Origin of the sequence: Streptomyces sp. NPDC088254 (assembly GCF_044740925.1) — a bacterium.
In the GTDB taxonomy this organism is placed as follows: Bacteria; Actinomycetota; Actinomycetes; order Streptomycetales; family Streptomycetaceae; genus Streptomyces.
In genome coordinates this window covers 396,282-453,250 of the sequence record NZ_JBIURQ010000002.1, presented here as the reverse complement: position 1 = coordinate 453,250, position 56,969 = coordinate 396,282, and the positions used below count along the sequence as shown (strand labels likewise).

Below are 56,969 nucleotides of genomic sequence, written 5' to 3'. Positions count from 1 at the left end.
ATGAAGACGGACGGATCCGGGGAACGGGGCGGAATGGACGCGTACGACGGAGGCACCGACGCCCCACGGGAGGCGGAGGCGTCCCGTGGGCCGGACACCAGTCCGCCTCCCGGCGAGGGGCCGCGGGCGACGGGCTCCGTGCCCCGCCCGCGCGCCGAGGCCCCCGGCGGCGGCCCGGCCCCGGACAGCGAGCCCACGGACCGGCCCGGCTCCCCCGAGCCCGTGGCGGGCGGCCCGGGCGCAGACTCGCCAGGCACCGTCCGCTCCGCTGCTCCCGTTGCCCACGCCGGTTCTGACGGATCTGACGGCGTCCCCGTCGGGCACGGTCCCGCCGCGGCGGACCCCGGTCCGCGCGCCGGCGTCGCGGCTCTGTCGACCCGCTACCGGATAGCCGCCGCCCTGGCGGTCGCCGTCGTGGCGGTCGCCGTCTGCGTCCACGTCGGCATGGTGTTCCTGCACGTCGCACCCGCCAACACGGTCACCAAGACGCACGGCGAGGCGGTCGACGACTGGGTCTACCCGGAGTTCGAGCAGAACTGGAAGCTGTTCGCCCCGAACCCGCTCCAGCAGAACATCGCCGTCCAGGTCCGCGCCGACATACGCACCGCGGGCGGTGAGAGGCGGACCACCGGCTGGTACGACCTGTCCGCCCAGGACGGCCGCGACATAGACGGCAACCTGCTGCCGAGCCACACCCAGCAGAACGAACTGCGCCGGGCCTGGGACTTCTACACCGGTTCCCACGACGCCGAGAACCGTTCGGTGAGCACGCGCAGCGCGCTGTCGGAGTCCTACCTGCGCCGCATCGTCGTCCTGCGCCTGGACCGCGGCGGCGCGGCCGGAGAGGGCGGCGTCGTCGAGCGCGTCCAGGTCCGCTCCAGGACCACCGACGTGCGGGCGCCCGGCTGGAGTGGCGAGAAGACGTCGTCGGGCGCGGCGTACCGCGTCCTGCCCTGGTGGCCGGTGGAGGCCGCCGACACCGCGGGAGGCGCGCAGTGAACCGGTTCACCCAAGCGGCGTCCGCCGCACTCGCGCGCGTGACCGGAGCGGCGCTCGGTCCCTACCAGAGCGCGGTGGTCCGGATCGGCTTCAGCCTCACCTGGCTGCTGTTCCTGCTGCGCGAGCTTCCCCACCGCGGGGAGCTCTACGGCCCCGACGGTCCCTGGAGCTGGCAGCTGGCCCGGCGGCTGATCGACGAGAACGGCGCGTTCACGGCCCTCATGTGGTCGGAGGGACGGGTCTGGTTCGAGACCGTGTACGCGCTGGCGGTGCTGGCGAGCGTGCTGCTGCTGCTCGGCTGGCGCACCCGCACCGCCTCCGTGCTCTTCATGATCGGCGTGCTCTCGCTGCAGAACCGCAGCATCTTCATGGGCGACGGCGGCGACAACGTCCTGCACCTGATGTCGATCTACCTCGTGTTCACGCGCTGCGCCCAGGTGTGGTCCCTGGACGCCCGCCGGGCGCGGCGCACGGAGGCGGCACACGCGCGTGGGGAGCGGGTCACCGACCGGATCGGGCCCGCGCTGTGGGGCGTGCTCGGGTCCGCGCTGGTCGCCGTGACCGCGGCGGGCCGTCTCGACGGCGATCCGACCGTGCCGGTGATCCTCTGGGCGGTGTGGATCGCGCAGGGCCTGTGGTGGGCCGTGGGGCGCCTGGGGAAGACCTCCCAGCCCCGGATCCTGCTGGACGTCGTCGCCGACGTCCTGCACAACGGCGCCCTGTTCGTGATCATGGCCGAGGCCTGTCTGATCTACGCGACCGCCGGCTGGTACAAGATCCAGGGATCGCGCTGGCAGGACGGCACCGCCGTCTACTACCCGCTGCACCTGGACTACTTCTCCCCCTGGCCGGCGCTCGCGGACCTGCTGTCCGCCAGCGGCACCATGGTGATGCTCGTGACCTACGGGACGGTCGTCGTGCAGGTCGCCTTCCCGTTCACGCTGTTCAACCGGCGCGTGAAGAACGTCCTGCTCGCGGTGATGATGGCCGAGCACGCGGTGATCGCCGTCGTCCTGGGACTGCCGTTCTTCTCCCTTGCGATGATCGCGGCGGACGCGGTCTTCCTGTCGACGCCGTTCCTGCGCCGTCTCGGCGGCTGGGCGGCACGCGTGCGTGAGGCGATGACCTCGAGCGGCGGGGCCTCGGTGCCCGCTCAGCGGGGCCCGCACACGGCCGAGGAGGCCGAAGAACGCCGCGTAGGCTTCACGGCATGACCGACCCCGACCCTCTCGGCGGCCTGCTCGGCCGGTGGCGGCGGCTCGCCGAGACCTGCGTGCTGCTCGACGGCTTCCACGCCCTCAAGCACGCTGTGCGCTTCGGGGCCGACGTCACGGCGGCGGTCGCCGTCGACCGTCGGGCGGCGCTCGCCCTGGCCGACGAACTCGCCCCCGACGTCCGGGGGGCCCTGGACGCGCTCCTCACCGAGGTGCCCGAGGCGGCCTACGCCTCGCTGGTGCCGCGCCGGCATCCCACCGCCGTGGCCGCGCTGGCCGTACGTCCCGCGCGCGAGGCGAACCTGCGCGCGCTGGCCCGGGAGCCGCGCAGCGCGCCCGTCGTGGTCCTCGACGAACCGCGCAACCTGGGCAACGCGGGAGCGGTGATCCGGCTGGCCGCCGGCTTCGGGGCGACCGGGGTGGTCACCACCGGCACGCTCGACCCCTGGCATCCGACCGTCGTGCGCGGTGGCGCGGGACTGCACTTCGCGACCGCCGTGGAACGGCTGAGCGTCGAGGAGCTGCCGCCCGGACCGGTGTTCGCGCTGGACCCGGAGGGCGAGGACGTCCGGGGCGTCAAGCTCCCGGACGACGCCGTGCTCGCCTTCGGCTCGGAGCGCAGCGGGCTGTCCGGCGCGCTGCGCGCGCGTGCCGACCATCTCCTCGCGCTGCCGATGCGGCCCCAGGTCTCCAGCTACAACCTCGCGACCAGCGTGGCCATGACGCTGTATCACTGGAGCGCGGGGCCGCACGGCACCGCTTGAGGGAGGGCTCCCTCAGGGGCTGCTCAGGCCTCCCTGCGCACCTCGACGACCCGGAAGCGGTTGGCCACGAAGGCCCCGTCGCACAGTGCGGCGTTGGCCGCCGGGTTGCCGCCCGAGCCGTGGAAGTCGGAGAACGCGGCCGTCTGGTTGACGTAGACCCCGCCGGTGAGGTTCAGGGACAGCTGGGCGGCCTCCTCCAGGCAGACCTCCTGGATGCCCTGCTCGACCTCCTCGTCGGTGGTGTACGCGCCGACCGTCATCGCGCCCTTCTCGCGGATGGTGTGCCGCAGCAGGTCCAGGGCGTCAGCGGCGGAATCGACGGCGACGGCGAAGGAGACCGGCCCGAAGCACTCGCTCAGATAGGCGGGCTCGTCCTCCGCGCCCTCCCAGAACTTCCGCGCGCCGTCCAGCTTGACGATCACGGGGGTGCGCACGACCGCGTCGGGGAACTCCGGGTTGGCGACCTCGCGGGAGGCGAGCGCCACCTCACCCAGGCTCGCCGCGGCCTCCAGGCGGGCCTTGACGTCGGGGTTGACGATGGCGCCCAGCAGGGCGTTGGCCCGGGCGTCGTCGCCCAGGAGTCCGTCGACCGCGCGCGCGAGGTCGGCGACGACCTCGTCGAAGGTCTTGTGGCCCTGGTCGGTGCGGATGCCGTCCCGCGGGATCAGCAGGTTCTGCGGGGTGGTGCACATCTGGCCGCTGTACAGGGACAGCGAGAACGCCAGGTTGGCGAGCATGCCCTTGTAGTCGCCGGTCGACTCCACGAGGACGGTGTTGACGCCGGCCTTCTCGGTGTAGACCTCCGCCTGACGGGCGTTGGCCTCGAGCCAGTCGCCGAAGGAGGTCGAACCGGTGTAGTCGATGATCCTGATCTCGGGCCGCGTGGCCAGCGTCTTCGCGATGCCCTCGCCGGGCCGCTCGGCGGCGAGCGCGACCAGGTCGGCGGCGAAGCCCGCCTCGGCGAGCACCTCGCGCGCGACGCTCACGGTCAGCGCCAGCGGCAGCACCGCGCGCGGGTGCGGTTTGACCAGGACCGCGTTGCCGGTGGCCAGGGAGGCGAACAGGCCCGGGTAGCCGTTCCACGTGGGGAAGGTGTTGCAGCCGATCATCAGCGCGATGCCGCGCGGGACCGGCGTGAACTGCTTGGTGAGGGCGAGCGGTTCCCGCTTGCCCTGCGGCTTCGTCCACTCCGCGGTGTCCGGCGTGCGGACCTGCTCCACGTACGCGTACGCCACGGCTTCCAGGCCGCGGTCACGCGCGTGGGGGCCGCCCGCCTGGAACGCCATCATGAACGCCTGGCCGGAGGTGTGCATGACCGCGTGGGCGAACTCGTGGGTGCGGTCGCTGATCCGCTTGAGGATCTCCAGGCAGACCGCCGCGCGGATCTCCGCGCCCGCGTCCCGCCAGGCGCGCTGTCCGGCCTTCATGGCGGGCAGCAGCACGTCGATGTCCGCGTGCGGGTACGTCACGCCCAGCTCCACGCCGTACGGGGAGACCTCGCCGCCGACCCAGTCGTCCGTGCCGGGCTGGCCGAGGTCGAGGCGGGTGCCCAGGAGGGCGTCGAAGGCGGCCTTGCCGGCCGCCGCGTCCAGACTGCCGTTCTCCCCGTAGGCCTTGGGGTGCTCCGGGTGCGGCGACCAGTACGCGCGGGTGCGGATCGCTTCCAGGGCCTGGTCGAGGGTGGGCCGGTGCTTGGCGATCAGATCGTGTGCGGTGAGTTCGGCGGCCATGGGGGACCAACTCCTCGTCGTGAGAGCTCTTCGTCGAGCTCAGGACCTGGACGGAAACCCTGCGAAGCAGGGACAGGAACGGACGGTCAGAGTTAGAGTAACCGAACGATCGGTCGGGACAAGGGGGTCCGCCGCATCTGTGGACAACGCCGTGCGGGAGGATCGCGCACATGACAGCACTCGACCTCAGCAGCCCCGTGGCCGTCGTCGGCACGGGCACCATGGGGCAGGGCATCGCCCAGGTCGCGCTGGTCGCGGGCCACCCCGTACGGCTGTACGACGCCCTCCCCGGTCGGGCCCGGGAGGCCGCCGGCGCGATCGGCGCCCGACTGGACCGGCTCGTCGAGAAGGACCGGCTCACCGCCGCCGACCGGGACGCCGCCCGCACCCGCCTCACGCCCGTGGACGACCTGACCCAGCTCGCGGACTGCGCCCTGGTCGTCGAGGCCGTCCTGGAGCGCCTGGACGTCAAGCAGGAGCTGTTCAGCGCGCTGGAGGACGTCGTCGGCGACGACTGCCTGCTCGCCACCAACACCTCGTCCCTGTCGGTGACGGCTGTCGGCGGCGCCCTGCGCAATCCGGGCCGCCTCGTGGGCCTGCACTTCTTCAACCCCGCGCCGCTGCTGCCGCTGGTCGAGGTCGTCTCCGGCTTCGCCACCGACGTCACGTCGGCCACGCGCGCGTACGAGACGGCTCGCGCCTGGGGCAAGACACCCGTCGCCTGCGCCGACACCCCCGGCTTCATCGTCAACCGCATCGCGCGGCCCTACTACGCCGAGGCGTTCGCGGTCTACGAGGCGCAGGGCGCCGATCCGGCCACCATCGACGCCGTCCTGCGCGAGTCCGGCGGCTTCAAGATGGGCGCGTTCGAGCTGACCGACCTGATCGGCCAGGACGTCAACGAGTCCGTCACGCACTCCGTCTGGCAGTCCTTCTTCCAGGACGCGCGGTTCACCCCCTCGCTCGCCCAGCGGCGCCTCGTCGAGTCCGGCCGCCTCGGCCGCAAGACCGGCCAGGGCTGGTACGACCACCGTGACGGCGCCGAGCGCCCCGAGCCGCACACCGCGGAGAAGCACCGGCCGCCCGCCTACGTCGTCGCCGAGGGGGATCTGGGGCCCGCCTCGGAGCTGCTGGGGATGATCCGCGAGGCGGGCATCCAGGTCCGCGAGGAGGAAGAGGACCACGGCACCCGGCTGGTCCTGCCCAGCGACGGCGCGCTGGCGCTCGCCGACGGGCAGACGTCCGTGGAGTTCCGCGACGTCGTCTACTTCGACCTGGCCCTGGACTACCGCAAGGCCACCCGGATCGCCCTGTCCGCGTCCCAGGACACCTCGCCGCAGGCCCTGTCCGAGGCGATCGGCCTGTTCCAGGCGCTCGGCAAGGACGTCAGCGTCATCGGCGACGTCCCCGGCATGATCGTCGCCCGCACGGTCGCGCGGATCGTCGACCTCGCGCACGACGCCGTCGCCAAGGGCGTGGCCACCGAGGAGGACATCGACACCGCGATGCGCCTCGGCGTGAACTACCCGCTCGGCCCCTTCGAGTGGAGCCGCAGGCTCGGCCGGGTCTGGGCGCATGACCTGCTGGAGGAGCTGCACCTGCGCGAGCCCTCCGGCCGCTACGCGCCCTCCCTCGCGCTGTACCGCCACGGACATGCCGCCGACACGCGGAGGGGAAGCTCATGACCACGGTCAAGCGCGACACGTACACCCCGGAGACCCTGCTGTCGGTCGCCGTGCAGGTCTTCAACGAGCGCGGCTACGACGGCACCTCCATGGAGAACCTGTCCCGGGCGGCCGGCATCTCCAAGTCGTCGATCTACCACCACGTCGCCGGCAAGGAGGAGCTGCTGCGCCGCGCGGTGAGCCGGGCGCTGGACGGCCTGTTCTCGATCCTCGACGAGGAGCCCGCGCGCGTGGGGCGGGCCGCCGGACGCCTGGAATACGTGGTGCGGCGCATGGTCGAGGTGCTCATAGCCGAGCTGCCCTATGTGACGCTGCTGCTGCGTGTGCGGGGCAACACCGACACCGAGCGGTGGGCGCTGGAGCGGCGGCGGGACTTCGACCACCGGGTCGCCGAGCTGCTGAAGGCGGCCGCCGCCGACGGTGACGTACGGGGCGATGTGGAGGTCCGGCTCGCGACGCGGCTGGTCTTCGGGATGATCAACTCGATCGTCGAGTGGTACCGCCCGGACGGCCGAGGCTCGGGCGAACGCGAGGTGGCGGAAGCGGTGGCCCGGCTGGTGTTCTCGGGGCTGCGCCGGGACCGGGACGGGGTCTGACGGCGGGGCGCGGACCGGGGACGGGGTCTGGCTCCGGGACGCGGGCCGGAAGCGGGGGCTGACCGTGGGGAGCGGGCCGGACGAGGTGGCTGATAGCCGGGAGTCGGCCCTCAGCGGGGTAGACCGGCGGGGAGTCAGGCTCAAGCGGGGTAGGCCGCCGGGAGCCGGCTCGGAGCGGATTCTGACCGCCGGGAGGCGGTCCAAGGCGGGTTTGACTGCCGGGAGTCGGCCCGGTGCGGGTCAGACCGCCGGGTGACGGCTCGGAGCGGGGTCTGACCGCCGGACGGCGGGCCGTGAAGCGAGGGTCTGCCGCCGGAGGCGGTTCAGCGTGGTCTGACCGCCGGGAGTCTGCCCGGGGCGGGCCGGAAGCGGGGGTGAGCGCGGGGCGCCGGCCGGAAGTGTTCGGCCGCCGCGCATCGGTCCGGTGCGGGGCTCGACCGACGTGAGCGGATGCGGAGCGGGGGGCGGCGGGCGGGAGGTGACGCGGGGCCCGCGTCATGCGTCGTGCCGGGGCGTGCCCTGGCCGCCGGGGGCGGGGCGGGTCTGCGGTTCCAGGTCCTCCTCCTCGAAGACCAGCAGCGTGCGCGTGCTGAGCACCTCGGGGATCGCCTGGAGCCGGGTGAGCACCACTTCGCGCAGCGCCCTGTTGTCCGGTGTGTGGACGAGGAGCAACACGTCGAAGTCCCCGCCCACCAGGGCGATGTGGGAGGCGCCGGGTAGCTGCCTGAGCTGCTCGCGCACCGTGCGCCAGGAGTTCTGGACGATCTTCAGCGTGATGTAGGCGGACGTGCCGTGCCCGGCGCGTTCGTGGTCCACGCGCGCGCCGAAGCCACGGATGACGCCGTCCTCGACGAGCCGGTTGATGCGCGCGTAGGCGTTGGCGCGGGAGACGTGCACGCGCTCGGCGACCGACCGTACGGACGCGCGGCCGTCCGCCTGGAGCATCTGCAGGATGTCCTGGTCGATCGTGTCCAGGGGGCGGGGCGGGGGCAACGGGACGGAGTCGTCCGGTCGCGGTGGGACGGCGCTCTCCTGGCCGTCGGCCATTTGTTCAGGTGTCATGTCCCCCCGCCTCTTCGCCGTGGACGTACTGCGTTCATTGCAGGCTGTGGAGAACCGTTTGTCCACAGCCTGAGGGGGCCAGTAGCCAAAATGTGCCGGCGACCGAACAATCGGTAGGTGAGGCGCCTCACAGCCGATGCGCCTGCGTAGCCACTCCTTTCAGGAGGTGCCGTCATGACGGTCATGGAGCAGCGGGGCGCGTACCGGCCTACCCCGCCGCCCGCCTGGCAGCCCCGCACCGACCCGGTGCCGCTGCTGCCAGACGCCGAGCCCTACCGCGTTCTCGGCACGGAAGCGGCCGCGCGGACCGCCCCGGAGCTGCTGCTCCGGCTGTACGCGCAGCTCGTGCGGGGCCGCCGCTACAACGTGCAGGCCACCGCCCTCACCAAGCAGGGCCGTCTCGCCGTCTACCCCTCCAGCACGGGCCAGGAGGCCTGCGAGGTCGCCGCGGCGCTCGTGCTGGAGGAACGGGACTGGCTCTTCCCCAGCTACCGCGACACCCTTGCGGCCGTCGCCCGCGGCGTGGACCCCGTCGAGGCGCTGACCCTGCTGCGCGGCGACTGGCACACCGGCTACGACCCCCACGAGCATCGCGTGGCGCCGCTGTGCACCCCGCTCGCCACCCAGCTACCGCACGCGGTGGGCCTCGCGCACGCCGCCCGCCTCAAGGGCGATGACGTGGTGGCCCTCGCCATGGTCGGCGACGGCGGCACCAGCGAGGGGGACTTCCACGAGGCACTGAACTTCGCCGCCGTCTGGCAGGCGCCGGTCGTCTTCCTGGTCCAGAACAACGGTTTCGCGATCTCCGTGCCGCTCGCCAAGCAGACCGCCGCCCCCTCCCTGGCCCACAAGGCCGTCGGGTACGGCATGCCGGGCCGGCTGGTCGACGGCAACGACGCCGCCGCCGTCCACGAGGTGCTCGGCGAGGCCGTGCGCACCGCGCGCGCGGGCGGCGGCCCGACCCTCGTCGAGGCGGTGACCTACCGCATCGACGCCCACACCAACGCCGACGACGCGACCCGCTACCGTGGCGACGCCGAGGTCGAGACGTGGCGCGAACACGACCCGATCCTGCTGCTGGAACGCGAACTGACCGCGCGGGGGCTGCTCGACGAGGAGACCCGGCAGGCCGCGCGGGACGCCGCCGAGACCATGGCGGCCGACCTGCGCGCCCGCATGAACCAGGACGCGGCGCTGGACCCGATGGACCTGTTCGACCACGTGTACGCCGAGCCCACTCCCCAACTGCGCGAGCAGCGCGCCCTGCTGCGGGCCGAGCTCGAAGCGGAAGAGGAAGGGGCGCGCTGATGACCACCGTCGCCGTCAAACCCGCCACCATGGCGCAGGCCCTCACGCGCGCGTTGCGCGACGCGATGGCCGCCGACCCGTCCGTGCACGTCCTCGGCGAGGACGTCGGCACGCTCGGCGGCGTCTTCCGGGTCACCGACGGACTCGCCGCGGAGTTCGGCGAGGACCGCTGTACGGACACCCCGCTCGCCGAGGCCGGCATCCTCGGCACCGCCGTCGGCATGGCCATGTACGGCCTGCGGCCGGTGGTGGAGATGCAGTTCGACGCCTTCGCCTACCCGGCGTTCGAGCAGCTCATCAGCCATGTCGCCCGGATGCGCAACCGCACCCGCGGCAGCATGCCCCTGCCGATCACCGTCCGCGTCCCCTACGGCGGAGGAATCGGGGGCGTCGAGCACCACAGCGACTCGTCCGAGGCGTACTACATGGCGACTCCGGGGCTCCATGTCGTCACGCCCGCCACCGTCGCCGACGCCTACGGCCTGCTGCGCGCCGCGATCGCCTCCGACGACCCGGTCGTCGTCCTCGAACCCAAGCGCCTGTATTGGTCCAAGGACGCCTGGAACCCGGAGGACCCGCCCGGCGTCGAGCCCATCGGCCGCGCGGTGGTGCGGCGCACGGGCCGGAGCGCCACCCTCATCACCTACGGGCCTTCGGTGCCGGTCTGCCTCGAAGCCGCCGAGGCGGCACAGGCCGAGGGCTGGGACCTCGAAGTCGTCGACCTGCGCTCCCTGGTGCCGTTCGACGACGAGACGGTATGCGCCTCGGTGCGACGGACCGGTCGCGCGGTCGTCGTCCACGAGTCGGGCTCCTTCGCGGGCCCGGGCGGCGAGATCGCGGCCCGGGTCACCGAGCGCTGCTTCCACCACCTGGAGGCGCCGGTGCTGCGCGTGGCCGGGTTCGACATCCCCTACCCGCCGCCGATGCTGGAGCGCCACCACCTGCCCGGCGTCGACCGCGTCCTGGACGCGGTGGCGCGTCTGCAGTGGGAGGCGGGGAACTGATGGCACAGGTGCTGGAGTTCAAGCTGCCCGACCTCGGCGAGGGGCTCACCGAGGCGGAGATCGTGCGCTGGCTGGTCCAGGTCGGCGACGTCGTCGCCGTCGACCAGCCGGTCGTCGAGGTCGAGACGGCCAAGGCGATGGTCGAGGTCCCCTGTCCCTACGGCGGTGTGGTCACCGCCCGCTTCGGCGAGGAGGGCGCCGAACTGCCCGTGGGCGCACCGCTGATCACGGTGGCGGTCGGCGCGCCCTCGTCCGGCGACCAGACCGAGGGATCGGGCAACGTGCTGGTCGGATACGGCACTTCGGAGGCGCCCGCGCGTCGGCGCCGGGTACGGCCGGCTCAACCGGTGCCCGCGGCCGCCCCTTCTCCCCCTGCTCCCTCCCAGCCTGCTGTTTCCTCCCAGCCGGTGACTTCCGGTCCCGCGAGCGGCTCCACGGTGACCGACGGACCGGTGGCGGTCATCTCGCCGCTCGTCCGCCGCCTCGCCCGCGAGAACGGCTTGGACCTGCGGAAGCTGACCGGTTCCGGGCCCGACGGCCTGATCCTGCGCGCCGATGTGGAAGGCGCGCTGCGGGCTGCGCGGGAACGCGGCACCTCGCACGTGGCCCCCGCGCCCGTGCCGGCCCCCGCGTCCACCCCTGCCCCCGCTCCCGCGCTCGCCCCCGCGCCCGCCGGGGCCGGCACCCGGATCCCGCTCAAGGGGATCCGCGGCGCCGTCGCCGACAAGCTCTCCCGCAGCCGGCGGGAGATCCCGGACGCGACCTGCTGGGTGGACGCCGACGCGACGGAGCTGATGCGGGCCAGGGCCGCGATGAACGCGACCGGCGGCCCGAAGATCTCCCTCGTCGCGCTGCTGGCCCGCATCTGCACCGCCGCCCTGGCCCGGTTCCCGGAGCTGAACTCCACGGTCGACCAGGATGCGCGCGAGATCGTCCGGTTCGACCACGTCCACCTCGGGTTCGCCGCGCAGACCGAACGGGGGCTCGTCGTCCCCGTGGTCCGCGACGCCCACGCGCGGGACGCCGAGGGGCTCACCGCCGAGTTCGCCCGCCTGACCGAGACGGCCCGCGCCGGGGGCCTCACCCCGGCCGAACTCACCGGTGGGACGTTCACGCTGAACAACTACGGCGTGTTCGGCGTCGACGGTTCCACACCGATCATCAACCATCCCGAGGCGGCCATGCTGGGCGTCGGCCGGATCGTGCCCAAGCCATGGGTGCACGAGGGCGAGCTCGCGGTGCGCCAGGTCGTACAGCTGTCGCTGACCTTCGACCACCGGGTGTGCGACGGCGGCACGGCGGGCGGCTTCCTGCGCTACGTGGCGGACTGCGTGGAACAGCCGGCGGTGCTGCTGCGCACGCTCTGACCACGGGCGGGACATCCCGCGTTCCCCGTGATCGAGGACCCCGCGCATACTCGGAGGGTGACCTCGATCGAGCCGCCCGTGCATGACGCCGAGCCGCCCGTGCACGACGCCGTCGTGCTCGCCGGCGGCGGCGCCCGCCGCCTCGGCGGCGCGGACAAGCCCGGCGTGCGGGTGGGCGGCCGTGCGCTGCTCGACCGGGTCCTCGCCGCCTGCGCCGGCGCGCGCACGACCGTCGTCGTCGCCGATCCCCGGCCCACCGCCCGCGTCGTGCGGTGGGCCCGGGAGGACCCGCCCGGCGCGGGCCCGGTCGCCGCGCTCGACGCCGGACTGCGCCACACCACCGCCGACCGCGTCGTCGTCCTCTCCGCCGATCTGCCCTTCCTCGGGCCGGACACCGTGCGGCGGCTGCTGGCCACGCTGACGGCGAACGCCGCCGACGGCGTGCTGCTCAGCGACGCCGACGGCCGCGACCAGCCGCTCGTCGCCGCGTACCGCACGGCCGCCCTCCGGCGTGAACTGACCGCGCTCGCACAGACCGGGACGGCCGGCCACGGGCCGTCGTCCGGGGACACCGGCGGGGGCGGCGGCCTCATCGGCCTCCCCCTGCGCCGGCTGACCGCCGGGCTCGACCTCACCCGCGTTCCCGACCCTGTCGCATCCTTCGACTGCGACACCTGGGATGACATCGCCACCGCCAGAGCACGCATCAGGGAGCATGGCCACGTGTTGGATGAATGGATCTCCGCAGTCAAGGACGAGCTGGGCATCGATCTCGACGTCGACACCGGCGCCCTGCTCGACCTCGCCCGGGATGCCGCCCACGGCGTGGCCCGGCCCGCGGCCCCGCTGACCACCTTTCTGGTCGGCTATGCCGCCGCCCGGGCCGGAGGCGGCCCACAAGCCGTCGCCGAAGCCGCCCGCAAGGCCGCAGATCTGGCCGCGCGCTGGGCCGACGAGTCCACGGGCGCGCCCTCGGACGACTCACCGCCTTCCGGTGGCCGCCCCGACGTCGCCCCCGACGCCACGCCCGACACCCGCCCGGACGCCGGATGACCGCCCGCGGGACCCGGGGCGGCCAGGACACGGAGGACCTCGACGAGGACTACGTCGAGGAGGTGCTCGCCCTCGTGAACGAGACGACCGGACACGGTGACAGCCGCGACGCCTACGCATCCCGTGGCTCACGGAAGGCCGAGGATTCCCACCGGCCCCGGGAAGCCCAGGGCGCCCGAGACGCCTCCCACGGGCCCGACCCGTCCCCGGCGCCACCCCACGAGGACCGTCACCGCGCCACCTCCTGGGCCCAGGCCCGCGCCATCGCCGCGCGTGCCGCCCGCCCGGTCGCCGCCCGCCGCACACCCGTCTCCGTCACGCTCGACGACGCTCTCGGCCTCGTGCTGGCCGCTCCGCTGACCGCCCTCACCGACCTGCCCTCCTTCGACAGCTCCGCCATGGACGGCTGGGCGGTCTCCGGACCGGGCCCCTGGGCCGTACAGGACGAGGGTGTCCTCGCCGGACACGCCGAGCCCGCGGCCCTCGCCGACGGCGAGGCCGTCCGCATCGCCACCGGCGCCCGGGTCCCCGCGGGCGCCACGGCTGTACTGCGCAGCGAGCACGGCCGCACCGACGAGAAGGGGCGGTTGCACGCGACCCGCGAGGTCCAGCACGGCCAGGACATCCGTCCGCGCGGCCAGGAGTGCCGCAGCGGTGACCAGTTGCTGTCCGACGGGACCGTGGTGACCCCGGCCGTCCTCGGACTGGCCGCGGCCGCAGGCTACGACACGCTGGCCGCCGTCCCCCGGCCCCGTGTCGAGGTGCTCGTCCTGGGCGACGAGTTGCTCACCGAAGGCCGCCCGCACGACGGTCTGATCCGGGACGCGCTCGGACCGATGCTCCCGCCGTGGCTGCGCGCCCTGGGTGCGGAGATCGTGGCCCTGCGCAGGATCGGCGACGACGAGGAGGCCCTGCACCAGGCCCTCACGACGTCCCCGGCCGACCTGATCGTCACCACCGGCGGCACGGCCGCAGGGCCCGTCGACCATGTCCGCCCCGTCCTGCGCCGCATCGGCGCCGACCTCCTGGTCGACGGCGTCCAGGTGCGCCCCGGCCATCCGATGCTGCTGGCCCGCACCAAGCCCGACCAGCACCTGGTCGGCCTGCCCGGCAACCCCCTGGCGGCCGTCTCCGGCCTTCTCACCCTCGCCGAGCCCTTGCTGCGCATCCTCGTCGGACTCCCGGCGTCGGAGCCGTACACCCTGCCGCTGAGGGAGGCGGTGCACGGGCATCCGTACGACACCCGGATCGTCCCGGTGTTCCTGCGGGGCGACCATGCGGTGCCGCTGCACTACGACGGTCCGGCGATGCTGCGGGGCATCGCGGCGGCCGATGCTCTCGTCGTCGTACCGCAGGGCGGCGCGCGAGCCGGCCAGGAGGTCGAGCTTCTCGATCTGCCCTGGGCGACGGGCATCGCATCCTGCATCAGCTGACGCAGGGGCGTTTCACGTGAAACATGTCGGACCGGGCATCCAGCACGCTTCCGGCCCGACGTCGGTAGGGGGCTGTCCCGGCCGGCGTCAGCCTTGTTTCACGTGAAACCGTGCACCCTCCCGCCACCCAGTCCCGCCTCAGGTCTGCTCGGTGACCACCGCCCGGCTGACCGTGATCACACGGTCTCCTTGGCGCAGTTCCGTGAGCCGTGGGTCGGCGTAGTCGAGGAGTTCCTTGCCGCGCAGGACAGCCACGATCAGGTTCTTGCAGGCGCGCGGATTCTTCCCCGCCTCGTGCTGGGCGACGGGGCGTTCGATGAGGTCGAGGCCGCTGCCGAGGGTCATCAGGTCCTCCAGGATCCTGGCCACGGCGGGACGGACCATGGAGACCCCGAGCAGTCGGCCGGCGGAGCTGGAGCTGGTGACCACGGTGTCCGCTCCGCTCTGCTTGAGCAGCGGCACGTTCTCGTCCTCGCGGGCGGCGGTGACGATCGTGGCACGCCGGTTCAGCTGCCGGGCGGTGAGGGTGACCAGCGCGGCGGTCTCGTCGCGCTGCGGGGCCACGATCACGCGGGCCGCATGGGGGACTTCGGCCTTGAGGAGGGTCTCCTGGCGGGTGGCGTCCCCGGTCACCGACACCAGCCCGTCGTCACCGGCGGCGTGGGCCGCCTTGCGCTGGGCGTCCACCACGACGATGCGCTCCTTGGGAATGCCCTGTCCGACGAGCGTCTCCACGGCGTGCCGGCCCTTAGTGCCGTAGCCGACGACCACGACGTGGTCACGGGTGCGGGTGCGCCAGCGATGGACGCGGACCTGCTGCCGGGTCCGCTCGGTGAGCACTTCGAGCGTGGTGCCGACCAGGATGATCAGGAACAGCACGCGCAGCGGGGTGATGACGAGGATGTTGATGAGCCGGGCCGCGTCACCGACGGGCGTGATGTCGCCGTAGCCGGTGGTGGAGAGGGTCACGGTGGCGTAGTAGGCGGCGTCGAGGAAGTCGACCTGGCCGTCGGAGTTGTCGTTGTAGCCGTCGTGGTCGGCGTAGACGATCAGCGTGGTGACGAACAGGACGAGCAGGGCCAGCGCGAGGCGGCGCAGCACCTGCTGGAGCGGGGGGAGGCCACTGTGCACCGGCATGGTGATGGAGCGGCCCGCCTCCGCGTCGTCGCGGGCCTCGAGGCGCGAGCGGCGGTGCCACAGCGACTTGAAGAGGGAGAGCCGGCTCGTCGTGGCCGGCTGTCGTTCGTGGTCTCGCAACGCGTGCCCCTGTGTGGTGATTCGATCGGTGGGCACCATGGTTCCCGGCGGCCCCACGCCCGTCACCCAGCAACACCCCTTCCCGCAGGCTCGCCCAGCATTCCGGAGGTCCCCTTGCGTGACCACACTGTCGTCGTCGGCTTCGGCACGAAGGGACGGTCCGCGATCCGGACCGCCTGTGCGGCGGGGCTGCGGAAGGAGCAGGTCGTGGTGATCGACCCCGGTGCGAAGGCGATCGCGGCGGCGACGGCCGAGGGCTATGAGGGCGTGGTCGGCGACGCGACCCGCAGCGATGTGCTGCGCAAGGCCGAGGTGCAGCGGGCGGGGCGGATCATCATCGCCACCGATCGGGACGACACGGCGGTCCTCGTGGTGCTGACCGGCCGCCAGCTCAATCCCCGGGCGAAGATCGTGGCCGCGGCGCGCGAGGAGGAGAACGCCCCGCTGCTGAAGCAGTCCGGCGCCGACGAGGTCATCACCAGCGCCGGTGCCGCCGGACGTCTGATGGGGCTGTCCGTGCTCAGCCCCTCGGCCGGAGTGATCATGGACGATCTGATGCGGCAGGGCAGCGGCCTCGACATCGTGGAGCGCCCGGTCACCAAGGCCGAGTCGGGGCGCAGCCCTCGGGAGACGGACGATCTGGTGGTGAGCGTCGTCCGCGGTCACCGGATCCTGGCTTACGACGATCCGGCCGTGAGTGTTCTGGAGCTGACCGACCGTCTGGTCACGATCGTGCGGGTGCCCCCGGAGCGCCCGTCGGCGCCACGCCTCTGAGATCGCGTGAGCGGAGGAGTAGCGTCCCTCTCATGTATGCGATCACGATTCCCGAACCTGGTGGTCCCGAGGCGCTGGTGTGGGACGAGGTCCCCGATCCCGTGCCCGGCGAGGGCGAGGTCCTGGTCGAGGTGGCGGCCAGCGCCGTCAACCGTGCCGACATCCTGCAGCGGCAGGGCTTCTACAACCCGCCGCCCGGCGCGTCGCCGTACCCCGGCCTCGAGTGCTCCGGCCGTGTCGCCGCCCTGGGCCCGGACGTCTCCGGCTGGGCCGTGGGCGACGAGGTGTGCGCCCTGCTCGCGGGCGGGGGCTACGCCGAGAAGGTGGCCGTCCCGGCGGGGCAGCTGCTGCCCGTGCCCGACGGGGTCGACCTGCGGACGGCCGCCGCGCTTCCCGAGGTGACCTGCACCGTCTGGTCGAACGTCTTCATGATCGCTCATCTGCGCCCGGGCGAGACGCTGCTCGTGCACGGCGGCTCCAGCGGCATCGGCACCATGGCCGTCCAGCTGGCCAAGGCCGTCGGAGCGAAGGCAGCCGTCACGGCGGGCACCCCGGAGAAGCTGGAGCGGTGCGCCGAGCTGGGCGCGGACATCCTGATCAACTACCGCGAGCAGGACTTCGTGGAAGAGATCGAGAAGGCCACGGGCGGTGCGGGCGCCGACGTCATCCTCGACAACATGGGCGCGAAGTATCTGGAGCGCAATGTCCAGGCCCTCGCCGTCAACGGCCGCCTCGCGATCATCGGCATGCAGGGCGGCGCCAAGGGCGAGCTGAACATCGGCGCGCTGCTCACCAAGCGCGCCGCGATCAGCGCGACCTCGCTGCGGGCCCGCCCGCTGGAGGAGAAGGCGACGATCGTCGCGGCGGTCCGCGAGCACGTGTGGCCGCTGCTGGCCGCAGGGGGCGTCCGCCCCGTGGTGGACCGCGCGCTCCCGATGAGCGACGCGGCTGCCGCCCACCGGATCGTCGAGGAGAGCGGCCACATCGGCAAGGTGCTGCTCACCGTCTCCCGCTAGGCAGAAGCCTCGCGGACCGGGTGGCTCGGTGTCTCAGCCGCGGCGCAGGCGCAGGCCGAAGAAGGCGAGACCGCAGCCGAGCCCGATGAGGAGCAGTCCGCTGCCGAGCGGCAGGATGCGCAGCATGCGCCCGACGGGCTGATCCTGGGCGCCGGCGGCCTGAGGCGAGGCCGACGGCACGAACCCCGCCTCTCGGGGCGGGTGCACAGCGCCGTCGGGCTCCTCGGTCCGGTCGCCCTCGCCGTCGCCCTCCTCGTCCTGCGCGCCGTCCGGGTCGGCGTACCCGTCCTCGTCCCCCGGGCCGGTCCCCAGGCTCCGACCGGGCCGCACGCGGCCTTCTCCGGCCCGGCTGCCGGCCCGGTCGGGTGCGCTGGGAGACGCCGAGGGCGAGCCGGTCGCCGTCACGGAGACGTACGCCGAGCGGCTCCCGTACGTGGATCCCGCCGCGTGCGCCGCGCAGCCGCCGTACAGCGACCCGCCGGCCGCGAGCAGCGCGGCCCCCGCTGTGCACAACCCCCGTCGCCATGGAGTCACGATCGTGACCCCCTCCCGGTGTTCAAGCCGCCAGAAAAGTAGCCACAACACTCACATATCCACACACAAGACGCATGGTGGACTGCTCCGAACGGAGACGGAACGGAAACGGTGGATCAGCCGTCTCCGGGGGCACCACGGTGATGAGGTGTGCCGGTGCGAGAGAATGGACCGCATGGAGATGCCGAGGAACGATAGGTCGTCGGAGAACGCTCAGAGGATCCTGGTCGTGGGTCAGGACGGGATGGCGCTCGGCGGCGCCCACACGGACGACGACTCCCGTGAGATCCCGGTGACGGAGCAGGTCGAGCAGCCGGCGAAGGTCATGCGGATCGGCAGCATGATCAAGCAGCTTCTCGAGGAGGTGCGCGTGGCGCCTCTGGACGAGGCCAGCCGCGCCCGGCTGAAGGAGATCCACGCCAGCTCGGTGAAGGAGCTGGAGGACGGCCTGGCGCCGGAGCTCGTGGAGGAACTGGAGCGGCTCTCCCTGCCGTTCAACGAGGACGCCACCCCGAGCGACGCCGAACTGCGGATCGCACAGGCCCAGTTGGTCGGCTGGCTGGAGGGCCTCTTCCACGGCATCCAGACCACGCTGTTCGCCCAGCAGATGGCAGCGCGGGCGCAGTTGGAGCAGATGCGCCGCGCGCTGCCGCCGGGCCTGAGTGGCAACGAGGGCGGCGACGACCCGCGCACGGGCGGCCGCTCAGGCGGCCCGTACTTGTAGGACCGTATCCGTATCCGCAGGACAAAGGCAGGACAAAGGCAGGACACACAGAGCAGGACAAACGGCAGGACACAGCAGGGCCCGGCGCACCGGCGCCGGGCCCTCATCGTGTCGACACCCGCGGGGTCCGCGTCAGGAGGGAGGGTTCCCCGAGGACACGCTCAGCTCGATCTCGGGCATGTTGGCCGGGTCGACGTCCGTCCCCGCGGAGGGGAACTGGTCCATGACCGCGCCCTCGCCGTAGGTGTTCTCGTCGACCGTCTTGATCTTGATCTTCCAGCCGGCGGCCTGGAAGCACTCCTTGACCGACTTGACGTACTTGAACTGGAAGTCCGGCACCCTGATCTTGTCGGGGTCGTTGTAGGACTCCTGCGGCTCGGAGCACTCGGACGGGTCGATCGTCTTGGAGGTGTCGGGACCGCGGTGGTCGGCCGCCTTCGTCGGTGAGGCCGAGACGCTGGAGCCGCCCGTACCCTCTTTGCCGGTCGTGGGGTCGTCGCTGTCGCCGTTCGTCGCCAGGCTGCCGATCAGGGAGCCCGCGACCACCAGGGCGACGATCGTCGAACCGATGACCACGCCCTTGCCGCCCTTGCGGCCGCCGCCCGCGCCCACGGCCGTCGGGTGCTGCGGGGCGATGTTGTACGCGGGCGGGGTGTGCGGCCCCTGCTGGTGGGCGCCGTAGGGCGGGGCGGGCGTCCGGTAGCCGCCCTGCTGCGGGTAGCCGTACGACGGCGGGGGCGTCGAGGGCGTGCCGTACGGGTTGGGCGTCGGGACCGGCTGGTACGGCGTCTGGACGTTGCCCACGGGCGGCTGCGGGGTCTGGCCGACCGGCGGGAACACCGCCGAGCCGACGCCCGAGCCGCTCTGGGCGGGCGTGCCCGCGACGATGCTCGGCGGGGCGGCCTGGAAGGAGGCCGCGACGCGCAGGCACTCGTCGCGCATGGCGACGGCGGTGGGGAAACGGTCGTTGGGGTTCTTCTTCAGCGCGCGGGCGACGAGCGCGTCGACGGCCGGCGGCAGCGCCCGGTTGATGGAGGAGGGGGCCACCGGCTCCTCCTGCACATGCGCGTAGGCGATCGCCAGCGGTGAGTCCGCGTCGAACGGAAGCCGCCCGGTGACCAGTTGGAACAGCATGATGCCGACGGAGTACAGGTCGGAGCGGGCGTCCACGCCACGGCCGAGGGCCTGCTCGGGCGAGAGGTACTGCGGGGTGCCGACGACCATGCCGGTCTGCGTCATGGAGGTGACGCCGGACTGCATGGCGCGCGCGATGCCGAAGTCCATCACCTTGACGACGCCGCGCTTGGTCATCATCACGTTGCCGGGCTTGATGTCGCGGTGGACCAGCCCCATCTCGTGGCTGATCTCCAGGGCGGCCAGCACGTCCGCGGTGACCTTCAGCGCCTTGTCGGCGGGCATCGCTCCCTGTCGCCGCACGTCCTCGTCGAGCACGGAGCCGAGCGGGCGGCCCTCGACGTACTCCATGACGATGTAGGGCGTGGTCAGGCCGTCGAGGTCGTCCTCGCCGGTGTCGAAGACGGAGACGATGTTGGTGTGCGTGAGCTTGGCCACTGCCTGGGCCTCGCGGCGGAAGCGCTCACGGAAGGCCTGTTCGCGACCGAGTTCGGTGTGCAGTGTCTTGATCGCGACCTGGCGGTCGAGCACGGAGTCGTAGGCGAGATGCACCGAGGCCATGCCGCCCTCGCCGAGCAAGTCGCGCAGCTGATAGCGGCCGCCGGCGAGCGCCCGCCCCGCGTACCGGCCCTGTGCGCCGTCCTGGCTCATCTTCTGCGTCCCCCGTAAGGCCCCTGGGCGCCCTGCTCGCCGTGGCTCACTGTTGATCGAAAGTGCTATTCCCGGCCAAGTCTGCCCGAGGGCACTGACACGTCAAGCTCGGTGCCCGTTCCGTGACCGTACGCGAAAGAAGCGTCGCGCAAGCGTTACAGCGGACGTACGCCCGGTACACGCAATTTGCACGTGGGTACGGAAAGCAGGTTTGATGACCGGTCCGTCTCCGGTCGACGGCAGGGCTCATCCCGGACCGGCGGCTTGCGCTGAGGCTGTAGCGTGGCCGACGGAGACCGTAACAACACCGCGCGCACCGCGGGCAGAAACGACGGCGAGGACTGATGGCACAGCAGCAGCGCGCCCAGGGCCCGTCCGACCCCGAGGCGACTGGCGGCGGTATGTCAGATGCGCCGGAGTTGTGGGGCAACGGCGGACTTGTCGGGGACGGCCGGTACCGGCTGACCGGCAGACTCGGCCGGGGCGGCATGGCGGAAGTGTTCGCAGCCGAGGACGTGCGCCTCGGGCGCACCGTCGCCGTGAAGCTGCTGCGCGCCGACCTCGCCGAGGACCCGGTGTCCAAGGCGCGCTTCACGCGCGAGGCCCAGTCGGTGGCCGGATTGAACCACCACGCGATCGTCGCCGTGTACGACTCCGGCGAGGACGTGGTGGGCGGCCAGAGCGTGCCGTACATCGTGATGGAGCTGGTCGAGGGCCGGACCATCCGCGACCTGCTGCTCAACGCCGAGGCGCCGGGCCCCGAGCAGGCCCTGATCATCGTCTCCGGCGTCCTGGAGGCGCTGGCGTACTCGCACCAGCACGGCATCGTGCACCGCGACATCAAGCCGGCCAACGTCATCATCACGCACAACGGCGCGGTGAAGGTGATGGACTTCGGCATCGCCCGCGCCCTGCACGGCGCGTCCACGACGATGACGCAGACCGGCATGGTCATGGGCACGCCGCAGTACCTCTCCCCGGAGCAGGCGCTCGGCAAGGCCGTCGACCACCGCTCCGACCTGTACGCCACCGGCTGCCTGCTGTACGAACTGCTCGCGCTGCGCCCGCCGTTCACCGGTGAGACGCCGCTCTCGGTGGTCTACCAGCATGTGCAGGACATCCCGGTGCCGCCGTCGCGGAGTTCGGACGGCGCGTGCCCGCCGGAGCTCGACGGCCTCGTCATGCGTTCCCTCGCCAAGGAGCCCGACGACCGTTTCCAGACCGCGGAGGAGATGCGCGGCACGGTCCAGTACGCCCTGCAGATGCTGTACGACCAGGGCGGCCACACCGGCACCTGGAACACCGGCCCGGTCGACGCCGCGGCCGGCGCGGGCGCCGCGGCGGCCTTCGCGAGCACCACGGTGATGGCGCCCGGCGGCGGAGGCCCCAGCACCTCGCAGATCCCCCAGCCGATCCTGCCCCAGGGGTACGGCAACGGCGACGAAGGCGGCTTCGAGGGACACGGCAACAGGGGCAGCGGCCGCGGCAAGTTGTGGATCCTCGCCGTCCTCGCGGTGATCGCGATCGCCGGCGGCGTGGCCCTGGCGCTGAACAACACCGGCACCAAGGGCGGCGGCGGAAAGACCACGCAGTCGCCGTCCGCCTCGCAGTCCCCTCCTCAGCAGTCGCCCAGCGCGTCGCAGAGCGAGGAACAGAGCGAGGAGCCGAGCACCGATCCCACGGAGAACGACAACGGCTCCGACGGAGGGTCTTACTGGACGCCGTCGCGGCAGCCGTCGTTCACGCCGTCCCAGCCCGAGACCAGTGACCCGTCGCCGGAGCCGTCGAAGACGGTGACGAGCGACCCGGCGAGCCCGGAGCCGTCGAACCCGCCGACCACCGACCCCGGCACCGCCGACGGCGGGACCGGCGACGCCAGCGGCGGTGCGGACGGCGGGGCCACCGAAGGCACGGTCCAGGGCGCCACCACCCTCGGCGCCGGCGGCTGACCGGGCTCGGCTCGCCACCTCACTCCTCGTCCTCACGCGCGCGTGGGGCCCTGAACCGCCAGGGCCTCACGCGCGCGTGGCGGTTCCGGCCCCGAAGGGTTCTGAGCTGCGCCTTGTCGCAGAGCGTCACGGAGTATCCCGAGCGGTCCCCGGCGGTCGGGTTCACGGCCACAGGGGCCGCCGACCCGCGCGCGGGGGGCGCGCGTCTGCTTCCGTGCGCCCGCGCGCGTCGCCACGTCCGTGCGCGCGCCCGGCCGAAAAGCTGAATTCCTCCTTGTCGCGTCCCGGGCGGGACTCGCACGCGAACTCTTCCCGCAGCCTGGGTGCGCGGGATAACGTGCCGTTGCTCCGGCCTCCTGCGAGGCTGTGACCAGGGTCCTTCCCGACTTTGCCGATTTTACTTGGATATCCAAGCAAAAACGCAGGTCAGGAGGGGTTTCACAGAAATGTGTCGCACTGGGTAACGTGAGGCTTGCAGGGCGCTCGCCGGGGCAACCTGTCACGCCTGTTCCGGCCGAGTGGCACCCACCCCGTGCCCGGGTGCCGGAATGCAGGTGAGCCGCACTGGCCACCCGGCAACCCCGGGGGCCGGACCGACGGAGGAGCACACGTGACCGTGGAGAGCACTGCCGCGCGCAAGCCGCGACGCAGCGCCGGAAGCAAGGCCGGCGCCACCGGCACCGAGGCGGCGGGCGCCCCCCGCGCCGCGGCGGCCAAGGCCACCGGCACCAAGCGCACCACCCGTACCACCCGCACCACCGCCGGCCGGGGCGCCGAGCCCGAGCTCGTGCAGTTGCTGACGCCCGAGGGCAAGCGCGTCAAGAACGCCGAGTACGACCCGTACGTCGCCGGCATCACCCCCGAGCGCCTCCGCGGTCTCTACCGCGACATGGTCCTCACCCGGCGCTTCGACGCCGAGGCCACCTCCCTGCAGCGCCAGGGCGAGCTGGGCCTGTGGGCCTCGCTGCTCGGCCAGGAGGCCGCCCAGATCGGCTCCGGCCGGGCCCTGCGCGACGACGACTACGTCTTCCCCACCTACCGCGAGCACGGCGTCGCCTGGTGCCGCGGCGTCGACCCGACCAACCTGCTCGGCATGTTCCGCGGCGTGAACAACGGCGGCTGGGACCCCAACGGCAACAACTTCCACCTCTACACGATCGTCATCGGCTCCCAGACGCTGCACGCGACGGGCTACGCGATGGGCGTGGCCAAGGACGGCGCGGACAGCGCGGTCATCGCCTACTTCGGCGACGGCGCCTCCAGCCAGGGAGACGTCGCCGAATCGTTCACCTTCTCCGCGGTCTACAACGCCCCCGTCGTGTTCTTCTGCCAGAACAACCAGTGGGCGATCTCCGAGCCGACCGAGAAGCAGACCCGCGTCCCGCTCTACCAGCGCGCCCAGGGCTTCGGCTTCCCGGGCGTCCGCGTCGACGGCAACGACGTCCTGGCCTGCCTCGCGGTCACCGAGTGGGCCCTGGAGCGGGCCCGCCGCGGCGAGGGCCCCACCCTCATCGAGGCGTACACGTACCGTATGGGCGCCCACACCACCTCCGACGACCCCACCCGCTACCGCCACGACGACGAGCGGGCCGCCTGGGAGGCGAAGGACCCGATCCTGCGTCTGCGCCGGCACCTCGAGGCCTCGAACCACACGGACGAGGGATTCTTCGCGGAACTCGAGGCCGAGAGCGAGGCGTTGGGCAGGCGAGTGCGCGAAGCCGTCCGCGCCATGCCGGACCCGGACCACTTCGCCATCTTCGAGAACGTGTACGCGGACGGGCACGCGCTCGTCGACGAGGAGAGGGCCCAGTTCGCCGCCTACCAGGCGTCGTTCGCGACTGAGTCCGACAACGGCTTCGCCGCGGGCGAGGGGGGAAACTGACATGGCGGAGAAGATGGCCCTGGCCAAGGCGATCAACGAGTCGCTGCGCAAGGCCCTCGAAGAGGACCCCAAGGTCCTGGTGATGGGAGAGGACGTCGGCAAGCTCGGCGGCGTCTTCCGGGTGACGGACGGACTGCAGAAGGACTTCGGGGAGTCCCGTGTCATCGACACCCCCCTCGCCGAGTCCGGCATCGTCGGCACCGCCATCGGCCTGGCCCTGCGCGGCTACCGCCCGGTGGTGGAGATCCAGTTCGACGGCTTCGTCTTCCCGGCCTACGACCAGATCGTCACCCAGCTGGCCAAGATGCACGCCCGCTCCCTGGGCAAGGTCAAGCTGCCGGTCGTCGTCCGCATCCCCTACGGCGGCGGCATCGGCGCGGTCGAGCACCACTCCGAGTCCCCCGAGGCGCTCTTCGCGCATGTCTCGGGACTGAAGATCGTCTCCCCGTCGAACGCCGGCGACGCCTACTGGATGATGCAGCAGGCCATCCAGAGCGACGACCCGGTGATCTTCTTCGAGCCCAAGCGGCGCTACTGGGACAAGGGCGAGGTCGACCCCGAGGCCATCCCCGGCCCGCTGCACAAGGCGCGCGTGGTGCGCGAGGGCTCCGACCTGACGCTGGTCGCCTACGGGCCGATGGTCAAGCTCTGCCAGGAGGTCGCCGACGCGGCCGCCGAGGAGGGCAGGAACCTGGAGGTCCTGGACCTGCGCTCGGTCTCCCCGCTGGACTTCGACGCCGTCCAGGCCTCCGTGGAGAAGACCCGTCGTCTGGTCGTCGTCCACGAGGCGCCGGTGTTCTTCGGCTCGGGCGCGGAGATCGCCGCCCGGATCACCGAACGCTGCTTCTACCACCTGGAGGCCCCGGTGCTCCGGGTCGGCGGCTACCACGCCCCGTACCCGCCGGCGCGCCTGGAGGAGGAGTACCTGCCGGGTCTGGACCGGGTGCTCGACGCCGTCGACCGTGCCCTGGCGTACTGAGGAGAGGGTCGTGACGACGATGACGGAAGCGTCCGTACGCGAGTTCAAGATGCCCGACGTGGGCGAGGGACTCACCGAGGCCGAGATCCTCAAGTGGTACGTCCAGCCCGGGGACACGGTGACGGACGGTCAGGTGGTGTGCGAGGTCGAGACGGCCAAGGCCGCCGTCGAACTGCCCATCCCCTACGACGGCGTGGTCCGCGAGCTGCACTTCCCCGAGGGCACCACGGTCGACGTGGGCATGTCGATCATCGCGGTCGACGTGTCCGGCGGCGCCGCGCCCGCGCAGGCCCCGGCGCCGACCGATGCCCCTGCCCGGGACGAGGCTCCGGCCCAGGCCCCGGAGAAGCCGGCCGAGGCCGAGCCGGAAGGCGGCTCCGGCCGTCAGCCGGTGCTCGTCGGATACGGCGTGGCCGCGTCCTCCACCAAGCGACGCCCGCGCAAGTCCCCGGCAGCCGCCGCCGTACAGGCGGAGCTGAACGGCCACGGCAGCACGCCCGCGGCCGTGAAGGAACGCCCGCTGGCGAAGCCGCCGGTGCGCAAGCTGGCCAAGGACCTCGGGGTGGACCTCACGACGGTGGTCCCGTCCGGCCCGGACGGCATCATCACCCGCGAGGACGTCCACGCGGCGGCGGCCCCCGCCCAGGCGGCCCCTCCACAGCCGGCGCCCGTCCCCGAGCAGGTCACCGCGGCGCCGCCCGCCCCCCAGGCCGTGACAGCGGCGTCGTTCGACACCGCGCGCGAGACCCGTATCCCGGTCAAGGGCGTCCGCAAGGCCACCGCGCAGGCCATGGTGGGCTCGGCGTTCACCGCGCCGCACGTCACGGAGTTCGTGACGGTCGACGTGACGCGCACGATGAAGCTCGTCGAGGAGCTCAAGCAGGACAAGGACATGCAGGGCCTGCGGGTCAACCCGCTCCTGCTGATCGCCAAGGCCCTGCTGGTCGCCATCAAGCGCAACCCGGAGGTCAACGCGTCCTGGGACGAGGCGGCGCAGGAGATCGTGGTCAAGCACTACGTCAACCTGGGCATCGCCGCGGCCACCCCGCGCGGGCTGATCGTCCCGAACGTCAAGGACGCGCACGCCAAGACGCTCCCGCAACTGGCCGAGTCCCTGGGCGAGCTGGTCGCGACGGCGAGGGAGGGCAAGACGTCCCCCGCCGCCATGCAGGGCGGCACGGTGACCATCACCAACGTCGGCGTCTTCGGCGTCGACACCGGCACGCCGATCCTCAACCCCGGCGAGTCCGCGATCCTCGCGGTCGGCGCGATCAAGCCCCAGCCGTGGGTGCACAAGGGCAAGGTGAAGCCCCGCCAGGTCACCACGTTGGCGCTGAGCTTCGACCACCGTCTGGTGGACGGCGAGCTGGGCTCCAAGGTGCTCGCCGACGTGGCGGCCGTCCTGGAGCAGCCGAAGAGGCTGATCACCTGGGCCTGACGGCTTGAGAGCGGTAAGTTGAGACACGAAGGGACGGCCGCAACTCTGGATTGCGGCCGCCCCTTCCCTCTATTCCGTTCAGGGACGCTTGAGCACGTACACCGGCTCCCCGTCCGTACTGCCGCCCATGGAGTGGATGCAGGCGTGCTTGCGCAGCAGACGCAGGCATTCGTTGACCCGCTGGACCGGGAGTCCGGTGCGGGCCGCGATCGACGCGAGCGGCTGACGCAGCTCACCGTGCTCGACCAGAACCGGCGCGATCACCACCGCGACCGCCCACACGTCCGAGGTCACGGACAGCCGCTGCCGCCAGTCGGCCAGTACGGCCTCGGTGGTCGGGTGCGCGGAAAGCGCGGCGATCGGCGCCGGACGGTCCAGCGACAGCACGTCGAGCCGGTTGGCGATGCGTTCCATGGCCTGCGCGATGATCTGCTGCGCGACGAGCCCGGCTCGCTGCAGATCCAGCATCTCCCGCTGGACGACGAGGGTTTCCCGGTGCATGCCGAGGGTCTCCCGCTGCACTTCCAGGGTTTCCCGCTGGACGACGAGGGTTTCCCGCTGCATGTCCAGCGCTTCGCGCTGCGTGGCGAGCAACTCCTTCTGCACCGCGAGTGATTCGCGCTGCGTCGCCGCGAGGTCCTCGTCCAGCTGGAGGTTGTGCGCCTCCAGCCGGACGATGGCCTCCGCGACCTGCTCGGGCATGGCGTACGCGATCGGCGCGCCCGGGCCGAGAGGCTGTACCTCGGCCTCCTGCAGCGTGTAGGAACCCTCTCGCTGCACGGTCTCGATCACCTCGGCGACCCACTGCTTGAAGGGAGCGCAGGCGGGCTTGGTGCAGGCGTTGACGAGCAGCACGAGACCTTGCAGAGACAACACATTCAGGTCTCGGCGCCACTCTCTACCTGCGGGAATGCTGAGACCGTAACCTCCAGTTAGGGTCTCGAGAATCTCTCGCTGGCCTTCCGGGACATGGTCGGCGAGAGCCTTCTGCGTGTTGGTGTGCCCCAGTCGCTTGCAGACGTCCACCGCCGGGAACCAGTGCGTCCCGTCGGGCATCGTCAGCCTCCGGACGCGTGCTCCGGTGGCCGCGTAGACGAAGTCGCTGACATCGATCGCGTCGTGCTGTGCCCGGGGCCCGGGCTGGTGCTTGCTGGGTTCGATCATGTGAACCACCTCCGACGCGGACCGTAGGGTGGAGCAAATCGAATATGCCAGCACAAGTCGGGATGTTCACGATTGCGAGGGAAGTCCGCCGGTTCCGCTGCGCGAGACGGTCGGCCTCTGCAACCGGCGCGGTCCCGCAATCCCGTCTACACGGGAACGTGCACCGAGGACACCCGGCTCGCGACCAGGCGTTCCCGTTCCCGGCGGGCCGCGCGTGAGCGCAATCGCAGGATCTGGCTGACGCCCAGCGCCTGGAGGACGAAGACGGAGGAGAAGGCCACGGTGTAGTCGTTGCCGGTCGCGTCCAGCAGCACGCCGACCGCGAACAGCGTCGTCATGGAGGCCACGAAGCCGCCCATGTTGGTGATGCCGGACGCCGTGCCCTGCCGCTCGGGCGGGTTGGCCGGTCGGGCGAAGTCGAAGCCGATCATCGACGCCGGCCCGCACGCCCCCAGCACCGCGCACAGCGCGACCAGCAGCCACATCGGGGCGTGCGCGCCGGGCCAGGCCAGCGTCGCGGCCCACAGCAGCGAGGTCGTCCCGACGGTGCCGAGCGCCAGCGGCAGCCGGGCCCCGTGGTGCCGGGCGACGACCTGTCCGTACACGAGGCCGACGGCCATGTTGGACAGCACGACCAGGGTGAGCAGTTCACCGGCCGCGGCCTGGCTGAGCCCCTGTGCCTCGACCAGGAACGGCAGCCCCCACAGCAGCAGGAACACCATCGCCGGGAACTGGGTGGTGAAGTGGACCCACAGTCCGAGCCGCGTGCCGGGCTCCCGCCAGGACGCGGCGATCTGCCGTCGGACGTACGCGGCCCCCTGGTGCGGGAAGGGCTCGGGCTCGTACCCCTCGGGGTGGTCCTTCAGGAACAGCACCAGCAGCACGAGGACCACGACCCCGGCGAGCGCGCTGCCCGCGAACGCGGCCGTCCAGCCGACGCCGTGCAGCAGCCGGGCGAGCACCAGCGTGGAGACGAGGTTGCCGGCCATGCCCACCAGTCCCGCGAACTGGGCGACCAGCGGTCCGCGCCGGGCCGGGAACCAGCGGGTGCCCAGCCGCAGCACGCTGATGAACGTCATCGCGTCGCCGCAGCCGAGCAGCGCCCGCGAGGCGAGCGCCATGCCGTACGACGGTGAGAATGCGAACCCGAGTTGTCCCGCCGTGAACAGCACGACGCCGATGCCGAGCACTTTCTTGGTGCCGAGCCGGTCCACGAGCAGCCCGACCGGTATCTGCATCCCCGCGTACACCAGCAGTTGGAGGATGGAGAAGGTGGACAAGGCCGAGGCGTTCACGTCGAAGCGGTCGGCGGCGTCCAGGCCCGCGACACCCAGCGAGGTGCGGAAGATGACGGCGACGAAGTAGACGCAGACGCCGATCCCCCACACGGCGACGGCGCGACGGCCGCCCGGCGGGTCACCTGGGAGGGTGAAGTCGCTCCCCCGACCGCACGGCTTCCCCGACCCGCCGGAGTGCTCGCGGTCCCCGGGCTTCTCGGCCCTCATCGGAGCTCCCCACGGGCCAGGTGCGAGAACCAGCCGACGTGCCGGTGCACGAGCCGGACGGCGTCCTCGGCGTCGCCGGCGCGCAGCGCCCGCAGGATCTCCTCGTGCTCGACGAGGGTCTTGGCGACCCGGTCGGGGTGGGAGTGCAGGACGGCGACGCCCATCCGAAGCTGCCGGTCGCGGAGTTGGTCGTAGAGCCGGGAGAGGATCTCGTTGCCGCCGCTGCGGACTATCTCGGCGTGGAAGCAGCGGTCGGTGACGGCGGCGCCGGCCAGGTCACCGGCGGCGGCCTGCGCCTTCTGCAGTTCGAGCAACTCCTCCAGGCGGGCGAGGAGTCCGGCGGGGGCGGGGACGGCCTTGCGGGCCGCGTGCTCCTCGACCAGCATCCGGGTCTCGACGACGTCCGCGATCTCCTGGGCGGACACCGGGAGCACCAGGGCTCCCTTTTTTGGGTAAAGCTTGATCAGTCCCTCCGCCTCCAGCCGCAGCAGCGCCTCACGCACAGGTGTGCGCGAAACGCCGACGGCCTCGGCGAGTTCTCCCTCGGTGAGGAGGGCGCCTCCCTCGTAGCGGCGGTCCAGCACACCCTGTTTGACGTGGGCGTAGACGCGCTCCGTGGCGGGCGGCTGCCTGACGGGGACGGGTGGGGCGGATGGCATGCGGACAGGATAGATACAACGCGTACGCATGAGCAGGAGCAGTCCATCATGCGGACCCTGAGGGTGTGACGGAGAAATCGGTTGCAGCGAAAGCGCAACCATCTGTGCTACTTACGTGTCACACACATGCGGCCCCTTTTCTTTCTCCCCCTTCAACCCGGCCGCACCGCAGGGGCATTCGACGTAATCGGGGTATTTCAGTTGATAACCGCCACCAAGGGCATCAGGACCCGCCGAGCCGGAGCCGTCGCCGTCACGACCGGCGCGATGCTCGCCTCCGGTGCCCTCTTCGCGGCGCCCGCGCAAGCCGTTGCGACGCCCACGATCGCCGCCAAGACCGGCTACGTGATGAACAACGCGAACGGCGCCGACCTGTACAACAAGGGTATGAACACCCGGATGTCCACGGGGTCGACGACGAAGATCATGACCGCGAAGGTCGTGCTCGCGCAGTCGAATCTCAACCTGGACGCCAAGGTCACCATCCAGATGGCCTACAGCGACTACATCGTGTCGAAGGGTGCCTCGTCCGCCCGGCTGATCGTCGGCGACAAGGTCACCGTCCGTCAGCTGCTGTACGGGCTGATGCTGCCGTCCGGCTGTGACGCCGCGTACGCGCTCGCCGACAAGTTCGGCACCGGCACGACCCGCGCCGCCCGCGTGAAGTCGTTCATCGGCAAGATGAACGCCCAGGCCAAGGCGCTCGGCATGACGAACACGAAGTTCGACTCGTTCGACGGCATCGGCAACGGCGCCAACTACTCGACGGCCAAGGACCTGACGAAGCTCGCGAGCAACGCGCTCAAGAGCCCGACGTTCCGCACCATCGTCGGCACCAAGTCGTACACGGCGAAGACGACCACCAAGACGGGCTCCACGCGCACCATGGCGCCCTGGGTCAACACCAACACGCTGCTGAGCAGCTACAGCGGCGCCATCGGCGTGAAGACGGGCTCGGGCCCGGAGGCGAAGTACTGCCTCGTCTTCGCCGCGACCCGCAAGGGCAAGACGGTCGTGGGCACGGTGCTGGCCTCCACGAGCGCGACCGTGCGCGCCCAGGACGCGACGAAGCTGCTCAACTACGGCTTCGCGCGCCTCGGCTGACGCTCCGGCGTCATGCACGCATCGGGCCCGTCGTGAACCTTCACGACGGGCCCGTCCCGTTGCTCGGTGGCGCGAGGTTACTTCGTCACGGCGAAATTCCGCAGGATCGCGTCCGTCAGCTCCGGTTCGCCCTCCGCCTTCACCCGGTCGGCGACCGCCTCCGGGGTCACCCGGCCGCAGGCCAGGCGGACGTAAGTCTCCCAGTCGAGGGAGAAGGCGGCGGCCGGCCCGAGCGCGGGGACCGTCTCCAGGGTGCCGCGGCCCTGGATGTCGACGCGGATCGTGCGCAGGAACTCCACCGGACCGTGCACGTCGAAGACGACCGCGGAACTGCGCGGCGCGTCGGCCCGGTCGGCGACGACGGCGGGCAGCTCGCCCAGCAGCACGTCCCGCGCGATGTGCGCGCCGGGGGAGTCCAGGTTGCCGGGACGGCCGAGCGCGGCGCGCAGGTCCTGCTCGTGCACCCACACGTTGAACGCGTGGTCGCGCATGGACCGCTCCAGGGTCAGCTCGGTGCCGAGAGGGCCGCGCACGGTGGCCTCGGGTGCACGCGACTCGTTGCGCAGCTGGCGGGTGCGGCGGATGATCGTGTACTCCAGCTCGGACGTCATCTCCGGCGCGGTGTGGTGCCGGCGGACGTCGACCTGGACCTCGAAGTAGCGCTGGAGGTCGGTGGCCACGTGGAAGAGGTCGCGGGGCAGGGAGTGGATCGGCCGCGGGTCGCCGTACATCTCGCAGTCCAGGCCGATGACGTGCGAGACGATGTCGCGCACCGACCAGCCCGGGCACGGCGTCCGGCGGTTCCAGTCCGCCTCAGCCAGGGGCTGCACCAGCTCGGATATCGCTTCGATGGAGTGGGTCCAGGCGTCGGCGTAGGGCTGGAGGGTGGGAGGCAGACTCACGGAACGGGACCCCTCGGCGGTCGGTACTCGGGCGGGCTGGTGGTGGCGGCGTTGCCAGCGGGAGGTGGCGGTCGGCGTCGTCTGGGGGCTCCTCGGTTCTCGGCTGGGCTCGAACCGGGGGAGACCCCCAAGTTACGCTGCTGGGAGTCACCCCGGCAGTGCTTTCGTGTGACGATCGTAGGCCCGTGTGGACGACTCGAATGCCAGGACGGTGGTAGTGTGCGCGCCTCTCTGATCCAGATCGCCGTGGAAGAGGGCGAATCGGTGCAAGCCCGGCGGGTCCGGGCCGCCGCCCTCGTACGGGAGCAGGCCGGCGCGGACCTGGTGGTGCTGCCGGAACTGTGGACGACCGGCGCGTTCGCCTATGACGCGTTCGCCGCGGAGGCCGAGCCGCTTCAGGGGCCGACGTTCGAGACGATGGCCAAGGCCGCGAGCGACGCGGGCGTGTGGCTGCACGCGGGCTCGGTCCCCGAGCGGGACGCCGCCGACGGCGCCCTCTACAACACCTCTCTCGTCTTCTCCCCCTCCGGCGACCTGGCCGCCTCCTACCGCAAGATCCACCGCTTCGGCTTCGACAAGGGCGAGGCGGTGCTGATGGGCGCGGGCCAAGACCTGGTGACGGTCCGTCTGCCGCGGACGATCCTGGGCCTCGCCACCTGTTACGACCTCCGTTTCCCCGAACTCTTCCGCGGTCTCGTCGACGCGGGCGCCGAGACCTTGGTGGTGCCGGCGGGCTGGCCGGAGCGCCGCCGGTCGCACTGGACGCTGCTGGCCCGGGCGCGGGCGGTCGAGAACCAGGCGTTCGTGCTCGCGTGTGGAACGGCCGGGACGCACGCGGAGGTTCCGCAGGCGGGTCACTCGATCGTGGTGGATCCGTGGGGTGAGGTGCTGGCCGAGGCCGGTCAGGGCGAGGAGGTCCTCACGGTCGACTTCGACCCGGCGAAGACCGCGACGACGCGCGAGCAGTTCCCGGCCCTGAAGGACAGGGTGCTCGGCCTGGAACCCCCGCGCCGCTGAGCACCGTGCCGTTGCATCGCGGCGCCGCCCGCCGGGATCGTCCGGCGGGCGCAGTGGCTCAGTCCTCCCGCTCCTTCTCCGCCAGGTGGATCACGCACACCGCGATCGCGATCAGCAGCGCCGGGTCCGCGTCCTCCCGGACGACGTCCACGCCGTACGTGTCGCGCACGTGGAGCCAGCGCCGGGAGACGACCGCGAGGAGTTCCCCGTCGTACTCGACGGCGAACTCCCGGTCGAGGATCTTCCCGCTGACGTCCAGTTCGGTGCTTCCGTCCGCCAGGGACACGCGGTAGTGGTTGCGCAGCAGCGACAGCCGTTTGCGGCGGATGGTCGCGAGCGGTTCGCCGTCCCGTTCGATCACCATGGTGTCGCGCAGCGCGAACATCTTCTGGCGGATGTCGATCAGCACCCGCCCCTGGGTGTCCTTCAGCTCGAAGGTGTCCCGCACCCGGAGCGCCTTGCCGTCGACGAGGTAGACCTGGTTGCCACGGTCGTCCTCGATCCAGTAGTCGTCACCGAAGCCGAGGATCCGGTCGCGTACGAGGAATCTCATGACGGTACGGCTTCCCCGGCGGCCGCCGGGGGACGCAGCCACTAGCCCGACGGGCCGAGCGTCCGACCCCGGCCGGGCGGCGCCGCCGCGGTGGTCACACGCCGTATCCGTCGCTGTATCCGTCGCGGCGCCGTTCCGTCTCGACCACGGTGGTCGAGGCCGGGGGCACCATCACGCGGCGGCGCCGGGCGATGCTGCTGAAGGTCGTCACGCCGATCAGGCCGACGATCATCAAGATGATGCCGACCAGGTCGAGATTGACCCCTTGCATGTCCCAGTCGGTCGCGAACGTGAGGATGGCTCCCACGGCGATGAGGATGATGCACCCGCCGAGGCCCATGAGTGTCGCCTCCCTGTCCGGTGTACCGGTCGTTCCGGTCCCTGACTCCGGATACCCCGGGAGGCAACTTGCATGCGGGGGCTCACCCTTGGTCCCGGGACGGGCCGAGAGGGATCAGCCCTCCAGGAACGCCGTCAGCGCGTTGGCCAGCAGGTACGGGTCGTCTGCGCCGCTCAACTCCCGTGCGCTGTGCATGGACAGGATGGCCACGCCGATGTCGACGGTGCGGATGCCGTGCCGGGCGGCGGTGATCGGGCCGATCGTGGTGCCGCACGGCATGGAGTTGTTGGAGACGAACGACTGGAACGGCACACCGGCCTTCTCGCAGGCGGCGGCGAACACGGCCCGGCCCGAACCGTCCGTGGCGTAGCGGTTGTTGACGTTGACCTTGAGGATCGGGCCGCCGTTCACGCGCGGGTGGTGCGTCGGATCGTGCCGCTCCGCGTAGTTGGGGTGGACCGCGTGCCCGGTGTCGGAGGAGAGGCAGACGGTGCCGGCGAAGGCCCGCGCCCGGTCCTCGTACGACCCGCCGCGCGCGAACACCGAGCGCTCCAGCACGCCGCCGAGCAGCGGGCCGTCCGCGCCGGTGTCGGACTGGGAGCCGTTCTCCTCGTGGTCGAAGGCGGCGAGCACCGGGATGAACGGCAGGCCGGCGCCGCCGGCCGCGACGGCGGCCAGTGCGGCCGTTCCGGCGTGCACGGACAGCAGGTTGTCCATGCGGGGCCCGGCGACGAGCTCCTCGTCGCGGCCGAGGTAGGCGGGCGGTTCCACGGAGTGGGTCATCAGGTCCCAGCCGGTGACCTCGCCCGCGGGCAGCCCCGACTCCTCCTCCAGGAAGGAGATCAGGTCGCCCTCGCGGACGTCGCCGAGGCCCCAGACCGGCTGGAGGTGGCGCTGCTTGTCGAGCTTGAGGCCGTCGTTGACGGCACGGTCCAGGTGGATGGCGAGCTGGGGCACCCGCAGCAGCGGCCGGCTCACGTCGACGAGCCGGGTGGAGCCGTCGCGCAGGGTCAGCCGGCCGGACAGGCCCAGGTCGCGGTCGAGCCAGGAGTTGAGCAGCGGCCCGCCGTAGATCTCCACGGCCACCTGGCGCCAGCCGTGCGCGCCGGCGTCGGGCAGCGGCTTGACGCGCAGGTTGGGGGAGTCGGTGTGCGCGCCGATGATCCTGAACGGGGTGTTCGGGGCGGCGCCCTCGGGGACGTACCAGGCCACGATCGCGCCCCCGCGCAGCACGTACTTGCCGCCGCTGCCGCCCTCCCACGCGTCCGTCTCGGCGACCTGCCGGAAACCGGCCTTCTCCAGCCGTGCCGCGGCGTTCGCCACGGCGTGGTACGGCGACGGGCTGGCCGTCAGGAAGGACATCAGGTCGTCGGTGTGGCCGCGGTCGAAGCGGGAGGGTGCGCTCATGGGGTTCACCTTAACGACGGACGAGGGCCCGCTCCCGGCGATGGGAGCAGGCCCTCGTGAGGACGGTGTGTGAGTCGGCGCAAGCGTGCCGAACCGGACGCGGCGAGCCCCGCCCGCCGCGTCCGGACAGATTCCGGCAGGTCCTAGAACGCCGCCTCGTCCAGGTCCATGAGGTCGAGCTCGACGCCGGCGGCGACCTTGCGGGCCAGGGTCACGCCCGGCAGGACGTTCGCCGCGAAGAACTTCGCCGCCGCGATCTTGCCGGTGTAGAAGGCCACGTCCTTGGAAGACAGAGCCTTGGCGGAGGCCGTCTCCAGCTTCTCGGCGGCGACGGCCGCGCCCTTGAGGAGCAGGTAGCCGACGACGACGTCGCCGGACGCCATCAGCAGGCGGGTGGTGTTGAGGCCGACCTTGTAGATGTTCTTGACGTCCTGCTCGGTGGCCGCGAGGTCGGTGAGCATCAGGCCGACGATGGCCTCCAGCTCGACGGCCGCCTTCGCCAGGTGCTCGCGGGCCGCGGAGAGGTCCTCGCCGCCGGTGCCGAGCGCGAGGAACTTCTTGATGTCCTCGGCGAGGGAGTTCAGCGCCGCGCCCTGGTTGCGGACGATCTTCCGGAAGAAGAAGTCCTGACCCTGGATCGCCGTCGTGCCCTCGTACAGGGTGTCGATCTTGGCGTCCCGGATGTACTGCTCGATCGGGTACTCCTGCAGGAAGCCGGAGCCGCCGAAGGTCTGCAGCGACTGGGCGAGCTGCTCGTAGCCCTTCTCGGAGCCGTAGCCCTTGACGATGGGCAGGAGCAGGTCGTTGAGGGCCTCCAGCGCGGAGACGTCCTCGCCTGCGGCCTCCTTGACCTGGATCTCGTCCTGGATCGAGGCGGTGTAGAGCACCAGCGCGCGCATGCCCTCCGCGTACGCCTTCTGCGTCATCAGCGAGCGGCGCACGTCGGGGTGGTGGGTGATGGTGACCTTGGGCGCGGTCTTGTCCATGAAGTTCGCGAGGTCGGGACCCTGGACGCGCTCCTTGGCGTACTCCAGCGCGTTCAGGTAGCCCGTCGACAGCGTGGAGATCGCCTTCGTGCCGACCATCATGCGGGCGAACTCGATGATGCGGAACATCTGGCGGATGCCGTCGTGCTTGTCGCCGATCAGCCAGCCCTTGGCGGGGTGGCGGTCGCCGAAGGTCATCTCGCAGGTGTTGGAGGCCTTCAGGCCCATCTTGTGCTCGACGTTCGTCGCGTAGACGCCGTTGCGCTCGCCCAGCTCGCCGGTCTCGAAGTCGAAGAGGTACTTCGGCACGAGGAAGAGGGACAGGCCCTTGGTGCCGGGGCCGTGGCCCTCGGGACGGGCGAGGACGTAGTGGAGGATGTTCTCCTCCATGTCGTGCTCACCGGAGGTGATGAAGCGCTTCACGCCCTCGATGTGCCAGGAGCCGTCCTCCTGCTGGACCGCCTTGGTGCGGCCGGCGCCGACGTCGGAACCGGCGTCGGGCTCGGTGAGGACCATCGTGGAGCCCCACTGCTTCTCCACGGCGACCTTGGCGATGTGCTTCTGGACCTCGTTGCCCTCCTCGAAGAGGATGCCGGCGAACGCGGGGCCCGAGGAGTACATCCAGACGGCCGGGTTGGCGCCCAGGATCAGTTCGGCGAAGGCCCAGATCAGGGAGCGGGGGGAGGTGGTGCCGCCGATCTCCTCGGGCAGGCCCAGGCGCCAGTACTCCGAGTCCATGAACGCCTTGTAGCTCTTCTTGAAGGACGCCGGGACGGGCGCGGTGTTGGTCTCCGGGTCGAAGACCGGCGGGTTGCGGTCGGCGTCGGCGAAGGACTCGGCCAGCTCGTTCTCGGAGAGGCGGGTCAGCTCCTCCAGGATGCTCTTGGCGGTCTCGGTGTCCATCTCCCCGAACGGACCGGTGCCGTACACCTTGTCGCGTCCGAGTACTTCGAAGAGGTTGAACTCGATGTCGCGGAGATTCGACTTGTAGTGCCCCATGGCGACGGCTCCCGTGATCCGTTGAAGAGATCGGCGAGGCACTGTGGTTCCTCGCGCTAGTTCGCTTACCAACAAGTAGCTACCGATGATGCTACCCGTCGGTAATAAGTCGCAACCCCGTCGGGGAAGGTGTGACGCGTCAGACCGCAACGCCGTCCCGGCCCGCCCCGCGGCGGCGCTCGGTACGCTTGCGCTCATGTATGGATACGGCCAGCCCATGGACGGGAGCGGCACGCAGCAGCAGTACGCCCCGCCGCAGCAGCCCATGGCCGGCGGCTACGGGCAGCAGCCGCCCCTGTACCCCGAGCCGTCCCCGCCCTCGCTCGCGGACGCGGTACGCGCCTTCACCACCGGCCAGATGGTCGCCGAGGACTTCCAGCAGGTCTTCGCGACCTCGAAGGTCTATTGTCCGCGCGGCGACAACCCGGGCTTCCTCGCCCTGCACAACACCCAGCAGCCGGTGATCCCGATGTTCACCACGCTGAAGGAGCTGCGCCGTTACGCGGGCAAGGAGTCCAAGTACTTCGTGATCTCCGGTTCCGAGGTGCTCGACCTGCTGCCCACCGGCTACGGCTTCGTCCTCGACATGGAGGGCGAGCACCGGATGGTCTTCGACGCGAAGGCGGTCGAGCAGATGGTGGACTTCGCGATGCGCCGGATGTACGGGTAGTCGATCTTCTCGTCTTGTGACGTTCCTCGTCTTGTGACGGTGGGAGCCCGGAGGGAATGTCCTCCGGGCTCTCGTCGTTCTGGGTGGCAGAAAGTTCAACGCTCAACTAAAGTGGTCCGCACGTCGCCCAAGGAGGTACCGACATGCCCGCCGTGACCGTCGAGAACCCGCTGACGCTGCCCCGCGTGGCCCCCGCGGCCGACGCCGTGGCCCGTCCCGTGCTCGCCGTCACCACCGCGCCCAGCGGATACGAGGGCGAGGGCTTCCCGGTGCGCCGGGCCTTCGCGGGGATCAACTACCGCCACCTCGACCCGTTCATCATGATGGATCAGATGGGTGAGGTGGAGTATCAGCCTGGGGAACCGAAGGGGACCCCGTGGCACCCGCATCGCGGCTTCGAGACCGTCACCTACATCATCGACGGGATCTTCGACCACCAGGACTCCAACGGCGGTGGCGGCACCATCACCGACGGGGACACCCAGTGGATGACGGCGGGCGCGGGTCTGCTGCACATCGAGGCCCCGCCGGAGCACCTGGTGGTGTCCGGTGGTCTCTTCCACGGGCTCCAGCTGTGGGTGAACCTGCCGGCCAGGGACAAGATGATGCCTCCGCGCTACCAGGACATCCGCGGCGGCAGCGTCCAACTGCTCACCACCCCCGACGGCGGCGGACTGCTCCGCGTCATCGCCGGTGAGCTGGACGGCCACGCCGGTCCCGGCATCACGCACACGCCGATCACGATGGTCCACGCGACGGTGGCGCCGGGCGCGGAGGTCACCCTGCCGTGGCGGGAGGACTTCAACGGGCTCGCGTACGTGCTGGCGGGCAAGGGCGCGGTCGGTGCCGAGCGCCGGCCCATCCACCTGGGCCAGACCGCCGTCTTCGGCACGGGCGGCTCGCTGACCGTCCGCGCGGACGAGAAGCAGGACTCCCACACGCCGGACCTGGAGGTCGTCCTCCTCGGCGGACAGCCGATCCGCGAGCCGATGGCCCACTACGGCCCGTTCGTCATGAACACCCGTGACGAACTCCAGCAGGCGTTCGAGGATTTCCAGAAGGGACGGCTCGGAACGATCCCGGCGGTGCACGGAATGACGGAGAAGGGCCTGTAGGCCCGCGGGAACCGGTACGGTACGAAACGGGCCCGAAGCCGCAAAGTGTTCTTGCGGCTTCGGGCCCGCTCGATGCGCCGGGGCCGGTTACGGCAGCGCGCAGTACGGCGTTCCGTCCGGGCCGCGTCCCGCCCGCCGCACGCATCCCTGCTCGAACAGCAGGTCGAGGCAGTCGCGTACTCGCGACGGCGACAGCCCGGTCCGTGCGGCGATCTCCTCCACGCGGTACGCGGCCCCACCGTGCAGCAGCGCCGGGGCCAGGAAGGCCGCCACCTTGTGCACGTCCTCCGTGACGACGAGGTTGTCCGCCCTCCACTTGGTGAGGAGCTGCTGGGGCGTCAACGCCGGCGCCGAAGTGGTGCGGGAGCGGTCGGGGGGCTGCCGGAGACTCTGCGCGATGTCACGCAGAGCGTCAGCCATGGTGTCCTGGCTGCGGCTGATCTGCCGCAGCAGGTCGTTCCGCTCCTCCTGGAACGCCAGCATCATCTCGTCCGCCCGGATGTTCCGCTCCTCCAGGCGCACGATGGCGTCGGCGACCTGGTCCGGCATCACGTAGGCGGTGACCTTGGCGTCGGCGGGTTGCACGGGAGCAGGCTGCAAGGCGTAGAAGCCGTCGCGCTGGATCGTCTCGATGACCTCGCAGACCCAGTCCTTGAAGGGCTGGGCCTCCGGTTTCGTGCACCCGTTGACGAGCTGGACGAGTCCCTTGAGATTCACCAACTTCATCGTCTTGCGCAGGCCGTGACCTGCGATGTTGCGCGATGCGTCGCTGTGGCCGACGCTTCGCGCAATATCGCCCAGCGTTGTTGCGTGCTGTTGTGACACCACGCTGTTCACCGCGTCGCGCGTGTTCGCGTAGCCGAGATTCCGTGCCACGTCGGTCGCGGGGAACCAGTGCTCCCCCTCCGGCGTGGTCAGCCTCCGTACCCGCGCTCCCGTGGCCGCGAACACGAAGTCGTTGATGTCGATCGCGTCCTGCCGTGCCGTCGGCTCGTGCGGCGGCGTGTCGTTGTGCTCGTACATCGAGCATCACCTCCAGCCACGGAAGCTAGGCAGGCGCATATGCGGCCCGCATGGCCCGAAAGGAAGTTCACCCGTCAGGGCAACGAGGTATCGATTCTGCGGTTGGTGACGCCCAGTCACCCGGCTGGGGCGCCTCCGGGAGACATGGGGCGGGGACCGTGGTGCGCTGAGGGGGTGCGTCTGCTGCCCGAAGCCGTTCGTCGTCTCGCTGCCTGGTGTGCCGTCGTCCTGCTCGTGTCGGGCGTCGGGTACGTCGGGATCCGGCTGTGCGCGGAGCTGCGCACAGCCGTCGTGCCGGTGCTGCTCGCGCTGCTGGGGAGCGCGCTGCTCGGGCCCTTCCACCGGCGGATGGTGAAGGCGCGGGTGAACCGGTCGGTGGCCGCCGCCGTCACGTGCGTGGCGGTGGTGGCGGTGGTCGGCGGGGCCGTCTACATCGTCGTCGCCGCGCTCATCGACAGCGGGGACGAGATCGTCGCCTCGCTGAAGGAGGCGGCACGGGGGCTGACCCGGCACTTCGGGGCGGCAGGCACCTCGCTCGACGACGTCGCCTCCAACGCCCGGGAACTGCTCCGCAAGTTCGGCGGGACCGCGGCCTCCGGGGTGATCAGCGGGGTGAGCGTGGTGGGCGAGAGCATCGCCATGGCGGTGCTGGCGCTCCTGCTCGTCTTCTTCTTCCTGCGCGACTCCGACCGCGCCGTCGACGGGCTGCGGGCCGTCGCCCCGCGCGGGACCGCGGACACGGTGGAGGCGATGGCGCGGCGGGCCTTCCGCGCCGTCGAGGGGTTCATGCGGGGGACGACCTTGATCGCCTTCATCGACGCCGTCTGCATCAGCGTCGGACTGCTCGTCCTGGGCGTGCCCGGCGCGGCGGGGCTGGGCGCGCTGGTCTTCGTCGGCGCCTACATCCCCTATCTGGGCGCCTTCCTCTCCGGCGGGGTCGCCGTGCTGGTGGCGCTCGCCGACCGGGGGTTCGTCATCGCGCTGTGGGCGCTCGGGGTGGTGCTCGCCGTGCAGGTGCTGGAGGGGCATGTGCTCCAGCCGCTGATCCAGAGCCGGACCGTGCAGATGCACCCGGCGGTGGTGATGCTGACGATCACCGCGGGCGCCTCCGTCGCCGGGATCCTCGGCATGCTGCTCGCCGTACCGCTGACGGCCGCCGCGTTCGGGGTGATGTACGAACTGCGGGAGCGCTACACCGCTCCCCCGGAGACCGGAGCGCCGGGAACCCCGTCAGCGGGGGGCTCGTAGAGCTCGAACCAGATGCTCTTCCCCTGGCCGCGCGGGGACACCCCCCATGCGTTCGCGAGCAGTTCGATGAGGATCAGGCCGCGGCCCGAGGACGCCAGCTCGCCGGGGCTGCGCTTGTGGGGCAGGTCGTCGCTGGTGTCGGTGACCTCGATGCGGATACGGCGTCCGCCGGGCGGACCGGTGACCTCGGCGACGAGCAGCGCGTCGGCATCCGTGTGCACGAGCACGTTGGTCAGCGTCTCGGACACCAGCAGGACCGCCGAGTCGACCTGGTCGGCGCAGGGCCAGTCGTGCAGCAGCTCGCGCAGCTGCTGCCTGGCCTCGGCGACCCGCTCGGGCTCGGCCTGGGCGACCGTCAGCATGGTCCGCCGCCCGGACGGCCGTGCGGGTGAGGCGTGCCGGGAGAGGAGGACGACGGCGATGTCGTCCTCGCGGCGGTCGGCCAGCGGGCCGGTGGTGTGGTGCGACGAAGGGCCGTGCACGGCCTGGACCAGCGCGTCGGCCAGCTCCTCCAGGTCTCCCTCGTGCGCCTCCAGCGTCTTGCGGACCCGGCCCCAGCCGGTGTCGAGGTCGTGTCCGCCGGTCTCCAGCAGACCGTCGGTGCACAGCATCAGCGCCTCGCCGGGCTCCAGGGCGAGCCGGGTGGTGGGGTAGTCGGAGTCCGGGTCGATGCCCAGCGGGAGCCCGCCGGCCGTGGCCCGGACCAGGACGGTGCCGTCGGTCATCCGGACCGCCGGGTCGAGATGGCCGGCCCGGGCGGTCTCCAGGATCCCGGTCACCGGGTCGACCTCCACATAGAGGCAGGTCGCGAAGCGGGGATCGGCGGGGGCGTCGGCGTCGCCGGTGTGGATGAGACCGTGGAAGAAGCGGGAGGCGCGGGAGAGGACGGCGTCGGGGCGGTGGCCCTCGGAGGCGTAGGCCCGCAGCGCTATGCGCAGCTGTCCCATCAGGCCGGCGGCGCGTACGTCATGACCCTGGACGTCGCCGATGACCAGGGCGAAACGGCCGCCCTCGGACGCCGTGCGGGAGGCGCCTCCCGGCAGCGGGATCACGTCGTACCAGTCGCCGCCGACCTGGAGGCCGCCGCCGGTCGGGATGTAGCGGGCGGCGAGGGTCATGCCCGGGATCTCCGGGCCGAGCGTGGGCAGCATGGAGCGCTGCAGCCCGTCGGTCAGTTCGCGCTGGGTCTCGGCGGCACCGGCCCGGGTCAGGGCCTGGGCGAGCATCCGGGCCACGGTCGTGAGCACGGACCGCTCGTCGGGAGTGAACGCCACCGGGTGGGTGAACGCCGCCATCCAGGCGCCCATCGTGCGGCCGGCCACCGTCAGCGGCAGGAACGCCCAGGACTGGCGGCCGAAGTGCGAGGCCAGCGGCCAGGTCAGCGGATAGCGCTCCTTGTACTGACCGGGCGAGGACAGATACACGGCCCGGCCGGTGCGGACCACCTCCGCCGCCGGATAGTCGGTCTGGAGCGACATCTGGGTGAACGGGTCCTCTTCGCGCTCCTTCTGCCCGTGGTGCCCTATGACCGTCAGCCGGTCGCCCTCGACGCCGAAGACCGCCAGTCCGTCCGGGGAGAAGCCCGGCATCGACAGCGCCGCCGCGACCCGCAGCACCTCCTCCGTGGAGCGCGCCTCCGCGAGCGCACGGCCCGCGTCCAGCAGGAACGCCTCCCGGGAGCGCCGCCAGTCGCCGGTGACGGCGGTGCGTCCGGCGGGGGTGCCGGGCCGGGGCTCGGTGACCTCCTGGAGGGTGCCGATCAGTTCGTAGGCCCGCAGCTCCGGGTCGAACGACGGCTTGGAACGGCTGCGGGCCACCCGGACGACCCGCCCTTGATCGTCCATGATCCGGATGCGCACCTCGGCGAGGGTGCCCTCGGCGACGGCGAGCTGGACCACGCCGGTGATCTCGTTCCAGTCGACGGGGTGCAGCCGGGCCCGGGCCTGGGCCTCCGTGAGGACGGCCTCCTCGGCGGGCAGGCCGAGCAGCCTGGCCGCCTCGGCGTCGACGGTGACCAGCCCGGTGGCCGTGCTCCAGTGCCACAGGCCGGTCGCGAGAGAGGCGAGGACCTCTCCCACGGCGGGCAGAGGCTCGCCAGTGCGCATTGACCTACTTTAAGAACAGGCGATCGAAGCGTGCCACTGTTCACCGATCGATCACCCCGCGCGGAATGGAGGGGAGCCGACCGTGGGCCGCCCGGTACGCTGGGGGTTGTTTCACGTGAAACACGTGACCGCGGCACAGATCGCGACACAGCCCCCGACCGCGAAGACTGGATGAACGACGATGCATCGGTACAGGTCCCACACCTGCGGCGAGCTCCGCGCCTCTGACGTCGGCACCGACGTCCGGCTGAGTGGCTGGCTGCACAATCGGCGCGACCTGGGCGGCATCCTCTTCATCGATCTCCGCGATCACTACGGCATCACGCAGCTGGTGGCCCGTCCCGGGACGCCCGCCTACGACGCCCTCGACCGGCTGACCAAGGAGTCGACCGTCCGCGTCGACGGCAAGGTCGTCTCCCGTGGCGCGGAGAACGTCAACCCCGATCTGCCCACCGGTGAGGTCGAGGTCGAGGTCGGCGAGGTGGAGCTGCTCGGCGCCGCCCAGCCGCTCCCCTTCACCATCAACGCCGAGGACGGCGTCAACGAGGAGCGGCGCCTGGAGTACCGCTTCCTGGACCTGCGCCGCGAGCGCATGCACCGCAACATCATGCTGCGCACGGCGGTCATCTCCGCCATCCGCCACAAGATGGTGGCCCTCGGCTTCAACGAGATGGCGACCCCGATCCTCACCGCGACCTCCCCCGAGGGCGCGCGTGACTTCGTGGTCCCCTCCCGGCTGCACCCGGGCCGGTTCTACGCCCTTCCGCAGGCCCCGCAGCAGTTCAAGCAGCTGCTGATGATCTCCGGCTTCGACCGCTACTTCCAGATCGCGCCCTGCTTCCGTGACGAGGACGCCCGCGCGGACCGCTCGCCGGGCGAGTTCTACCAGCTCGACGTCGAGATGAGCTTCGTCGAGCAGGAGGACGTCTTCCAGCCGATCGAGAAGCTGATGACCGAGCTGTTCACGGAGTTCGGCAACGGCCGCGAGGTCACCTCCCCCTTCCCGCGGATCCCGTTCCGTGAGGCGATGCTGAAGTACGGCTCCGACAAGCCGGACCTGCGCGCCCAGCTGGAGCTGGTGGACATCACCGACGTCTTCGAGGGCTCGGAGTTCAAGGCCTTCGCCGGCAAGCACGTGCGCGCGCTGCCCGTGCCCGCGGTGCAGGACCAGCCCCGCAAGTTCTTCGACCAGCTCGGCGACTACGCCGTCTCGCAGGGTGCGAAGGGCCTGGCGTGGGTGCGGGTCGCCGAGGACGGTTCGCTGTCCGGCCCGATCGCGAAGTTCCTCACCGAGGAGAACGTCGCCGAGCTGACCAAGCGCCTGTCGCTGGCCGCCGGGCACGCCGTGTTCTTCGGCGCCGGCGAGTTCGACGAGGTCTCCAAGATCATGGGCGCGGTGCGCGTCGAGGCCGCGAAGCGCTCCGGCCACTTCGAGGAGAACGTCTTCCGCTTCTGCTGGATCGTCGACTTCCCGATGTTCGAGAAGGACGAGGAGACCGGCCGGATCGACTTCTCGCACAACCCCTTCTCCATGCCGCAGGGTGGCATGGACGCCCTGGAGAACCAGGACCCGCTGGACGTCCTGGCCTGGCAGTACGACATCGTCTGCAACGGCGTCGAGCTGTCCTCCGGCGCGATCCGGAACCACGAGCCGGACATCATGCTCAAGGCGTTCGGCATCGCCGGCTACGACGAGGAGACCGTGGAGCGCGAGTTCGCCGGCATGCTGCGCGCGCTGCGCTTCGGCGCCCCGCCGCACGGTGGCATCGCCCCCGGCGTCGACCGCATCGTGATGCTGCTGGCCGACGAGCCCAACATCCGCGAGACGATCGCCTTCCCGCTCAACGGAAACGCCCAGGACCTGATGATGGGCGCGCCGACGGAGCTGGATGAGGCGCGGCTGCGTGAGCTGCACCTGAGCGTGCGCAAGCCGCAGCCGAAGTAAGGCGCAGTCGGCGAGCGCGAGGCGCTGACCTGGAAAGGGACCTGGAACCGACATCGGTTCCAGGTCCCTTTCGCATGGGCGGGCAAAGGTCGCCTTCCTCTCACCGGGGGCGCACAGGAATCACGGAGGACGCCCACAGCGGCCTGCCGTTCCATGGAGGGCGAGGCCGGCGCGGGCCGGCGGGGCAGGGAGGAAAGCCACAGCCATGGGGTTCACGATCACGCTCTCGGTGCTGCTGATCGCAGGCGCGGTCGCCGGGATCGTCGTCCGGCGACGCGGCCGCCGGGTCCGTCGCCCGTCCGGCCTGGACGCCGAGGCGGAGGCGAACCACTGGCTCGTCCGGCTGGGCGGAGGCATGACCCCACCCGACCCGCGGACCTGGGAGGGCGCGGACGAGGGGGTGGCGCGGGCGCTGACCAGCGCGGCGGAATGCCACCGGCGGGCCCGGGCGCTGCTGGCGAGCGCGCGTACGGCGGTGGAGTACGAGGAAGTCACACGAACGGCCAGGGAAGGGCTGGAGCATCTGCGCCAGGCACACACGGGTCTGGGCCTGGCGTCGGCCACCGCGCCCGTCGACCGCTGACCCATGAGAGGGCGCGGCTCCCCGAGGCGGCACAGATCCACGCAACGGCACAGATCCATGCAACGGCACAGCCCATCCCCACGCTCCTGACAGGTCGGCCTTCTAGCTTCCTCGCTCATGACGGGAAACACGGAACACACGGAAGACAAGCCGAGCACGGCCGACAAGCAAGGTCCCAAGCACAAAAGAGATCTGACGCGCCGCAAGGTCGTCGTCGCCGGCGCCGGGGCGGTGGTCGCGGTCGGTGCGGGCGGCGCGCTGGCGGCGGGCGCGTTCGCCGGGGAGCCCGGCAAGGCGAAGGGGGCCGGAGCCGAATCGAAAGCCTCGGCCGAGGCGAGGGCCTGTTACAAGCTCACTTCGGAGACCACCGAGGGCCCCTACTACATCGACGCCGACAAGCTCCGCCGGGACATCACCGAGGACAGGGAGGGCATCCCGCTCACCCTCGACCTCACGGTCATCGACGCCGAGACCTGCAAGCCCGTCCCCGACGCGGCGGTGGACATCTGGCACTGCGACGCCCTGGGCCTGTACTCGGGCTACGAGAGCCTGTCCACCGGGGGCGGCGGAGGCGGCGCCCCCACCGGCGCGCCGCCGTCGGGCACCCCCACCGGAGCGCCCCCGAGCGGAGCGCCGACCGGCGGCCCCGGCGGCGGGGGCGGCGGACACGAGGAGCCGACCGACGACAAGCGGTACCTGCGCGGCACCTGGCGCACCGACCGGCAGGGCCGGGTGACCTTCAGGACGATCTTCCCCGGCTGGTACCGGGGCCGTTGCGTGCACATCCACACCAAGGTGCACGTGGACGGCAAGTGGACCGCCGCCGGCTACGAGGGCGGCCACGCCTGCCACACCGGCCAGTTCTTCTTCGACGAGCAGTCCGTCCTCGCCTCGGCCACGGTGGCCCCGTACTCGACCAACACCACCGAGCGGACCACCCTCACCGAGGACACCATCTACGACCAGAGCGGCGTCACGGGCGGCCTGCTCAAGCTGACGTACGACAAGAAGCGCATAGCCAAGGGGGTGCGGGGCTCGATCACCATGGGAGTCGACCCCGACACCACCCACGACGGCACAGACTCGGCGGTGCAGCCGGGAGCGTCGGCCTCGACCTCCCCGACAACGAGCTGACCGCAGCACCCGCACACCAGAGCGGAGGGACCCCTAGGATCCCTCCGCTCGGCCTTCGTCACCTTCTTTGTCCAGGGCCCACCGTCACAGCAGGGCGCGGTAGCCGCCCCAGCCCTTCGCGATCAGCGTCCGGGGGAGGAACGAGCCCTTGCCGTCGCCGTAGTGGCGGTACAGGCTGCCGGCCGTGTCACGGGCCACGATGTCGTTGCGGCCGTCACGGTTGATGTCGCCGACGCCGACCACCGCGTTGTACGACCCGCCCCAGCCGGCGGCCAGCTTCACCGCACCGCCGAAGGTCCCCTTGCCCGTGCCGAACCAGCGGAAGAGGTTGTTCGCCTTGTCCTGAGCCAGAAGGTCGCCGACGCCGTCGCCGTTGAGGTCGCCGACGCCGACGATCCTCTTGTACGCCTTCCAGTTGGCGTACAGCTGCACGCGGGCGGCCAGGGTGCCGGTGCTCGTGCCCTTGTAGAGGTACACCGCGCCGGTGGCGGTGTTGCGGGCGATGAGGTCGGGGCGGCCGTCCTTCGTGACGTCACCGGGGGCGGTCAGGACGTCGTACTGGTTCCAGCCGCTCGCGCCAAGGGTCGTGTACGGCGTGGACGGCGTGAGGGCCGTGTCGCACCTCGGCTTGTAGAGGCGCAGGGCGCCGGTGCTCAACCGGATCAGCATGTCGTTGCAGCGGTCGCCGCTCAGGTCGCCGACCGGCACGGCCGTGATCGTTTTGGCCCAGCCCGTGCTGGAGCCGTACGCGGCGAACGTTCCGGTGCCCGTGCCGGTGTGGAGGGTCAGGCCGCCGGAGGTGTTGAGGGTGTGCAGGTCGCCGATGCCGTCGGTGTGGCCGTAGTCCTGACGCACCGGCAGGCCCTGTCGGACGGAGCCGCTTCCACTGCTCACCGAGGTGGCGGCGGAGGAGTTGAGGCCGGTCACGGCCAGGGACCACCGGAAGGGGCCGTTGGGGAAGCGGACGCCGTTCGCGGTGAGGCCGTTCCACCGTGCCATGACCGATGAGGCGGCCGGGCCGCCGGTGAGCGTGCGGGTGGCCACTGTGCCCGGGCCGCTCTGCACCGAGGTGAGGGTGAGAGTCCAGGAGGTGACCGGACGGGACAGCCGCCAGGTGGAGACCCAGTAGTCGGCGGAGCCGAGGGGCGCGAGGGCGTCCCAGTTCCACTTGAACACGGTCGGCGCGGACGGGGTCACCCCGGTGGTGGAGACGTGGACCTGCTCGTGCAGGTCGGTCCAGGCGACCAGGCCGGTGTACTCGTCCACCGTCCACCGGTACCGGCGGTCGGCGGCCAGGCCGGTCTCCGGGACCCGGGAGGCGAGCACACGGGTGGCGCCGGTGGCGGCCTCGGTCAGGACGAGTTCGTTCGTCGTGTGGTCGTGGCGGACGGTGTAGCCGTCTCCCAGCAGCACGTCGCCCGGGGTGACGGGGACCGCCGTGCGGGCCCGGGTGTCGTACACGCCGGCCGAGGCCGTGCCGCACGCCCAGTAAAGCCAGCGGCCCGCGGCCTGGAGCTCGGTCGGGACGCATCCCGCGCCGGGCAGGGCGAGCGTGGCGAGGGTCTTCTCCTCGTCCAGGTGGTAGGAGGTGACCTGGCCGGTGACGCCGGTGGCGCTCCAGAGTGTGGGGCCGTTCACGGCGGCGGCGCGAGCCGTGCGCTTCAGGCGCAACGTCCGGTTGAGTTCCGTGACGTACTGGACGGGAGCGGAACCACCTGATTCGTAGATCACGTAGTCGTCGGAGACGTCGACGATGCGACCGCCCCAGGTGCCGAACTCCGCCGACGCGGACCGGGTGGCGTTCACGCGGTCCGGCGGCGCGTCGCCGCCCGTGCGGCTGGTGAGGTAGACGTCGTCCGGCGCGTCGTCCGCGTTGCCCCAGAGCATCGCGCACTCGGTGCCGGGGTACGGGCAGGAGGCGTAGACCTCCGCGTCCGCCATGGCCGGTGACGCGGTCAGCGTCGTGGAGCCGTCCGTCGTCAGTGTCCGCAGGGAGGTGGCGTGATCGGTGGTCGACGGGCTGTCCGCCGCGACGCGCAGGCTGCCGCGGCTGAGGGCGAGGCCGGTCTTGGCGTACTCGGGAGCCGGGACCTGGAAGAGCTTCGTCAGCCGCAGGGCGCCGTCGTCGGTGGGGCTCACCCGCTGCGTCCACCAGTCGCCGGCGCCGGTGCCTCCGCTGACCAGGGCTTCGTCGCCGCCGACGGGCAGCAGGTAGCCGTCAGCCGTGGGGAGCAGGTCCTGCTGGGAGCCGTCGGTGAGCGACACGGCCGTCAGCCGGGTCGTCCCCGCGTAGGTCTTGACCGGCAGCAGCAAACGGTCGCCGGTGAGGACCGGGGCGCTGTTCGGCCGAGCCGGGAACGGCGCGGTGTCCGGCCGTCTCGGATACGGCACCGTGAACGTCACAGGGTCGGCGGCCGCGTCGGTGCGGGACTTCAGCCTGAGCTCTCCGGTGGAGTCGTCGTACCAGCCGAACCGGTCGCCGCTCAACACCGGGAACCCGGTCGTGAGCGAGGTGAACGCCAGGGTGGCGACCGCCGACTCGACGTCGAGGTAGTAGAGGGAGCTGTTGTCGGCGACCAGCACGCCCCGGGCGTCGGCGGCGGCGACCGCCTCCTCCCCGACGGTGATCCGGTCGCCGGTGAAGGCGCGCTCACGCCGTTTGCCGTCGGGGAAGTCGACGAGTGTCCGGGCGGTGACGACCGTTTCCCCAGCGAGCGCGCGGTAGGGCTGGGTGGAGGTGACGGTGGACGTCCCCCGTGTCACCGGGTTCCACAGGGTGACGGACGTGCCGGACGACTCCGCCGGCAGGGCCACCAGATCGGCACCCGAGCCGTACCAGGCGGGTCGGCACCTGGAGGTCACGGTGGCGCAGGGCGCGGTCGGCGCGTGGACGCCGTCGGCCGTCTCCACGACGACGGTGGCGCCGGAGGCGTAGTCCGTCCACTGCAGTCCGGCGACCCCGCTCTGCCGGTGCAGATAGCCGGTGCGGCCGGCGACGAGCGGCCGCTCGGTGCGCGGTGTGTCGGAGACCGGGTCGGCGAGTGTGATCTCGGTGGTGGCCGCGGCGGTCCTGGCGGTCGCCGACGGGGTTGTCGTCGCGGTGCCGGCGGCCGGGTGGGCGGCCGCGTCGCCGCCGCCGGTTCCTACGAGGACGGTCGTGATCGCGACGGTCAGTGCGGAGAGCGCGGCGACAGGACCGCCGGATCTCCGGGCGTTTCTGCCCACGTGCTGTTTCCCTCCCCGCGAGAGCCCCCGCTCTCGCACAAGTGAGCGGACCTTAGCAGTGCTTTGCCGACTCTTCGCAGGTAGGGGGCCTGGAGTGACGTGGTGAGGGGCAGGGGGAAGAAAAGAATCTGATGGGGCGGCAACTTCTGTAACCGTGGTGGCCACTGAGAGGGCGTAATCGCTTCCTCTCGTAAGGATTCACCCGTGGCAGCTCCCTCCCACCGACGGTCTCCTCGCAAGCGTCGTGTTCTCGCCGTGTCCGCCGCCCTCGTGGCCGCCGCGGCCGGGGCCGGGGTGCTCGTGGCGAACGCCGGCGCCGGGACCGTGGACCTGTACCACCAGACGCTCGCCGCCAAGGACGGCTGGGCGTCCTCGGGGACGGGGACGACCGGTGGCAGCACTGCCGACGCCGCGCACACCTTCACCGTGTCCACCCGCGCCGAGCTGGTGAAGGCGCTCGGTTCGGCGTCCGACACCACGCCTCGGATCATCAAGGTCAAGGGCACGATCGACGCCAACACCGACGACTCGGGCAAGAAGCTGACCTGCGCCGACTACGCGTCCGGCACCGGCTACTCGCTCCCCGCCTACCTGAAGGCCTTCGACCCCGCCACTTACGGCCGCTCCAAGCTGCCCTCCGGCGCCCAGGAGACGGCCCGCGTCGCAGCGCAGAACAAGCAGGCCAAGAACGTCGTCCTCAAGGTGCCCGCCAACACCACGATCGTGGGCGTGCCCGGCACCGGCGCCGGTCTCACCGGGGCCATGCTCCAGATCCAGGGCGTCGACAACGTCATCGTCCGCAACCTCACCTTCGCCGCGACCGAGGACTGCTTCCCCCAGTGGGACCCGACCGACGGCGACGACGGCAACTGGAACAGCAACTACGACGCCGTCACCCTGCGCGGCGCGACCCATGTGTGGGCGGACCACAACACGTTCACCGACGCCCCGCGCTTCGACACCGCGAACCCGAAGTACTTCGGCCGCGAGTACCAGATCCACGACGGGGCACTCGACATCACCAAGAGCTCCGACCTGGTGACCGTCTCCCGCAACCAGTTCACCAGCCATGACAAGACCATGCTGATCGGCAGCAGCGACAGCGAGCCCGCCGGCAAGCTGCGCGTCTCCCTCCACCACAACGTGTGGAAGGGCATCGTCCAGCGCGCCCCGCTCGCCCGGGTCGGCCAGGTGCACATCTACAACAACCTGTACGACGTGACGCCCCTCAACGGCTACGCGGTGCAGTACAGCATCAACTCACGCGCCAAGGCCCAGGTCGTCGCGGAGAACAACTACTGGAAGGTCCCGTCGAGCGTGAAGGTCGCCAAGCTGCTCAGCGGCGACGGCACCGGCGCGGTCAAGGACTCCGGCAACCTCGTCAACGGCACGGCGACCGACCTCGTCGCCGCCTACAACGCCGCGTCCTCCAAGGACCTGAAGACGACGGTCAACTGGACCCCGACCCTGACGGCCGGACTGGAGACCTCGGCGAAGAACCTGCCGACGTCGCTGACGACGACGGGCGCGGGCGTGCTCAGGTAGCACACGAGACGCGCGAGGGCCGGGTGACCACGAGCCCCCGGCCCTCGCGTCCACCAGCGGTGGCCTACTTGGCCACGAACTGGGTGAGGATCGCCTGCACCTCGTAGATGTCCACGTCCTTGGTGAACGACTTCCGGATCGGCATCGGCGTGCCCGACACCCAAATCTTCAGCTCGGCGTCGAGGTCGAGCGTGCCGGCGGTCTCGACCGCGAAGTGGGTGATGCTGCGGTACGGGATGGAGTGGTACTCCACCTTCTTCCCGGTGATCCCCTGCTTGTCGACCAGCAGCAGCCGCCGGTCGGTGAGGAGGATCGTGTCCCGGATCAGCAGATAGGCGGCATTCACCCGCTCCCCCTGGCCCAGCAGCCGCGCGTACTCCTGCTGGGCCGTCGCCGTGTCGATGGTGTGCGCGTTGCCGAACAGCGCCATCCAGGTCCCCCTGTGTCGTCGATCGTGTGGTCGATGTCGCAGTGGGGGACGCCGGGGAACGGCCGCGGGTTGCGCGCGCGACATGAGCTCACGCGAGCCGCATGACCTCGTTCTCCGGCGCCAAGAGCCAGCGGAAGTGGTCGACGAGCGGTTCCACCGACTGCGGGTCACGGAGGACGACACCGAGCTCGATGTTGTCGGACAAGGCCCGGTCAGTGAGGTTGGCGCTGCCCAGCAGCGCTGTGTGCCGGTCGGCGGCGATCAGCTTCGCGTGCAGGACACCCGAGGAACCGACGCGATGCCAGACATGTACTTGGCCGGGAAGTGCGACAAACGCCGCCGACGCCTGTGTGGACTCCTCGAGGAGGAGGTCCACGCGAACCCCTCGGCCGACCGCTCGCCCTATCTCCGCTACGACGTTCCGTGCGCCGTGCGCGGCGAAACTCGCGATCAGAAGTGAGCTGCGCGCCGAGCGGATGACCTCCACGGCGACACCACTCGTCAGTCGTGTCGGTAGAGACGCGCTCATCGGTCCGCTCACCGCGACCTGGGCGGGGCGGGGCCGGGGGAACGACCGGGCGGTGGCCAGGGCGAGCGCGAGGCCCGCACCGCTCATGTCCGGCACCTCGGCGCTCCAGACGCGGGTGATCTCCGAGAGCTGCTGCGCCAGGCCGGCGGCGGACTGGGCGACGATGAAACGGCTGAGCACGGGGTCATCAGGACCGGCGACCATATGGAGGACTTGCTCCACGACGGCGATACGGTCCTCCGGCAGGCGATCGCAGAGCCCCGCCAGGAGCCGAGGAAGACGGGGCGAGCCGACACTGTTGCGGGCGGCAGGCACGCCTGATGTGGGAAGGGACGGCGTACCCGGTTCGCTCGGGCGTTGGCCCCCCGGCCTGCTCATGGCCTGAACGCGCACTTGTCGTCCGCCAGCGTCTCCACCAGCAGCGCCCGGTCCAGGTAGTGGTTGCCCCGCTCGCAGGAGGTCTCCGCCGCGAACAGGCAGGCATGGCAAGCCGCCCCGTGCAGCCGGGCGTGGATACGCGGGTCGTGCTCGGCGCACATCGGGTCCGAGCTGCACAGCCCGGCCTCTTCGAGGGCCTGGGCGATGGCAGGCCCGAGCCGGTCACCGCGGCCGAGCGAGACCAGTCCGCCCAGGGTTCCCTCGCTGTCGGGGGCGGCGGTGTAGAGAAGGATCCCGGACATGGAGTCGGGGCCGGAGCGGGCGTAGATGCGTTCCGCTATGCCCGAAGCGCCGTAGCCGCACTCCAGGGCGAACTGTCGGATGAGCACATGGGCCAGGGTGTGCAGGAGGACGTACCTGATTCCGGGCCAGCGGGGTTCCACCCCGCGGGCCGTGCACCAGTCCCGGTGTGCGGACTTCAGGGCCTGCTCGCGGGCGAGTACCGCTTCCCGCCGTTCCCATTCAGCGAGCGGTTGCTCCTTGAGAGCGAGAAACACTCCCTCGCCACGCAGTTCCGCGCAGGGAACCCACGTGGGGTCATTGCGGCTGAGCGGGGCTCCGGGAAGGGTTCGCGCCTCCTCGTCCGGCAGCCATTCGGGGGCCTCGATCCGGGTGAAGCCGGTGAGCGCCGACACCTCGCGCAGCCGGTGGACCAGCACGACACTGTCAAGCCAGTCGGCCGTGCCGTCGGGCACATGCCGCTCGCGCACGGTGGTGAAGTCGGGCAGGGCGTGGTCGCGGGGGTGAGTGAAGGCCCGCCACTCGGGGGTGATGAGGTCGACTTCCTCGTCCTCGTCGTCCTGGTGGCCGACGACCGCCTGCGCCTCCTTGGTGACGGCCGCCCACACGGCGTCCGCCCCGTACTGTTCCAGCTCGGGCCAGCACGCCTGCGTGGGCAGCAGCATCTTCGCCGCGTCGGCCGGGACGGCGGCCAGCGGGGACAGAAGGCTCCAGTGCTCCTTGACCGCCTGAGTGAGCGGTTCCTGGGCACGGGGGATGCTGAACACCCTCAGCTGGGAGGCGAACCAGCTGTTGGTGGCACCGAGCACCATGGCGCGCGCGTGTTCCGGGCACCCGCCCGGGACGAACGTGCTGAGGTGCGGGTGGTGGCCTCGGCAGGCCGGCAGATTCCGCTCCCCGGCCTGGCCGATGGCATCCGCCATGGAGCGGACCGCCCCGCACGTGCAGCGCACGAAGACATTGGCGGCCTCACCCGTGGTGCCCGACTCGGTCAGGCTCAGCGTGGGGCTCGCGCACGGAGCGCCGGCGCCGTGGACGAAGTAGACCCAGGGGAAGTCGTCCATGTGCCCGGCGGGGCAGGCGACGAGGAAGCGCGCGGGCAGCGCGGTCGGCTGGCCCTTGCCGGGGCCGCCGCAGTTGGTGTGGACGTACTTGGTCTTCTCGGGGCGGTAGAGGTTCCGTACGAGCTGGAAGAGGCCGCTCGACGCGGGCGCCAGCTGGTTGCACCGCTCGCGTGAGCAGCGCAGCCATCGCGGGAACAGGCCGACGGGTACGCCCGTCCTGGTCCAGTCGCCGTACGGGTCCGCCGGGTTCTCCGGCAGGTGCGGCGGGGTGCGCAGGGCGGTGACCTGTCCGCCGAGGCGGCGGCGTACGGCCGCCAGGAGGCGGTCCTCGGTCAGGGGGCGGGCACGAACCTGGTCCCACTCGTCGAGGCCCAGGACCATGGTGGACAGGTTGGGCAGGTCGGTGACGGCGCCGATGCCGTACGTGTGCAGGAGCTGGCTGGGACGCAGCTCGCCCACGCGGAGTGCTTCGGCGGCGGGGCTGCTCATGTCGTCTCCCAGGGATCTTCGTCAGCGTCCGGGGCGCGGTCGTCGGCCTGCTGACGCGGGATGTAGGGCGGCTCTTCGTCGGCTTCTATTCCCGTCGTACCGGTGAAGATCAGCCTGATCGGCGGTTCGACCTCACGCAACGACGTCGGGCAGGTCATCAGCCGCCAGGGACCGCTGTCCGGCTCCAGCAGCAGAGGAGCGACGTCGCCCTGGCGCCGTGCCGCGCGGTAGCCGAGTACTGCTCCGGGTGCCCTGCGCTTCTGTTCCCAGTAGTCGAGGCGGGCGTCGAGCCGGGTACGGACCTCGTCGACGACGTGCCGGTCGTCCAGGACATCTCTGGCGCGAAGCTCCAGGGAGCGCACGGCGTGACTGACGACCTCGCCGCGGCGGTCCACCCACTGGGCCCCGCGGTTGGGGTTGTAGTCGGGCTTGAGATTGCGCACCAGGGAGGCCAGGACACCGGTCAGGCCCCGGTCGACGGCGCGGTCGGCGAACGGCGTGACGGACAGCGCCTCGACGTGCTGGTAGATGGTGGCGTGGAACGACTCGAAGGTCTCGTAGTGCGAAAGGTCGCGCGGTCGAGCCCAGTTGAGGACGGTGAAGACGAGACCGGGAGCCCGGCGGCCGACGCGGCTGGTGGCCTGGATGTATTCGGCGGTCGACTTCGGCTGGTTGTTGACGACCATGACGCCGAGCCGGGACACGTCCACACCGACAGCGATCATGTTGGTGGCGAGCAGGACGTCGATGGGGCGGGGCGAGCCCTTGGGCCGGCGGCCGAAGCTGATGTCGAGCTTCTCCAGGATGTCGGGGATGGCGTCGGAGGCCATTCGGCTGGTGAGCTCGGCCGGTTCGCCGATCCGCCGAGCGGCGAGTCCCCGGCGGTCCGCCCGCAGCAGCCTCGCCGACACGTCGTCCTCCACGAGCCGCCGCATGCCGCCGAGGTCCCGCAGGCTGTTGAAGTAGCCGACGAGCGTCATGTACGGGTCGGTCAGCTCGCTCGCCCCGTAGGTCTCGTAGAGGTGCTGGGCGGCGGCGAGCTGGGCAACGAACACCCTGATCGCCACCGACTTGGTGCGGACGCCCTGGGCGCAGATGCCCACATACCGACGGCCGGGCGTCTCCTCGGGGTCCCGGCGCCGTGCGAAGAAGGTGTCGTCGGCGTTCAGTCCCGACGGTGGGAAGACCGCCGTCCTGCGGGCGAAGAGGTCGTGTATCTGGCGGTCGGCACGGCGGACGGTCGCCGTGGAGGCGATGACCTTCGGCCGCACAGCCCGCTCAGGCTCGGGATTCCAGGTGGAGAGCCGGTCCACGGCGGTCTCGTACAGGCCGGTGAGAGAGCCGAGCGGGCCGGAGATGAGGTGCAGCTCGTCCTGGACGATCAGGTCCGGTGGGCGCACCCGCACCGCGTCCACGGTGGAAGCGGCCGGATGACCGTTGCTCGTCGGATGGCCGGCGGACTCCCATTCCGCGTCGACGGCGGACGGCGTGACGTACCCGTGCCGTGTGCAACGGCGGGACACCTGGCCGAACAGCGCCTGGGTCTCGCCCTTCCACGGCAGCTGGGCGAACTTGTCGACGGTGGCGATGACGAGGCTGGGCGGGTGGCGGTAGATCTCCTCGTCCACCACGAGGATCGGCAGCCCCTGCTCCTCGGCGGGCAGACCGAAGGCGGCGGCGCCGAAGGGGCATTCGTAGGCATCGGGGCAGGTGATGAACGTCCGGCGCAGGGTGGGCTCGACGGTGATGTCGCGACCCGCCTCCATCTTCGCGCCGCACCAGGGACAGCTAGTGAGCTGGTGCGGGGACCCCATACGGCCGAAGCCGCTGTACCCCTTGTCTTTCTTGCGCTCCTTGACCCAGTCGGATGCCTGGTCGGTCGTGTTGGGGGTGACCCTGCCACCCACCCACAGGCCGATACGGAACGGATTGCGGCCCCAGCGGTCCGGCTCCTCGCGCCGGATGGCCTCGCAGGCGCAGATCAGCGCTGCGGCACG

At 71.3% G+C, this 56,969-nt stretch carries 45 protein-coding genes and 1 pseudogene (1 of these 46 only partly in view); 26 read left to right on the top strand and 20 right to left on the bottom strand.

Features of this window, described 5'->3' with window-relative positions; all coding sequences use genetic code 11:
- The 3 genes from ACIOC0_RS08875 to ACIOC0_RS08865 are packed head-to-tail and all read left to right on the top strand — an operon-like array spanning position 1 to position 2,977.
- Positions 1-999: a DUF5819 family protein gene (locus ACIOC0_RS08875; protein ID WP_402153902.1), complete on the top strand. Its 999-nt coding sequence runs from the start codon at positions 1-3 to the stop codon at positions 997-999.
- Complete coding sequence (locus ACIOC0_RS08870) at positions 996-2,213, top strand: HTTM domain-containing protein (RefSeq protein WP_402153900.1); 1,218 nt, start codon at positions 996-998, stop codon at positions 2,211-2,213. Before ACIOC0_RS08875 ends, ACIOC0_RS08870 begins: the two co-directional genes overlap by 4 nt.
- Entirely contained in the window at positions 2,210-2,977 is a 768-nt protein-coding gene (locus ACIOC0_RS08865) for a TrmH family RNA methyltransferase (RefSeq protein WP_402153898.1), read from the top strand. The genes ACIOC0_RS08870 and ACIOC0_RS08865 overlap by 4 nt, the downstream gene beginning before the upstream one ends.
- 23 nt (positions 2,978-3,000) lie before the next feature.
- On the opposite strand, the gene paaN is transcribed toward ACIOC0_RS08865, so the two are convergent.
- Positions 3,001-4,707 carry a phenylacetic acid degradation protein PaaN gene (gene paaN / locus ACIOC0_RS08860; protein WP_402153896.1) on the bottom strand — a complete coding sequence of 569 codons (1,707 nt, stop codon included), beginning with the start codon at positions 4,705-4,707 and terminating at the stop codon, positions 3,001-3,003.
- 170 nt (positions 4,708-4,877) lie between these two features.
- Between paaN and ACIOC0_RS08855 the strand changes: the two genes are divergently transcribed.
- Together ACIOC0_RS08855 and ACIOC0_RS08850 are read left to right on the top strand one after the other, a co-directional pair.
- Positions 4,878-6,392, top strand: a complete 1,515-nt coding sequence (locus ACIOC0_RS08855) for a 3-hydroxyacyl-CoA dehydrogenase (protein WP_402153894.1) — start codon at positions 4,878-4,880, stop codon at positions 6,390-6,392.
- Entirely contained in the window at positions 6,389-6,988 is a 600-nt protein-coding gene (locus ACIOC0_RS08850) for a TetR/AcrR family transcriptional regulator (RefSeq protein WP_402153892.1), read from the top strand. The genes ACIOC0_RS08855 and ACIOC0_RS08850 overlap by 4 nt, the downstream gene beginning before the upstream one ends.
- 495 nt (positions 6,989-7,483) lie before the next feature.
- Here the strand turns inward: ACIOC0_RS08850 and ACIOC0_RS08845 are convergent, their stop codons facing one another.
- On the bottom strand, positions 7,484-8,035 hold the full coding sequence (locus ACIOC0_RS08845) for an Lrp/AsnC family transcriptional regulator (RefSeq protein WP_402154366.1): 552 nt from the start codon (positions 8,033-8,035) through the stop codon (positions 7,484-7,486).
- A 189-nt stretch (positions 8,036-8,224) separates the two neighbouring features.
- Here ACIOC0_RS08845 and pdhA (ACIOC0_RS08840) point away from each other — a divergent pair, with 189 nt between their 5' ends.
- From pdhA (ACIOC0_RS08840) to ACIOC0_RS08820, 5 genes are read left to right on the top strand one after another with little or no spacing between them, the layout of a single operon-like run.
- Positions 8,225-9,358 (top strand): pyruvate dehydrogenase (acetyl-transferring) E1 component subunit alpha, encoded by a 1,134-nt coding sequence (gene pdhA, locus ACIOC0_RS08840; protein ID WP_351089956.1) that lies wholly within the window; start codon positions 8,225-8,227, stop codon positions 9,356-9,358.
- Complete coding sequence (locus ACIOC0_RS08835; RefSeq protein ID WP_402153890.1) at positions 9,358-10,362, top strand: alpha-ketoacid dehydrogenase subunit beta; 1,005 nt, start codon at positions 9,358-9,360, stop codon at positions 10,360-10,362. The genes pdhA (ACIOC0_RS08840) and ACIOC0_RS08835 overlap by 1 nt, the downstream gene beginning before the upstream one ends.
- Entirely contained in the window at positions 10,362-11,729 is a 1,368-nt protein-coding gene (locus ACIOC0_RS08830; RefSeq protein WP_402153888.1) for a dihydrolipoamide acetyltransferase family protein, read from the top strand. The genes ACIOC0_RS08835 and ACIOC0_RS08830 overlap by 1 nt, the downstream gene beginning before the upstream one ends.
- 57 nt (positions 11,730-11,786) lie before the next feature.
- A complete protein-coding gene (locus tag ACIOC0_RS08825; RefSeq protein WP_402153886.1) occupies positions 11,787-12,782 on the top strand; it encodes an NTP transferase domain-containing protein in 996 nt (331 codons plus the stop codon).
- Positions 12,779-14,215, top strand: coding sequence for a molybdopterin molybdotransferase MoeA (locus ACIOC0_RS08820; protein WP_402153884.1), 1,437 nt, complete (start codon positions 12,779-12,781; stop codon positions 14,213-14,215). The genes ACIOC0_RS08825 and ACIOC0_RS08820 overlap by 4 nt, the downstream gene beginning before the upstream one ends.
- A gap of 138 nt (positions 14,216-14,353) precedes the next feature.
- On the opposite strand, the gene ACIOC0_RS08815 is transcribed toward ACIOC0_RS08820, so the two are convergent.
- Complete coding sequence (locus ACIOC0_RS08815) at positions 14,354-15,472, bottom strand: potassium channel family protein (RefSeq protein WP_402153883.1); 1,119 nt, start codon at positions 15,470-15,472, stop codon at positions 14,354-14,356.
- Positions 15,473-15,586: 114 nt separating this feature from the next.
- Between ACIOC0_RS08815 and ACIOC0_RS08810 the strand changes: the two are divergent.
- Positions 15,587-16,246, top strand: a pseudogene (locus tag ACIOC0_RS08810) (potassium channel family protein); the annotation flags it as partial.
- 32 nt (positions 16,247-16,278) lie between these two features.
- On the top strand, positions 16,279-17,262 hold the full coding sequence (locus tag ACIOC0_RS08805; protein WP_402153881.1) for an NAD(P)H-quinone oxidoreductase: 984 nt from the start codon (positions 16,279-16,281) through the stop codon (positions 17,260-17,262).
- A 33-nt stretch (positions 17,263-17,295) separates the two neighbouring features.
- On the opposite strand, the gene ACIOC0_RS08800 is transcribed toward ACIOC0_RS08805, so the two are convergent.
- Positions 17,296-17,796: a hypothetical protein gene (locus ACIOC0_RS08800; RefSeq protein WP_402153879.1), complete on the bottom strand. Its 501-nt coding sequence runs from the start codon at positions 17,794-17,796 to the stop codon at positions 17,296-17,298.
- Between the two features lie 175 nt (positions 17,797-17,971).
- Here ACIOC0_RS08800 and ACIOC0_RS08795 point away from each other — a divergent pair, with 175 nt between their 5' ends.
- The gene (locus tag ACIOC0_RS08795; protein ID WP_402153877.1) at positions 17,972-18,520 is read left to right on the top strand and encodes a bacterial proteasome activator family protein; all 549 of its coding nucleotides are present in this window, start codon (positions 17,972-17,974) and stop codon (positions 18,518-18,520) included.
- Positions 18,521-18,652: 132 nt separating this feature from the next.
- On the opposite strand, the gene ACIOC0_RS08790 is transcribed toward ACIOC0_RS08795, so the two are convergent.
- On the bottom strand, positions 18,653-20,305 hold the full coding sequence (locus ACIOC0_RS08790; protein ID WP_402153875.1) for a protein kinase: 1,653 nt from the start codon (positions 20,303-20,305) through the stop codon (positions 18,653-18,655).
- Positions 20,306-20,649: 344 nt separating this feature from the next.
- Here ACIOC0_RS08790 and ACIOC0_RS08785 point away from each other — a divergent pair, with 344 nt between their 5' ends.
- From ACIOC0_RS08785 to ACIOC0_RS08770, 4 genes are all read left to right on the top strand, one after another.
- On the top strand, positions 20,650-22,254 hold the full coding sequence (locus ACIOC0_RS08785) for a protein kinase (protein ID WP_402153873.1): 1,605 nt from the start codon (positions 20,650-20,652) through the stop codon (positions 22,252-22,254).
- 610 nt (positions 22,255-22,864) lie between these two features.
- Positions 22,865-24,136 carry a pyruvate dehydrogenase (acetyl-transferring) E1 component subunit alpha gene (gene pdhA, locus ACIOC0_RS08780; RefSeq protein ID WP_351089987.1) on the top strand — a complete coding sequence of 424 codons (1,272 nt, stop codon included), beginning with the start codon at positions 22,865-22,867 and terminating at the stop codon, positions 24,134-24,136.
- 1 nt (position 24,137) lies between these two features.
- On the top strand, positions 24,138-25,115 hold the full coding sequence (locus ACIOC0_RS08775; protein ID WP_402153871.1) for an alpha-ketoacid dehydrogenase subunit beta: 978 nt from the start codon (positions 24,138-24,140) through the stop codon (positions 25,113-25,115).
- A 10-nt stretch (positions 25,116-25,125) separates the two neighbouring features.
- The gene (locus tag ACIOC0_RS08770) at positions 25,126-26,553 is read left to right on the top strand and encodes a dihydrolipoamide acetyltransferase family protein (RefSeq protein ID WP_402153869.1); all 1,428 of its coding nucleotides are present in this window, start codon (positions 25,126-25,128) and stop codon (positions 26,551-26,553) included.
- A gap of 78 nt (positions 26,554-26,631) precedes the next feature.
- On the opposite strand, the gene ACIOC0_RS08765 is transcribed toward ACIOC0_RS08770, so the two are convergent.
- The 3 genes from ACIOC0_RS08765 to ACIOC0_RS08755 all read right to left on the bottom strand — a co-directional run bounded on the left by ACIOC0_RS08765 (position 26,632) and on the right by ACIOC0_RS08755 (position 29,881).
- Positions 26,632-27,717, bottom strand: a complete 1,086-nt coding sequence (locus tag ACIOC0_RS08765; protein ID WP_402154364.1) for a BRO family protein — start codon at positions 27,715-27,717, stop codon at positions 26,632-26,634.
- A gap of 146 nt (positions 27,718-27,863) precedes the next feature.
- The gene (locus ACIOC0_RS08760; RefSeq protein ID WP_402153867.1) at positions 27,864-29,222 is read right to left on the bottom strand and encodes a nitrate/nitrite transporter; all 1,359 of its coding nucleotides are present in this window, start codon (positions 29,220-29,222) and stop codon (positions 27,864-27,866) included.
- Positions 29,219-29,881: a GntR family transcriptional regulator gene (locus ACIOC0_RS08755; RefSeq protein ID WP_402153865.1), complete on the bottom strand. Its 663-nt coding sequence runs from the start codon at positions 29,879-29,881 to the stop codon at positions 29,219-29,221. Before ACIOC0_RS08755 ends, ACIOC0_RS08760 begins: the two co-directional genes overlap by 4 nt.
- 201 nt (positions 29,882-30,082) lie before the next feature.
- On the opposite strand from ACIOC0_RS08755, the gene ACIOC0_RS08750 reads away from it, so the two are divergent.
- On the top strand, positions 30,083-30,985 hold the full coding sequence (locus ACIOC0_RS08750; protein ID WP_402153863.1) for a D-alanyl-D-alanine carboxypeptidase family protein: 903 nt from the start codon (positions 30,083-30,085) through the stop codon (positions 30,983-30,985).
- Positions 30,986-31,062: 77 nt separating this feature from the next.
- Here ACIOC0_RS08750 and ACIOC0_RS08745 read toward each other — a convergent pair whose 3' ends face one another.
- Positions 31,063-31,887, bottom strand: a complete 825-nt coding sequence (locus ACIOC0_RS08745; RefSeq protein WP_402153861.1) for a maleylpyruvate isomerase family mycothiol-dependent enzyme — start codon at positions 31,885-31,887, stop codon at positions 31,063-31,065.
- 219 nt (positions 31,888-32,106) lie between these two features.
- Between ACIOC0_RS08745 and ACIOC0_RS08740 the strand changes: the two genes are divergently transcribed.
- A complete protein-coding gene (locus tag ACIOC0_RS08740) occupies positions 32,107-32,904 on the top strand; it encodes a carbon-nitrogen family hydrolase (RefSeq protein WP_402153859.1) in 798 nt (265 codons plus the stop codon).
- Positions 32,905-32,962: 58 nt separating this feature from the next.
- On the opposite strand, the gene ACIOC0_RS08735 is transcribed toward ACIOC0_RS08740, so the two are convergent.
- The 4 genes from ACIOC0_RS08735 to ACIOC0_RS08720 form a co-directional block, all read right to left on the bottom strand.
- Positions 32,963-33,457, bottom strand: coding sequence for an LURP-one-related/scramblase family protein (locus ACIOC0_RS08735; protein WP_402153857.1), 495 nt, complete (start codon positions 33,455-33,457; stop codon positions 32,963-32,965).
- 94 nt (positions 33,458-33,551) lie between these two features.
- Positions 33,552-33,797, bottom strand: coding sequence for a DUF6458 family protein (locus ACIOC0_RS08730; protein WP_352244607.1), 246 nt, complete (start codon positions 33,795-33,797; stop codon positions 33,552-33,554).
- 114 nt (positions 33,798-33,911) lie between these two features.
- The gene (locus tag ACIOC0_RS08725) at positions 33,912-35,204 is read right to left on the bottom strand and encodes a M18 family aminopeptidase (RefSeq protein WP_402153855.1); all 1,293 of its coding nucleotides are present in this window, start codon (positions 35,202-35,204) and stop codon (positions 33,912-33,914) included.
- Positions 35,205-35,347: 143 nt separating this feature from the next.
- Positions 35,348-37,189 (bottom strand): acyl-CoA dehydrogenase, encoded by a 1,842-nt coding sequence (locus tag ACIOC0_RS08720; RefSeq protein WP_402153853.1) that lies wholly within the window; start codon positions 37,187-37,189, stop codon positions 35,348-35,350.
- Positions 37,190-37,385: 196 nt separating this feature from the next.
- On the opposite strand from ACIOC0_RS08720, the gene ACIOC0_RS08715 reads away from it, so the two are divergent.
- Positions 37,386-37,859 carry an SseB family protein gene (locus ACIOC0_RS08715; RefSeq protein ID WP_402153851.1) on the top strand — a complete coding sequence of 158 codons (474 nt, stop codon included), beginning with the start codon at positions 37,386-37,388 and terminating at the stop codon, positions 37,857-37,859.
- 143 nt (positions 37,860-38,002) lie between these two features.
- Entirely contained in the window at positions 38,003-38,974 is a 972-nt protein-coding gene (locus ACIOC0_RS08710; RefSeq protein WP_402153849.1) for a pirin family protein, read from the top strand.
- Between the two features lie 87 nt (positions 38,975-39,061).
- Here the strand turns inward: ACIOC0_RS08710 and ACIOC0_RS08705 are convergent, their stop codons facing one another.
- Positions 39,062-39,997, bottom strand: coding sequence for a Bro-N domain-containing protein (locus ACIOC0_RS08705; RefSeq protein ID WP_402153847.1), 936 nt, complete (start codon positions 39,995-39,997; stop codon positions 39,062-39,064).
- Positions 39,998-40,171: 174 nt separating this feature from the next.
- Here ACIOC0_RS08705 and ACIOC0_RS08700 point away from each other — a divergent pair, with 174 nt between their 5' ends.
- Positions 40,172-41,245, top strand: coding sequence for an AI-2E family transporter (locus ACIOC0_RS08700; protein WP_402153845.1), 1,074 nt, complete (start codon positions 40,172-40,174; stop codon positions 41,243-41,245).
- Here ACIOC0_RS08700 and ACIOC0_RS08695 read toward each other — a convergent pair.
- Positions 41,188-43,350, bottom strand: coding sequence for a SpoIIE family protein phosphatase (locus ACIOC0_RS08695; RefSeq protein ID WP_402153843.1), 2,163 nt, complete (start codon positions 43,348-43,350; stop codon positions 41,188-41,190). The genes ACIOC0_RS08700 and ACIOC0_RS08695 overlap by 58 nt on opposite strands.
- A gap of 181 nt (positions 43,351-43,531) precedes the next feature.
- Between ACIOC0_RS08695 and aspS the strand changes: the two genes are divergently transcribed.
- From aspS to ACIOC0_RS08680, 3 genes are all read left to right on the top strand, one after another.
- Positions 43,532-45,295: an aspartate--tRNA ligase gene (aspS, locus tag ACIOC0_RS08690; RefSeq protein ID WP_402153841.1), complete on the top strand. Its 1,764-nt coding sequence runs from the start codon at positions 43,532-43,534 to the stop codon at positions 45,293-45,295.
- Between the two features lie 205 nt (positions 45,296-45,500).
- The gene (locus tag ACIOC0_RS08685; protein ID WP_402153839.1) at positions 45,501-45,878 is read left to right on the top strand and encodes a hypothetical protein; all 378 of its coding nucleotides are present in this window, start codon (positions 45,501-45,503) and stop codon (positions 45,876-45,878) included.
- A gap of 117 nt (positions 45,879-45,995) precedes the next feature.
- Complete coding sequence (locus ACIOC0_RS08680; RefSeq protein WP_402153837.1) at positions 45,996-47,012, top strand: intradiol ring-cleavage dioxygenase; 1,017 nt, start codon at positions 45,996-45,998, stop codon at positions 47,010-47,012.
- 84 nt (positions 47,013-47,096) lie between these two features.
- On the opposite strand, the gene ACIOC0_RS08675 is transcribed toward ACIOC0_RS08680, so the two are convergent.
- Positions 47,097-50,237: an FG-GAP repeat domain-containing protein gene (locus ACIOC0_RS08675; protein ID WP_402153835.1), complete on the bottom strand. Its 3,141-nt coding sequence runs from the start codon at positions 50,235-50,237 to the stop codon at positions 47,097-47,099.
- Between the two features lie 204 nt (positions 50,238-50,441).
- On the opposite strand from ACIOC0_RS08675, the gene ACIOC0_RS08670 reads away from it, so the two are divergent.
- Entirely contained in the window at positions 50,442-51,782 is a 1,341-nt protein-coding gene (locus ACIOC0_RS08670) for a polysaccharide lyase family 1 protein (protein ID WP_402153833.1), read from the top strand.
- Positions 51,783-51,846: 64 nt separating this feature from the next.
- Here the strand turns inward: ACIOC0_RS08670 and ACIOC0_RS08665 are convergent, their stop codons facing one another.
- From ACIOC0_RS08665 to drmA, 4 genes are all read right to left on the bottom strand, one after another.
- Positions 51,847-52,212 (bottom strand): PH domain-containing protein, encoded by a 366-nt coding sequence (locus ACIOC0_RS08665; protein WP_402153831.1) that lies wholly within the window; start codon positions 52,210-52,212, stop codon positions 51,847-51,849.
- A gap of 88 nt (positions 52,213-52,300) precedes the next feature.
- Positions 52,301-53,056: a DISARM system phospholipase D-like protein DrmC gene (drmC, locus tag ACIOC0_RS08660; RefSeq protein WP_402153829.1), complete on the bottom strand. Its 756-nt coding sequence runs from the start codon at positions 53,054-53,056 to the stop codon at positions 52,301-52,303.
- Between the two features lie 59 nt (positions 53,057-53,115).
- A complete protein-coding gene (drmB, locus tag ACIOC0_RS08655; protein ID WP_402153827.1) occupies positions 53,116-54,972 on the bottom strand; it encodes a DrmB family protein in 1,857 nt (618 codons plus the stop codon).
- Positions 54,969-56,969 carry the 3' portion of a DISARM system helicase DrmA gene (gene drmA, locus ACIOC0_RS08650; protein ID WP_402153825.1) on the bottom strand. The gene runs 1,617 nt beyond the window's last position, so 2,001 of the gene's 3,618 nt are visible here — the last part of the coding sequence; its start codon lies beyond the right edge, outside the window — the gene reads right to left on this strand; it ends in the stop codon at positions 54,969-54,971. Before drmA ends, drmB begins: the two co-directional genes overlap by 4 nt.

What these genes read in the sequence shown, in the direction of transcription:
- ACIOC0_RS08875 (WP_402153902.1), top strand. Translation starts at nt 1, where the DNA reads ATGAAGACGGACGGATCCGGGGAACGGGGCGGAATGGACGCGTACGAC.
- ACIOC0_RS08865 (WP_402153898.1), top strand. Translation starts at nt 2,210, where the DNA reads ATGACCGACCCCGACCCTCTCGGCGGCCTGCTCGGCCGGTGGCGGCGG.
- paaN (WP_402153896.1), bottom strand. Translation starts at nt 4,707, where the DNA reads ATGGCCGCCGAACTCACCGCACACGATCTGATCGCCAAGCACCGGCCC.
- ACIOC0_RS08855 (WP_402153894.1), top strand. Translation starts at nt 4,878, where the DNA reads ATGACAGCACTCGACCTCAGCAGCCCCGTGGCCGTCGTCGGCACGGGC.
- ACIOC0_RS08850 (WP_402153892.1), top strand. Translation starts at nt 6,389, where the DNA reads ATGACCACGGTCAAGCGCGACACGTACACCCCGGAGACCCTGCTGTCG.
- ACIOC0_RS08845 (WP_402154366.1), bottom strand. Translation starts at nt 8,035, where the DNA reads ATGGCCGACGGCCAGGAGAGCGCCGTCCCACCGCGACCGGACGACTCC.
- pdhA (WP_351089956.1), top strand. Translation starts at nt 8,225, where the DNA reads ATGACGGTCATGGAGCAGCGGGGCGCGTACCGGCCTACCCCGCCGCCC.
- ACIOC0_RS08835 (WP_402153890.1), top strand. Translation starts at nt 9,358, where the DNA reads ATGACCACCGTCGCCGTCAAACCCGCCACCATGGCGCAGGCCCTCACG.
- ACIOC0_RS08830 (WP_402153888.1), top strand. Translation starts at nt 10,362, where the DNA reads ATGGCACAGGTGCTGGAGTTCAAGCTGCCCGACCTCGGCGAGGGGCTC.
- ACIOC0_RS08820 (WP_402153884.1), top strand. Translation starts at nt 12,779, where the DNA reads ATGACCGCCCGCGGGACCCGGGGCGGCCAGGACACGGAGGACCTCGAC.
- ACIOC0_RS08805 (WP_402153881.1), top strand. Translation starts at nt 16,279, where the DNA reads ATGTATGCGATCACGATTCCCGAACCTGGTGGTCCCGAGGCGCTGGTG.
- ACIOC0_RS08795 (WP_402153877.1), top strand. Translation starts at nt 17,972, where the DNA reads ATGGAGATGCCGAGGAACGATAGGTCGTCGGAGAACGCTCAGAGGATC.
- ACIOC0_RS08790 (WP_402153875.1), bottom strand. Translation starts at nt 20,305, where the DNA reads ATGAGCCAGGACGGCGCACAGGGCCGGTACGCGGGGCGGGCGCTCGCC.
- ACIOC0_RS08785 (WP_402153873.1), top strand. Translation starts at nt 20,650, where the DNA reads ATGGCACAGCAGCAGCGCGCCCAGGGCCCGTCCGACCCCGAGGCGACT.
- ACIOC0_RS08775 (WP_402153871.1), top strand. Translation starts at nt 24,138, where the DNA reads ATGGCGGAGAAGATGGCCCTGGCCAAGGCGATCAACGAGTCGCTGCGC.
- ACIOC0_RS08765 (WP_402154364.1), bottom strand. Translation starts at nt 27,717, where the DNA reads ATGATCGAACCCAGCAAGCACCAGCCCGGGCCCCGGGCACAGCACGAC.
- ACIOC0_RS08760 (WP_402153867.1), bottom strand. Translation starts at nt 29,222, where the DNA reads ATGAGGGCCGAGAAGCCCGGGGACCGCGAGCACTCCGGCGGGTCGGGG.
- ACIOC0_RS08755 (WP_402153865.1), bottom strand. Translation starts at nt 29,881, where the DNA reads ATGCCATCCGCCCCACCCGTCCCCGTCAGGCAGCCGCCCGCCACGGAG.
- ACIOC0_RS08735 (WP_402153857.1), bottom strand. Translation starts at nt 33,457, where the DNA reads ATGAGATTCCTCGTACGCGACCGGATCCTCGGCTTCGGTGACGACTAC.
- ACIOC0_RS08730 (WP_352244607.1), bottom strand. Translation starts at nt 33,797, where the DNA reads ATGGGCCTCGGCGGGTGCATCATCCTCATCGCCGTGGGAGCCATCCTC.
- ACIOC0_RS08725 (WP_402153855.1), bottom strand. Translation starts at nt 35,204, where the DNA reads ATGAGCGCACCCTCCCGCTTCGACCGCGGCCACACCGACGACCTGATG.
- ACIOC0_RS08720 (WP_402153853.1), bottom strand. Translation starts at nt 37,189, where the DNA reads ATGGGGCACTACAAGTCGAATCTCCGCGACATCGAGTTCAACCTCTTC.
- ACIOC0_RS08715 (WP_402153851.1), top strand. Translation starts at nt 37,386, where the DNA reads ATGTATGGATACGGCCAGCCCATGGACGGGAGCGGCACGCAGCAGCAG.
- ACIOC0_RS08710 (WP_402153849.1), top strand. Translation starts at nt 38,003, where the DNA reads ATGCCCGCCGTGACCGTCGAGAACCCGCTGACGCTGCCCCGCGTGGCC.
- ACIOC0_RS08705 (WP_402153847.1), bottom strand. Translation starts at nt 39,997, where the DNA reads ATGTACGAGCACAACGACACGCCGCCGCACGAGCCGACGGCACGGCAG.
- ACIOC0_RS08695 (WP_402153843.1), bottom strand. Translation starts at nt 43,350, where the DNA reads ATGCGCACTGGCGAGCCTCTGCCCGCCGTGGGAGAGGTCCTCGCCTCT.
- aspS (WP_402153841.1), top strand. Translation starts at nt 43,532, where the DNA reads ATGCATCGGTACAGGTCCCACACCTGCGGCGAGCTCCGCGCCTCTGAC.
- ACIOC0_RS08685 (WP_402153839.1), top strand. Translation starts at nt 45,501, where the DNA reads ATGGGGTTCACGATCACGCTCTCGGTGCTGCTGATCGCAGGCGCGGTC.
- ACIOC0_RS08680 (WP_402153837.1), top strand. Translation starts at nt 45,996, where the DNA reads ATGACGGGAAACACGGAACACACGGAAGACAAGCCGAGCACGGCCGAC.
- ACIOC0_RS08665 (WP_402153831.1), bottom strand. Translation starts at nt 52,212, where the DNA reads ATGGCGCTGTTCGGCAACGCGCACACCATCGACACGGCGACGGCCCAG.
- drmB (WP_402153827.1), bottom strand. Translation starts at nt 54,972, where the DNA reads ATGAGCAGCCCCGCCGCCGAAGCACTCCGCGTGGGCGAGCTGCGTCCC.